The organism is Streptococcus sp. 2020WUSS084 (genome assembly GCF_044427445.1).
Classification (GTDB): domain Bacteria; phylum Bacillota; class Bacilli; order Lactobacillales; family Streptococcaceae; genus Streptococcus; species Streptococcus suis.
In genome coordinates, this window is sequence record NZ_JAOTGC010000006.1 from 57,672 (window position 1) to 115,342 (window position 57,671).

Annotated in this window: 52 protein-coding genes and 1 riboswitch (1 of these 53 only partly in view); of the genes, 38 read left to right on the plus strand and 14 right to left on the minus strand. The window is 41.1% G+C overall.

All coding sequences use genetic code 11. The features are described 5' to 3' along the window. The first annotated feature begins 12 nt into the window (after nucleotides 1–12). A complete protein-coding gene (locus tag ODU50_RS04950) occupies nucleotides 13–1,173 on the plus strand; it encodes a LysM domain-containing protein (protein ID WP_203181244.1) in 1,161 nt (386 codons plus the stop codon). A 403-nt stretch (nucleotides 1,174–1,576) separates the two neighbouring features. On the opposite strand, the gene treC is transcribed toward ODU50_RS04950, so the two are convergent. Continuing rightward, complete coding sequence (gene treC, locus ODU50_RS04955; RefSeq protein ID WP_172013438.1) at nucleotides 1,577–3,202, minus strand: alpha,alpha-phosphotrehalase; 1,626 nt, start codon at nucleotides 3,200–3,202, stop codon at nucleotides 1,577–1,579. A 225-nt stretch (nucleotides 3,203–3,427) separates the two neighbouring features. After that, nucleotides 3,428–5,416: a PTS system trehalose-specific EIIBC component gene (gene treP / locus ODU50_RS04960; RefSeq protein ID WP_398581342.1), complete on the minus strand. Its 1,989-nt coding sequence runs from the start codon at nucleotides 5,414–5,416 to the stop codon at nucleotides 3,428–3,430. 232 nt (nucleotides 5,417–5,648) lie between these two features. Here treP and treR point away from each other — a divergent pair, with 232 nt between their 5' ends. The 14 genes from treR to trxA all read left to right on the plus strand — a co-directional run bounded on the left by treR (nucleotide 5,649) and on the right by trxA (nucleotide 16,198). Continuing rightward, nucleotides 5,649–6,362: a trehalose operon repressor gene (treR, locus tag ODU50_RS04965; RefSeq protein ID WP_024402907.1), complete on the plus strand. Its 714-nt coding sequence runs from the start codon at nucleotides 5,649–5,651 to the stop codon at nucleotides 6,360–6,362. Between the two features lie 57 nt (nucleotides 6,363–6,419). After that, nucleotides 6,420–6,731, plus strand: a complete 312-nt coding sequence (locus tag ODU50_RS04970; protein ID WP_002935948.1) for a hypothetical protein — start codon at nucleotides 6,420–6,422, stop codon at nucleotides 6,729–6,731. Then, entirely contained in the window at nucleotides 6,728–7,276 is a 549-nt protein-coding gene (locus ODU50_RS04975; protein ID WP_002935945.1) for a CvpA family protein, read from the plus strand. The genes ODU50_RS04970 and ODU50_RS04975 overlap by 4 nt, the downstream gene beginning before the upstream one ends. Nucleotides 7,277–7,619: 343 nt before the next feature. After that, nucleotides 7,620–9,953, plus strand: a complete 2,334-nt coding sequence (locus tag ODU50_RS04980; protein WP_105153246.1) for an endonuclease MutS2 — start codon at nucleotides 7,620–7,622, stop codon at nucleotides 9,951–9,953. 169 nt (nucleotides 9,954–10,122) lie between these two features. Next, complete coding sequence (locus ODU50_RS04985) at nucleotides 10,123–10,500, plus strand: DUF1310 family protein (protein WP_105153245.1); 378 nt, start codon at nucleotides 10,123–10,125, stop codon at nucleotides 10,498–10,500. 3 nt (nucleotides 10,501–10,503) lie between these two features. Beyond that, on the plus strand, nucleotides 10,504–10,851 hold the full coding sequence (locus ODU50_RS04990) for a hypothetical protein (RefSeq protein WP_238145634.1): 348 nt from the start codon (nucleotides 10,504–10,506) through the stop codon (nucleotides 10,849–10,851). Nucleotides 10,852–10,898: 47 nt separating this feature from the next. Beyond that, nucleotides 10,899–11,288 (plus strand): DUF1310 family protein, encoded by a 390-nt coding sequence (locus ODU50_RS04995; RefSeq protein WP_105139374.1) that lies wholly within the window; start codon nucleotides 10,899–10,901, stop codon nucleotides 11,286–11,288. After that, entirely contained in the window at nucleotides 11,281–12,531 is a 1,251-nt protein-coding gene (locus ODU50_RS05000) for an Mbeg1-like protein (RefSeq protein ID WP_105153244.1), read from the plus strand. The genes ODU50_RS04995 and ODU50_RS05000 overlap by 8 nt, the downstream gene beginning before the upstream one ends. A gap of 101 nt (nucleotides 12,532–12,632) precedes the next feature. Continuing rightward, nucleotides 12,633–13,019, plus strand: a complete 387-nt coding sequence (locus ODU50_RS05005; protein WP_029172292.1) for a DUF1310 family protein — start codon at nucleotides 12,633–12,635, stop codon at nucleotides 13,017–13,019. Beyond that, the gene (locus ODU50_RS05010) at nucleotides 13,016–14,278 is read left to right on the plus strand and encodes an alpha/beta fold hydrolase (RefSeq protein ID WP_061756262.1); all 1,263 of its coding nucleotides are present in this window, start codon (nucleotides 13,016–13,018) and stop codon (nucleotides 14,276–14,278) included. Before ODU50_RS05005 ends, ODU50_RS05010 begins: the two co-directional genes overlap by 4 nt. Next, nucleotides 14,257–14,643 (plus strand): hypothetical protein, encoded by a 387-nt coding sequence (locus ODU50_RS05015; RefSeq protein ID WP_024413256.1) that lies wholly within the window; start codon nucleotides 14,257–14,259, stop codon nucleotides 14,641–14,643. Before ODU50_RS05010 ends, ODU50_RS05015 begins: the two co-directional genes overlap by 22 nt. Before the next feature lie 12 nt (nucleotides 14,644–14,655). After that, on the plus strand, nucleotides 14,656–14,976 hold the full coding sequence (locus ODU50_RS05020; protein ID WP_105153243.1) for a hypothetical protein: 321 nt from the start codon (nucleotides 14,656–14,658) through the stop codon (nucleotides 14,974–14,976). A 46-nt stretch (nucleotides 14,977–15,022) separates the two neighbouring features. Then, complete coding sequence (locus ODU50_RS05025) at nucleotides 15,023–15,676, plus strand: GNAT family N-acetyltransferase (protein WP_105153242.1); 654 nt, start codon at nucleotides 15,023–15,025, stop codon at nucleotides 15,674–15,676. Nucleotides 15,677–15,883: 207 nt separating this feature from the next. After that, nucleotides 15,884–16,198, plus strand: coding sequence for a thioredoxin (trxA, locus tag ODU50_RS05030; RefSeq protein WP_002935923.1), 315 nt, complete (start codon nucleotides 15,884–15,886; stop codon nucleotides 16,196–16,198). A gap of 92 nt (nucleotides 16,199–16,290) precedes the next feature. On the opposite strand, the gene ODU50_RS05035 is transcribed toward trxA, so the two are convergent. After that, the gene (locus tag ODU50_RS05035) at nucleotides 16,291–16,341 is read right to left on the minus strand and encodes a hypothetical protein (protein ID WP_353735889.1); all 51 of its coding nucleotides are present in this window, start codon (nucleotides 16,339–16,341) and stop codon (nucleotides 16,291–16,293) included. On the opposite strand from ODU50_RS05035, the gene ODU50_RS05040 reads away from it, so the two are divergent. The 9 genes from ODU50_RS05040 to ODU50_RS05080 all read left to right on the plus strand — a co-directional run bounded on the left by ODU50_RS05040 (nucleotide 16,331) and on the right by ODU50_RS05080 (nucleotide 27,908). Continuing rightward, nucleotides 16,331–17,860 carry an AMP-binding protein gene (locus tag ODU50_RS05040; RefSeq protein WP_029171673.1) on the plus strand — a complete coding sequence of 510 codons (1,530 nt, stop codon included), beginning with the start codon at nucleotides 16,331–16,333 and terminating at the stop codon, nucleotides 17,858–17,860. The two genes, ODU50_RS05035 and ODU50_RS05040, sit on opposite strands and share 11 nt — an antisense overlap. A gap of 39 nt (nucleotides 17,861–17,899) precedes the next feature. Beyond that, nucleotides 17,900–18,838 (plus strand): peptide-methionine (R)-S-oxide reductase MsrB, encoded by a 939-nt coding sequence (msrB, locus tag ODU50_RS05045; protein ID WP_029171674.1) that lies wholly within the window; start codon nucleotides 17,900–17,902, stop codon nucleotides 18,836–18,838. Between the two features lie 136 nt (nucleotides 18,839–18,974). Next, a complete protein-coding gene (locus ODU50_RS05050) occupies nucleotides 18,975–19,832 on the plus strand; it encodes a helix-turn-helix domain-containing protein (protein ID WP_032501579.1) in 858 nt (285 codons plus the stop codon). 182 nt (nucleotides 19,833–20,014) lie between these two features. After that, on the plus strand, nucleotides 20,015–22,000 hold the full coding sequence (locus ODU50_RS05055) for a DUF1430 domain-containing protein (RefSeq protein WP_203181245.1): 1,986 nt from the start codon (nucleotides 20,015–20,017) through the stop codon (nucleotides 21,998–22,000). Between the two features lie 19 nt (nucleotides 22,001–22,019). After that, nucleotides 22,020–24,005 carry a DUF1430 domain-containing protein gene (locus ODU50_RS05060; RefSeq protein ID WP_398581343.1) on the plus strand — a complete coding sequence of 662 codons (1,986 nt, stop codon included), beginning with the start codon at nucleotides 22,020–22,022 and terminating at the stop codon, nucleotides 24,003–24,005. 1 nt (nucleotide 24,006) lies between these two features. After that, nucleotides 24,007–24,639, plus strand: a complete 633-nt coding sequence (locus ODU50_RS05065) for an ABC transporter ATP-binding protein (RefSeq protein WP_024383124.1) — start codon at nucleotides 24,007–24,009, stop codon at nucleotides 24,637–24,639. 212 nt (nucleotides 24,640–24,851) lie between these two features. Next, nucleotides 24,852–24,956: riboswitch (glycine riboswitch) on the plus strand. 106 nt (nucleotides 24,957–25,062) lie between these two features. Continuing rightward, nucleotides 25,063–26,397, plus strand: a complete 1,335-nt coding sequence (locus tag ODU50_RS05070; RefSeq protein WP_044673722.1) for a sodium:alanine symporter family protein — start codon at nucleotides 25,063–25,065, stop codon at nucleotides 26,395–26,397. A gap of 64 nt (nucleotides 26,398–26,461) precedes the next feature. Then, nucleotides 26,462–27,310, plus strand: a complete 849-nt coding sequence (locus ODU50_RS05075; protein WP_002937530.1) for a mechanosensitive ion channel family protein — start codon at nucleotides 26,462–26,464, stop codon at nucleotides 27,308–27,310. 10 nt (nucleotides 27,311–27,320) lie between these two features. After that, the gene (locus ODU50_RS05080; RefSeq protein WP_172013556.1) at nucleotides 27,321–27,908 is read left to right on the plus strand and encodes a DUF4352 domain-containing protein; all 588 of its coding nucleotides are present in this window, start codon (nucleotides 27,321–27,323) and stop codon (nucleotides 27,906–27,908) included. A 224-nt stretch (nucleotides 27,909–28,132) separates the two neighbouring features. Here ODU50_RS05080 and gdhA read toward each other — a convergent pair whose 3' ends face one another. Further along, complete coding sequence (gdhA, locus tag ODU50_RS05085) at nucleotides 28,133–29,479, minus strand: NADP-specific glutamate dehydrogenase (protein WP_014636785.1); 1,347 nt, start codon at nucleotides 29,477–29,479, stop codon at nucleotides 28,133–28,135. A 222-nt stretch (nucleotides 29,480–29,701) separates the two neighbouring features. On the opposite strand from gdhA, the gene ODU50_RS05090 reads away from it, so the two are divergent. Both ODU50_RS05090 and ODU50_RS05095 read left to right on the plus strand, forming a co-directional pair. Beyond that, complete coding sequence (locus ODU50_RS05090; RefSeq protein WP_105153238.1) at nucleotides 29,702–30,640, plus strand: dihydroorotate oxidase; 939 nt, start codon at nucleotides 29,702–29,704, stop codon at nucleotides 30,638–30,640. A gap of 332 nt (nucleotides 30,641–30,972) precedes the next feature. Continuing rightward, nucleotides 30,973–32,205, plus strand: coding sequence for a CapA family protein (locus ODU50_RS05095; protein WP_105153237.1), 1,233 nt, complete (start codon nucleotides 30,973–30,975; stop codon nucleotides 32,203–32,205). A gap of 217 nt (nucleotides 32,206–32,422) precedes the next feature. Here ODU50_RS05095 and ODU50_RS05100 read toward each other — a convergent pair whose 3' ends face one another. After that, entirely contained in the window at nucleotides 32,423–33,271 is an 849-nt protein-coding gene (locus ODU50_RS05100) for a helix-turn-helix domain-containing protein (RefSeq protein WP_029943134.1), read from the minus strand. A gap of 122 nt (nucleotides 33,272–33,393) precedes the next feature. On the opposite strand from ODU50_RS05100, the gene ODU50_RS05105 reads away from it, so the two are divergent. The 4 genes from ODU50_RS05105 to ODU50_RS05120 all read left to right on the plus strand — a co-directional run bounded on the left by ODU50_RS05105 (nucleotide 33,394) and on the right by ODU50_RS05120 (nucleotide 37,348). After that, nucleotides 33,394–33,993, plus strand: a complete 600-nt coding sequence (locus ODU50_RS05105) for a PQQ-binding-like beta-propeller repeat protein (protein ID WP_105153236.1) — start codon at nucleotides 33,394–33,396, stop codon at nucleotides 33,991–33,993. After that, nucleotides 33,900–34,547, plus strand: a complete 648-nt coding sequence (locus tag ODU50_RS05110) for a hypothetical protein (RefSeq protein WP_161947060.1) — start codon at nucleotides 33,900–33,902, stop codon at nucleotides 34,545–34,547. Before ODU50_RS05105 ends, ODU50_RS05110 begins: the two co-directional genes overlap by 94 nt. Continuing rightward, complete coding sequence (locus ODU50_RS05115) at nucleotides 34,544–36,118, plus strand: ABC transporter ATP-binding protein (RefSeq protein WP_029943135.1); 1,575 nt, start codon at nucleotides 34,544–34,546, stop codon at nucleotides 36,116–36,118. Before ODU50_RS05110 ends, ODU50_RS05115 begins: the two co-directional genes overlap by 4 nt. 390 nt (nucleotides 36,119–36,508) lie before the next feature. Continuing rightward, a complete protein-coding gene (locus ODU50_RS05120; RefSeq protein WP_238394257.1) occupies nucleotides 36,509–37,348 on the plus strand; it encodes a Cof-type HAD-IIB family hydrolase in 840 nt (279 codons plus the stop codon). Nucleotides 37,349–37,425: 77 nt separating this feature from the next. Here the strand turns inward: ODU50_RS05120 and ODU50_RS05125 are convergent, their stop codons facing one another. The 4 genes from ODU50_RS05125 to ODU50_RS05140 form a co-directional block, all read right to left on the minus strand. Next, on the minus strand, nucleotides 37,426–38,208 hold the full coding sequence (locus ODU50_RS05125; protein WP_105153234.1) for an ABC transporter permease: 783 nt from the start codon (nucleotides 38,206–38,208) through the stop codon (nucleotides 37,426–37,428). Nucleotide 38,209: 1 nt separating this feature from the next. Continuing rightward, the gene (locus tag ODU50_RS05130) at nucleotides 38,210–38,989 is read right to left on the minus strand and encodes an ABC-2 family transporter protein (protein WP_203181246.1); all 780 of its coding nucleotides are present in this window, start codon (nucleotides 38,987–38,989) and stop codon (nucleotides 38,210–38,212) included. Continuing rightward, nucleotides 38,982–39,965 (minus strand): ATP-binding cassette domain-containing protein, encoded by a 984-nt coding sequence (locus ODU50_RS05135; protein WP_398581344.1) that lies wholly within the window; start codon nucleotides 39,963–39,965, stop codon nucleotides 38,982–38,984. Before ODU50_RS05135 ends, ODU50_RS05130 begins: the two co-directional genes overlap by 8 nt. Nucleotides 39,966–40,049: 84 nt before the next feature. Beyond that, complete coding sequence (locus ODU50_RS05140) at nucleotides 40,050–40,583, minus strand: TetR/AcrR family transcriptional regulator (RefSeq protein ID WP_024386039.1); 534 nt, start codon at nucleotides 40,581–40,583, stop codon at nucleotides 40,050–40,052. Nucleotides 40,584–40,708: 125 nt separating this feature from the next. On the opposite strand from ODU50_RS05140, the gene ODU50_RS05145 reads away from it, so the two are divergent. Next, nucleotides 40,709–43,168 carry a YhgE/Pip family protein gene (locus tag ODU50_RS05145; RefSeq protein ID WP_398581345.1) on the plus strand — a complete coding sequence of 820 codons (2,460 nt, stop codon included), beginning with the start codon at nucleotides 40,709–40,711 and terminating at the stop codon, nucleotides 43,166–43,168. Nucleotides 43,169–43,217: 49 nt separating this feature from the next. Here the strand turns inward: ODU50_RS05145 and ODU50_RS05150 are convergent, their stop codons facing one another. Genes ODU50_RS05150 through ODU50_RS05160 form a run of 3 tightly spaced genes read right to left on the minus strand, consistent with a single transcriptional unit; the run spans nucleotide 43,218 to nucleotide 45,341 of the window. Next, complete coding sequence (locus ODU50_RS05150) at nucleotides 43,218–44,276, minus strand: DUF4097 family beta strand repeat-containing protein (protein WP_009909226.1); 1,059 nt, start codon at nucleotides 44,274–44,276, stop codon at nucleotides 43,218–43,220. Continuing rightward, complete coding sequence (locus tag ODU50_RS05155; protein WP_023369232.1) at nucleotides 44,273–45,028, minus strand: DUF1700 domain-containing protein; 756 nt, start codon at nucleotides 45,026–45,028, stop codon at nucleotides 44,273–44,275. The genes ODU50_RS05150 and ODU50_RS05155 overlap by 4 nt, the downstream gene beginning before the upstream one ends. Beyond that, nucleotides 45,015–45,341: a PadR family transcriptional regulator gene (locus ODU50_RS05160; RefSeq protein ID WP_002937550.1), complete on the minus strand. Its 327-nt coding sequence runs from the start codon at nucleotides 45,339–45,341 to the stop codon at nucleotides 45,015–45,017. Before ODU50_RS05160 ends, ODU50_RS05155 begins: the two co-directional genes overlap by 14 nt. A 308-nt stretch (nucleotides 45,342–45,649) precedes the next feature. Between ODU50_RS05160 and ODU50_RS05165 the strand changes: the two genes are divergently transcribed. Both ODU50_RS05165 and ODU50_RS05170 read left to right on the plus strand, forming a co-directional pair. After that, nucleotides 45,650–46,030 carry a CidA/LrgA family protein gene (locus ODU50_RS05165; RefSeq protein ID WP_257077961.1) on the plus strand — a complete coding sequence of 127 codons (381 nt, stop codon included), beginning with the start codon at nucleotides 45,650–45,652 and terminating at the stop codon, nucleotides 46,028–46,030. Further along, nucleotides 46,023–46,718: an LrgB family protein gene (locus ODU50_RS05170; protein ID WP_023369236.1), complete on the plus strand. Its 696-nt coding sequence runs from the start codon at nucleotides 46,023–46,025 to the stop codon at nucleotides 46,716–46,718. Before ODU50_RS05165 ends, ODU50_RS05170 begins: the two co-directional genes overlap by 8 nt. Before the next feature lie 33 nt (nucleotides 46,719–46,751). On the opposite strand, the gene ODU50_RS05175 is transcribed toward ODU50_RS05170, so the two are convergent. Next, entirely contained in the window at nucleotides 46,752–47,552 is an 801-nt protein-coding gene (locus tag ODU50_RS05175) for a formate/nitrite transporter family protein (RefSeq protein WP_014636787.1), read from the minus strand. A gap of 140 nt (nucleotides 47,553–47,692) precedes the next feature. On the opposite strand from ODU50_RS05175, the gene gla reads away from it, so the two are divergent. From gla to ODU50_RS05200, 5 genes are all read left to right on the plus strand, one after another. Next, nucleotides 47,693–48,538: an aquaglyceroporin Gla gene (gla, locus tag ODU50_RS05180; protein WP_002937554.1), complete on the plus strand. Its 846-nt coding sequence runs from the start codon at nucleotides 47,693–47,695 to the stop codon at nucleotides 48,536–48,538. A 126-nt stretch (nucleotides 48,539–48,664) separates the two neighbouring features. Continuing rightward, nucleotides 48,665–50,197: a DUF853 domain-containing protein gene (locus tag ODU50_RS05185; RefSeq protein WP_257077962.1), complete on the plus strand. Its 1,533-nt coding sequence runs from the start codon at nucleotides 48,665–48,667 to the stop codon at nucleotides 50,195–50,197. 111 nt (nucleotides 50,198–50,308) lie between these two features. After that, nucleotides 50,309–50,917 carry a CoA pyrophosphatase gene (locus ODU50_RS05190; protein ID WP_172061810.1) on the plus strand — a complete coding sequence of 203 codons (609 nt, stop codon included), beginning with the start codon at nucleotides 50,309–50,311 and terminating at the stop codon, nucleotides 50,915–50,917. Between the two features lie 289 nt (nucleotides 50,918–51,206). Further along, the gene (locus tag ODU50_RS05195) at nucleotides 51,207–53,408 is read left to right on the plus strand and encodes an LPXTG cell wall anchor domain-containing protein (RefSeq protein WP_398581346.1); all 2,202 of its coding nucleotides are present in this window, start codon (nucleotides 51,207–51,209) and stop codon (nucleotides 53,406–53,408) included. A gap of 447 nt (nucleotides 53,409–53,855) precedes the next feature. Continuing rightward, the gene (locus ODU50_RS05200; protein ID WP_398581347.1) at nucleotides 53,856–55,952 is read left to right on the plus strand and encodes an LPXTG cell wall anchor domain-containing protein; all 2,097 of its coding nucleotides are present in this window, start codon (nucleotides 53,856–53,858) and stop codon (nucleotides 55,950–55,952) included. Between the two features lie 597 nt (nucleotides 55,953–56,549). Here the strand turns inward: ODU50_RS05200 and ODU50_RS05205 are convergent. Next, nucleotides 56,550–57,671 carry the 3' portion of a tyrosine-type recombinase/integrase gene (locus ODU50_RS05205; RefSeq protein WP_398581348.1) on the minus strand. 144 nt of this gene lie beyond the right edge of the window, so 1,122 of the gene's 1,266 nt are visible here — the last part of the coding sequence; its start codon lies beyond the right edge, outside the window; it ends in the stop codon at nucleotides 56,550–56,552.

Below are 57,671 nucleotides of genomic sequence, written 5' to 3' on the forward strand. Positions count from 1 at the left end.
AGGAATAAGATTATGAAACGTAAGAGAACAAATAAACCACAACATATGCGTCGCAAGAGAAAAACACCTATCATGAAAAACAATAAGAAGATGTTATACGCATCTTCATTGGCTCTTTCCCTCTTTAGTACAGGGATGATTTCGACAAATGTTTTAGCCATCGAATGGGCTCCACGTACTGTTTCTGAAATTAGCCCAGAAATTGTACAAGAAGAAGGAAAGATGACCTATACTGTTCAGTATGGAGATACCTTATCTGCCATCGCCTTAGCTATGAATATTGATATGGACTTGCTGGCGAAAATAAATCAAATTGCAGATGTCAACTTGATTTTCCCTGATACGGTACTGACGACGACTGTTGACCAAAACAATCAAGTGACTCAGGTTGAGATTGAAGCTCCTGTTCAGGGAAACACAAATGAGACCGTTCAGGCAACTGTTGACCTAACAACCAATCAAGTAACGGTTGAGGATACGGTTGTTCCCTTGGATCAAATTTCATCAGTTACCGACTCAGCGCCCGTAGAGGAAGTTGTAGAACAGCCTGTAGCAGAAGCACCTGTAGAGGAAGTTGTAGAGCAACCTGTAGTAGAAGCGCCTGTGGAGGAAGTTGTAGAGCAGCCTGTAGTAGAAGCACCCGTAGAGGAAGTTGTAGAACAGCCTGTAGCAGAAGCGCCTGTAGAGGAAGTTGTAGAGCAACCTGTGGTTGAGGCACCTGTAGAGGAAGTTGTAGAGCAGCCTGTAGCAGAAGCACCTGTAGAACAGCCTGTAGTTGAAACTCCACAAGTGACAGCCCTATCAACTACTACAACAAGTACAAGTGCTTATGATGTCGGTTTGCAACCTCAGGTAGCAGCTTTCCGCGCAGAAGTAGCTAATGCCTTCGGTATTACTTCTTTCTCAGGTTACCGTCCTGGTGATTCTGGCGACCATGGTAAGGGATTGGCAATTGACTTTATGGTGCCTGAGAGCTCAGCTCTAGGAGATCAAGTGGCGGCTTATGCAGTTGCAAACTTAGCTTCTAAAAATATCAACTACATCATTTGGAAACAGCGCTTCTATGCGCCGTATGACAGTATCTATGGTCCAGCCTATACATGGAATCTGATGCCAGACCGTGGTAGCATTACAGAAAACCACTACGATCATGTGCATGTATCTTTTAATTAGACTTACAAAAATAACCGTTTCAGCCTTATCTGAAACGGTTATTTCTTTATATGTAGTAATATAGTCGAATGAATTAATACTCTTCGAAAATTAAAATTATCCGTTGTCAAGAGCCTTGATGAGTGAAAAGCTCCAGTGGAGGTTTTCAGCCTGTTACCTTGAGTACGGCAAGCCGAAAGTGACGATGTATCAAAGTTAATTCAAATGACTACAAAAGAAGAAACAGCCATCTCCCCCCAGATAGCTGTTTCGTGCGCAAATCACAGTATAAAATATATTCCTAAAAGAAACCTTAAACCAAGAACTTGCCTTCACAAGTAACATACTGAGCTGTGAAGGCAGGTTCTAATTTTAGGAAAATTAAAATTGACATGTAGAGTGTTGTTTTCGGATGCTTTGTCGTTTATTTAACTTGAATCGCCAATGCTTGGTAAGGTTTGAGAATGATTTTTTTGCCTAGTTTGTTGTCAGGATAGTTGCTGATGAGGACTTGACCGTGGGCGTAGTCATCTGTCAGGTCTAGTTCAACCTCTTCTGCGAAGAAATTGTTGAGAACTAGTAGTTTTTCACCGTTCAGCAAGCGTTCAAAGGCGTAGACTTTCTGGCTATCCTTGTAGGCTGCCTTGTAATCCCCTTCTGAGATGAGGGGGAGTTCTTTTCGGAGTCGAATCAACTCTTGATAGAAGGTAAAGATTGGGCCTGTTTTTTCATTTTCAACGTTAATCGTTTGGTAGGATTTGCCAGCCTTTAGCCAAGGGGCGCCTGTTGAGAAGCCTGCATTGTCAGAAGCATCCCATTGCATCGGGGTGCGGGAATTGTCACGGGACTTGGCCTGGATAATCTTGAAGGCCTGCTCAGGTGTGTGACCTTGGTCCAAGAGCATCTGGTAGGCATTGATAGACTCCACATCGACATAGTCGTCCATGCTATCGTAGTCGGGGTCAATCATGCCGATTTCCTCGCCCATGTAAATGTAAGGCGTGCCGCGTGACAGGTGGATAGAAGCGGTCAGCATGGTTGCTCCTTCCTTGCGGAAATTCTCCACATCAACAAAGCGGTTGAGGGCACGAGGTTGGTCGTGGTTGTTGTAGAACAAGGCATTCCAGCCATTTCCAGCTGACATCTCCTCGCCCCAAGTGTGGAAGAGGCGTTTGAGTTCCTCAAAGTCAAAGTCCATAATGGTCCATTTTTGACCGTCCTTGTAGTCCACTTTCAAGTGATGGAAGTTGAAGGCCATGGACAATTCTTCCCGCTCAGGAGCTGTGTAGAGAATACAGTTTTCAATGGTGGTGGCAGACATTTCCCCAACGGTCATGAAGCCTTTTTCGCTACCAAAAGTAGCATTGTTCATCATCTTGAGGTAGTCGTGGGTAATCGGACGGTCGGTGTAGGCTGGCTTGCCATCGTTGATTGGGCAATCTTCTAGGACTTCATCCTTGCCGATAAGGTTGATAACGTCGAAGCGGAAGCCCTTGACACCCTTGTCTTTCCAGAAGTTGACCACCTTGAAGAGTTCGTCGCGAACATGCGGATTTCGCCAATTGAGGTCGGCTTGGGTCACATCAAAGAGGTGGAGGTAATATTTCCCGGTGTCGCCAAAGGGTGCCCAGGCATTGCCGCCGAACTTGGAAACCCAGTCAGTTGGCTGATCACGCAGGATAAAGAAATCCTGGTAGTATTTGTCGCCAGCTAGGGCCTTTTGGAACCATTCGTGGTCTGTCGAGCAGTGGTTGAGGACCATGTCCAACATGAATTCGATACCTAATTCTTTGCCGACAGCCACCATTTCTTCAAAGTCAGCCATGGTGCCAAAATCAGGATTGACAGCTGTATAGTCAGAAATGTCATAGCCGTTGTCCCGTTGAGGGCTTGGGTAGAAGGGATTGAGCCAAATCATATCAATGCCTAGCTCTTTTAGATATGGAAGTTTTTCAATAATCCCACGCAGGTCGCCGACACCATTTCCAGTTGTATCCTTGTAAGATTTTGGGTAGATTTGATAAACAACCTTTCGTTTGTCTATTGTCATTTTGCTCTCTCTTTCTTAATTTTTTCCTTCTTGCATAAGCAATGATAGGGAGTGGGAAAGAACTCGACTAAGTCAAAAAGAGTTCGTCTTCCCACCCCCGCACAGTTGATTAGGTCAGATTTGGAGTGTGAAACACGAACAAATCTGCCAATCAACCACTGCGCTGAGATGTTGACACGAACACTGAGAAGTGGGCCAGGGCTTTTTGCCCAGCCTCCTAGAACATTAATTCTTTGTAACTGTCAGAATAGCTTCGCCTTGCGAGATGGCACGAGGAAGATTTCCGATAACTTGAGTGTCAAAGTCAGTTTGGTTGGTCACGATAACTGGTGTTTCAGCAACAAGACCAGCAGCCTTGATGACATCGATGTCAAAGCTAATCAATTTATCACCAGCTTTTACCTTGTCACCTTGTTTGACGTGAGCTGTGAAGCCTTTGCCTTCCAATCCAACAGTATCCATACCAATGTGCATAAGGAGCTCAACTCCGTTTGCAGCAGTGATACCAACAGCATGGTTGGTTGGGAAGAGGACAGATACTTCACCATCGACTGGAGCAACCAAGACACCTTCGCTCGGGTCAATAAGGACACCTTGTCCCATGACACCTGATGCAAATACAGGGTCAGTAGCTTGTGACAATTCTTTGGCTTGACCAGTAAGTGGGCTGATCAATTCGATAGCAGCGCCAGTTTCAACAACTGCTTCAGTTGGGGCTACAACTTCTTCAACAGTTTCTTCTTTTTTTGAAAATGCACCTGTACGTTTGAAAACAGCTGTCAAAATCATTGGGACAACAATCGCAACAATCATTGTCATAAAGAATGCACCCCAGTATTCAGCCTTGATAGACAAGATACCTGGAAGACCGCCGATACCGATAGAAGCTGCTTGGATGTTGAAGGTTACAGAAAGTAAGCCAGCGATACTTGAACCAATCATAGCAGCTACGAATGGGTAAATGTATTTTACGTTGACACCAAAGAGGGCTGGCTCAGTAACACCTAAGTAGGCAGAAATAGTTGCAGGAAGTGAAACCTGAGCTTCTTTTTCATTGTGACGGTTCATGAGGAAGTAGGCAAATACTGCTGAACCTTGAGCAATGTTAGAAAGAGCAATCATTGGCCAGAGACCAGTTCCACCAGCATCCGCGATCAATTGCGTATCGATAGCGTTTGTCATGTGGTGAAGACCAGTGATAACGAACGGTGCATAGAGGGCACCGAATACCGCACCGAAGAGCCATTTCAATGGGCCAGTCAAACCTGCCAATACGATGGTTGACAACCATTGACCGATTGTCCAGCCGATAGGACCAAGGACAGTGTGAGCCAGGATAATAGCTGGAAGAAGTGATAGGAATGGTACGAAGATCATTGAGACCACTTCTGGAACAACCTTACGCCAGAAGATTTCTAGGTAAGACAGTGCCAAACCTGCAAGAAGGGCAGGGATAACTTGCGCTTGATAACCGATTGCGTTTAGCTGGAAGAAACCAAAGTTCCAGAATTTCAAAGTCCCTTCTGCTGATGAACTGGCATACTCATAAGCATTGGTCAACTGCGGAGATACCAAACAGATACCGAGGACGATACCAAGGATTTGTGAAGTTCCCATCTTACGAGATACAGACCAAGTGATACCTACTGGCAAGAAGTGGAAGATGGCTTCACCTGGCAACCAGAGGAAGTGATTGACACCATTCCAGAAAGGAGAAACCTGAACGATAGTGTTCCATACAGGGTTACCATCAGCATCGAAGACCAACTGCCCATCTTTCATAGCTTGTCCAAGCCATTCCATCTGAACACCTTCCAAGACGTTACGGAAACCGAGAATCAAACCGCCGACGATAAGGGCAGGAATGATCGGTGTGAAGATTTCCGCCAGCATGGTCATGACACGTTGGATGGCATTTTGGTTACTTTTAGCGGCTGACTTTGCAGCTTCTTTTGATACGCCTTCGATACCAGACACAGCTGTAAAGTCATTGTAGAAGATTGGTACATCGTTACCGATGATGACTTGGAATTGACCAGCGTTTGTAAAGGTTCCTTTTACTGCTGGAATATCTTCGATGACTTTTACGTTTGCTTTTTTCTCATCTGCAAGAACAAAGCGCATGCGCGTTGCACAGTGTGTTACTGCATTGACATTCTCTTTTCCGCCAATAGCTTCTAGGAGCTGTTTGGCTTCTTTTTCAAATTTTCCCATATATTTTTCCTTCTAGACGGCTTATGGAATCCGTCACCCTATATTTTTTAGACATCTCTCAAAAGTATGTCTTTTTTATAATTTGTACGGACAAATTCCTTTTGTGTTATCATTGTATCCGATTTCAAAAAATAATGCAAGCGTTTTTGCTTAGTTTTTTTAATTTTGAAATGAATTTTGTTATAATGTTGATAGTTGTATGTTATTTGACAGATGAATTTGCGAGGAAATGATGAAAAAATACCAAGAAATTTATAATGACTTAAAAGAAAAAATACGGACAAATGTTTATCCGGCAGAAAGCTCCCTACCGACAGAACAACAGCTTCAGGAACTCTATGGTGTTAGTCGTGATACGGTTCGTAAGGCGTTGGCGATTTTGACTGAGGGAGGTTTGATTCAAAAAGTGCAAGGGCGAGGTTCAATGGTCCTTAAGCAAGAAATTCTCAATTTCCCAGTTTCAGGTTTAACTTCCTATCAGGAATTGACAAATGTTCTCCAGCTTTCTACCAAGACAGATGTTGTCAGCTTAGATATGATTACCGTTAATAGTAGCCTTTCGCATTTGACAGGCTTTGAGCCGTATAGCAAGGTGTGGAAAGTTGTCCGTACACGTTCGATTGACGGCAAGGTCTCCGTTGTGGATACAGATTATCTTGCTGTCGATGTCGTGCCAGAGTTGACAACTGCTATTGCTGAAAAATCCATATACGAATACCTAGAAAATAAGTTAGGCCTTGATATTGCTTATGCACAAAAAGAGATTACGGTAGAGCCGACCAATCGAGAAGAGCGTGAGCTAATGCAATCGAAGGATGATTATTTGGTCTTGATTAAATCTCGTGTCTATCTCGGTGATACCCAGCAATTCCAATATACAGAAAGCAAGCATAAAATTGATAAATTCCGCTTTGTAGATTTTGCTCGTAGAAAGCATTCTTTATAGGAGAGATTAGCCAAATCAAGTTTTTTACGCTATAATAGATAGAAGAAGAGGTAAGATATGGCAAACTTAAATCGATATAAATTTACATTTGGCGAGAAGCAATTAACCTTGACAACTGAGCATGATAATTTATTCATGGAAGAGATTGAGCGTATTGCACAGGAAAAATACCAAGCCATCAAAGAAAAGATGCCGACGGCGGACCCTGAAACCCTCGCACTTTTGTTGGCAATCAATGCTCTATCCGTTCAACTAACGCGCGAGATGGCATTTGAACAAAAGGAACAAGAACTTGCAAGCGTCAAAGAAAAGGTCTTGAAAAAGAATGTGACCTTGATTGACTTAGATGAGCTTGAGGACAAGGTATGATTTCATTAGCAATTATTCTCATTTTGGCATGGAGTTTCTACATTGGCTACAGCCGTGGTCTAGTTCTACAGGCGTTTTATAGCATGGGAAGTATTATTGCTCTGGTGGTTGCGACGGCTACTTATAAAAAATTGGCATCCTTCCTTTATCTCTGGGTGCCATTTGCCAATGCTACTCAGGGGAGCTCCAACTATTATTTTGATGAGAAATATCTCTTTGACCTAGATATGGTATTTTATGCGGGATTGGCCTTTCTTTTGATATACGTCTTGGTTTATGCTATTGTGCGTTTCATAGGAATATTTGTCCATCTATTAGAGGCTTTTAATCCTGATACAAAAACGACCAATCTCATAAGCGGCGCCTTGGCTGTCTTGGTGACTTTTATTTCTCTTCAGATTGTCATGGTCTTGCTATCAACTATTCCGTTAGCGATGATTCAAGATAAATTGCACAGTAGTTTTCTTGCCAACATCATGATTCAGTACACACCATTCACTAGTAGCTTTTTAAAATCTCTCTGGTTGAGTAATATAGCAGGGTAAGGGAGACCTTATCCTTTTTATCGTCATTTATAATACTCTTCGAAAATCAAAATAGGACGTTGTTGATTTGATGAGTGAAAGGATCCAGTGGATCTTTTCAGCCTGTTCCCTTGAAATATAAAAGGAACAGAGTTCTATCTGCATCAGAGCGAAACGAACTACGTTCGCCTATTTCCAACCTCTAAAGGTTCCCCGAACCTTTGGAGCAAGTCTGATTTTGATTTTCATTAAGTATTAGTTGACTGTTATACTTTTAATATAAGAGACTGGGAAAGACTATATTTTTATCTTATTATTGTTTTGATAATGAGATAAAGCTAAGGAAAAAACTAAGTAGGAACATATGAATAATAAAATTATTGAAACCCTTGAATTTCACAAGGTAAGACAAAAAATTGAGCCCTATCTCTTGACGGAACAGGGCTTTGAAGAATTACGACAGTTGGAGCCCATGGTGGAAGTCCACCGTATCCAACAGGCCTTCGACGAGTTGACAGACATAGCGCAGATTTTTGTGGAAAATCCCTATTTCAGTCTGTCAGCTACTAGCGACATCGGTCCAGCCATGCGTCGTTTGGAATTGGATACAGACCTCAATATCGCTGAGCTATTAGCTGTTAAAAAGGTCTTGGAAGTTTCTAAATCTCTCTTGGATTTTTATGGAAATCTGGAAAATGTCAGCCTGAGCCAGCTGGATAAACTCTTTGAGAAGATTGAGCTTTTTCCACATTTACAAGGCTCCCTCCAGTCCATCAATGATGCTGGTTTTGTAGAGGACTTTGCTTCTGAAAAACTAGCCCGTATTCGAAGAAAAATCCGTGAAGCTGAAGAGCAAGTTCGTCAGGTCATGCAGGATATTTTGAAGACCAAGGGCGACATGCTGTCCGATAGCATTTTGGCAAGTCGTAATGGGCGAAATGTCCTTCCTGTCAAAAATACCTATCGCAATAAGATTGCAGGGGTTGTCCATGACATTTCTGCTTCTGGCTCGACTGTGTATATTGAACCGCGGGCAGTGGTGACCCTGAACGAGGAAATCAGTCACCTCCGTGCAGAAGAACGCCACGAGCTCAACCGTATCTTGCAGGAATTGTCGGATATGCTCCGTCCGCATAGTGGCGTGATTCGTAACAATGCCTGGCTTATCGGACATATTGATTTCGTCCGTGCTAAGCATCTCTTTGCGCGTGATCATCAAGCAGTTGTACCCAAACTATCTGAGAAGCAGGATATTGCCCTTCTCAACGTTCGCCATCCGCTCATTGCTGAGCCTGTACCAAATGACCTTTATTTCGGTAGTCAGTTGACGGCTATCGTGATAACAGGTCCCAACACAGGTGGTAAGACCATCATGCTTAAGACCTTGGGATTAACGCACCTTATGGCTCAGTCTGGTTTGCCTATTTTGGCTGATAAGGGCAGTCGGGTAGCTATCTTCAAAGAAATTTTTGCGGATATTGGTGATGAACAGTCGATTGAGCAGAGTTTATCAACCTTCTCCAGTCACATGACCCACACGGTGCAGATTTTAGCGGAGGCGGATCAAGATTCCCTCATTCTCTTTGACGAGTTGGGAGCTGGGACAGATCCGCAGGAGGGTGCGTCTTTGGCAATGGCTATTTTGGATGATCTTCGTCTGCGGGGGATCAAGACCATGGCAACCACCCACTATCCTGAGCTCAAGGCCTACGGGATAGAAACCTCTGGTATTGAAAATGCCAGCATGGAGTTTGATAGCAATAGCCTGCGTCCGACCTATAAGTTTATGCAGGGTGTTCCTGGTCGCTCCAATGCCTTTGAAATTGCCCGCCGTCTTGGTCTATCTGATATTATTATCCAGTCAGCCCAATCTTGGACGGATACAGATAGCGATGTGAACCGCATTATCGAGAAATTGGAAAGTCAGACGGTTGAAAGTCGTCAGCGTCTGGATAAGATTCGTGATGTGGAGCAAGAAAATTACAAGATGAACCGAGCCCTCCGCAAGCTCTATGACGAGCTCAATCGTGAGCGGGAAAATGAGCTCAACAAGGCACGTTTGGAGGCCAAGGAAATTGTAGATATGGCATTGGCAGAAAGCGAGGATATTCTCAAAAATCTCCATGCTGCAGCCAGTCTTAAGCCCCACCAGATCATCGAAGCCAAGGCAGAGCTGAAAAAGTTGGCACCTGAAGTGGTGGATTTGTCTAAGAACAAAGTCTTGAAAAAAGCCAAAATTCAGCGGGAAGCCAAGGTGGGCGATGACATTATCGTCACAGCTTATGGACAACGTGGGACCTTGACCAATCAGCTTAAAGATGGACGTTGGGAAGCTCAGGTTGGCTTGATTAAGATGACCTTGGCCAAAGATGAGTTTGAGTTAGTCAAGACGGAAAAGGCAGAGCAGCCTAAGAAACGCCAGGTTCACACAGTCAAACGTGCCAATGTACGAGGACCAAAAGCCCGCTTAGATCTCCGTGGCAAACGCTACGAAGAGGCAATGATGGAGTTGGATGAATTTATCGACCAAGCCCTTCTCAACAATCTGGCACAAGTCGACATTGTACACGGTATTGGTACAGGGGTTATCCGAGAAGGGGTGACAAAGTACCTTCGCCGAAACAAGCAAGTCAAGGAGTTCGGCTATGCCCCACAAAATGCAGGTGGCTCAGGCTGTACTATTGTGACGTTTAAATAAGGAATTAGCAAGCAAGGATAGAGTCAGTCTATTCTTGCTTTTATATTTATGCGATGTAGGGAATAGGATGGGTCAAAAGACAGTTCAAGTACTTACTAGGTTATGCTATACTATACTTATGAGGTAAGAAATACTCTTATTTGATAGGGGTTTATAAAGGAGGTCTAGAATGAAAAAAGTAATGAAGATTATTATCGGCATTTTGTTAGTAATCGGGATTGGAATAGGAGGAATTGGATATATGCAACATAAAGAACATGAAGAAATGGTCGCAATCGCTACTAGTGAAGAGGCTAGAGCTGTTTACGAAAAACACATGAAAGCGAATGACCCAAAAGCGTTAACGGCTGATGGAACTATAAAAACTTATGAAATTGACACTGAAACACTAGAGTATAATCCCATGGGAGGAATGATGGTAAGAGTTTATGTAAATGGAGATGAAGACTTTGGCTTTCATTTTAACCTTTTACAAAATGAAGATGGAAAGTTTAAGTCTGGAAGTTATGTTATCAAATCAAAATTGGCAGATTTATTAGGGAAGTAGTTCATGGTAAAAAAATATGTTAATGAAGATAATCTTCAGATTGCAATGACGGAATACAATAATTTAGGTAAGGGAGATGCTGTAATTACACAATATGATGATATAGTAGGTCGTGTCACCCTCGACTTCGACAATGAAAATGGCAATGGTGAACAGGTTTATGCTGTCGTGAAAGATCCGAATTTGCCCAAAGACCAAGTGTTGGAAGTTACGGTTCTCTTTCGAGGTTCGACTGGACCAAATGAAGTGTTGTCAAAACCTGCAGATGTGTGGAATGACTGGGTTGAAAACGATCTTTTTTTAGGTTTGCGCGTCTTTATATATAAGCATCGCATTTATGCTATACTATGAGGTAAGAAAGCGTCTTGCTTGATAGGATTTCATAAAGGAGGTCTAAGATGAAAACAGTTGTCAAAATACTAGTTGGCGTTATTGCCGCTATAGCACTTGGAATAGGAGGATTTAAGCTGATGCAAAAAATTGAGCACGACCAGATGGTAGAGATTGTGAAGAGTGAGGAAGTGAGGGAAATGGTTGAGGAGAGGTTAATTTCTTATGACGCTAAAGCGTTAACTGAAGAAGGAATAATAAGGTCCTACTCCATTGACAATGTCTCAATTCACCACAATCCAATGGGAGGGATAAATTTTTCCGTATATTTGAATAACGATGACAATCTCTATATAAATTATAGGATTGAAAAAAGAAAGGATGGCATTGTTAAGCTGGCTGGAGGCGGAAAGTCATCCGATTTAACTAAGTTATTAGGTGAAGAAGCAAATGAATAATTCAAAAATAAAAATAAATTTAACTGATTTTGATAGACAACAGGTAGCATATGAAGAATATACTCCATATTTAAAAGGTGATGAAGTTGTAATCACAAATTTTTTTGACGAGGAAGTTTCCATCGGCACAGTCCGTAAGGTACTCAAAGATGCAACAGGTTTGGATGGTTATGTGGTTGAAGAGCCTGACGGCAATGTGATAGTCTTGTTCCAAGGTTCTAAAGGTCCAGGGAAGGAAGGCTCTGCAGCAGATTGGCTGGATAATGATTTGCCTATGGCGCACAATATTATATCTAATAAGTCAGAAGTGACGCCCCAACTTCAGTCTGCATCCAGAACTCTGAACCAGGTCCTGAAGGACTACCCTAATGCTCAAATTACAGTCTACGGTCACTCGTTAGGCTCAATGAATGCTCAATATGCTCTGGCCACTGTTTCAGATATTGACCGCATTGCTGGGGCTTATATCTATAACGGACCAAATGTTTATCCTGCTTTGACGGAAGAAGAAAAAGCCAGAGTGAATGCTCTAAAATACCGTATTCATAATTACATTGATCAAAAGGATTTCGTTCCTATTGGCTATTCAGGGAAAGATGCTCCCGGCTATAAATCACCTGCAGGAACGAGTGAGGGGGCAATCGGCATAGTCTATCGTGTGGACAGCAAGACTAATCTCAATCCTATTGATCAACACGTGTGGGGTGGTTATCAATGGAACACCGATGGCAGCCTAAAAGTAAAGGAAGGTTCTTCAAAACTAGAACAACATTATTCCAATGCTCTCCACCACGTCTCGTCGGAAATGTACCACTATGCTACTTTAAAAGCAACCCTATCCCGTGGTGTCTTCAGTTCGCGTGAAACCATCTATCTGGACAGCGAACAAGCCTGCATCCTGGCTCAAGGACTGGTTAAGGTTGCGGAAACTACTCACCAAACACTCGAAAAAGAGACCACTTCCACCCTTACAGAAGTAAATGAAGTCTACAGTAGCTTAGGAAATGTCCCTTTTGGCTTCATTTTGAGTCCTGATGAAGTGAGACAGGCCTACAGCAGTGCAGGTGTTGACTATCATAGCCTGGTAGGAGATAGCACCAATCAAGTCGAGAAGTTTATCACTCGCTCCAATCAACTCAAGCAGGACTTAGTGGATTTAGAAAGTCAAATCCAAGCAGGGATCGAGCAGAAAGTAACGGAAGACCAGACGTTAGCACAGAGGATACAAGAATGGACCAATTGAAACTTGTAGCCTCTTCTTATGTATTTAAACCACTAAATTTATGCTATACTATGAGGTAAGAAAGCGTCTTACTTGATAGGATTTCATAAAGGAGGTCTAGGATGAAAAAAGTAATGAAGATCATTGTCGGCATTTTGTTAGTAATCGGGATTGGAATAGGAGGAATTGGATACATGCAACACAAGGAACATGAAAAGATGGTCGCTATTGCTACTAGTGAAGAGGCGAAAAAGGTTTATGAGGATTTCATGAAAAAGAGAGATCCTGATGCCTTTGAACAAGATGGAGTCATTCAATCTTATGAAATTGACACGAACAGTTTAAAATACAATCCTATGGGCGGGTTGATGGTAGACGTATATCTTAATGGTAAACAGAACATATACATCAGTTATAATTTAATTGATAATGGGGACGGAACATACCATTCTGCTTATTATATAGGCTCCCCAGATCTGCTAGAATTTTTAAATGAGGAATATCAATGACTAAAAAATACATAAACGAACCTCGACTTCAGATTGGCATGACTCAGTACAATCAGTATATGATTCAAGGAGCACCTGTTTGGACTCAAAACGGTTCCTTTGTCGGCACAGTCACCCTCGACTTCGACAATGAAAATGGCAATGGTGAACAGGTTTATGCTGTTGTAAAAGATCCAAATTTGCCCAAAGACCAAGTGTTGGAAGTTACGGTTCTCTTTCGAGGCTCGACTGGACCAAATGAAGTGTTGTCAAAACCTGCAGATGTGTGGAATGACTGGGTTGAAAACGATCTTTTTTTAGGTTTGCGCGTCTTTGCCCAAGATCATCCGAACTATACCCAGAACCATGACCATGCGAGTGGACAATTAAAAGCATCTTCGGAAGCTCTAAATACAATAATGGCTACCTACCCAAATGCAAAAGTCAATCTGTACGGCCACTCCCTAGGTTCGATGGATGTACAGTACGCCATTGCTAATTTATCTGACACCGACATTAACCGTTTAGAGAGCGCGTATATCTATAACGGGCCTAATATATACGGCATCCTAGACGACCAACAGAAAGCACGGGTCGACTCCGTCAAAGGGCTGATTCATAATTATGCAGATCCCAAAGACCCTGTCAGTATGGTTGGGCGTGACCTAGACAAAGGAAGTTTAGATTCCGTTGGGATGGTCCACTTCGTGGAAAGTAAGGATATCGATCTTGGCAATCAGCACATGACCTATGGCTATCAGTTAGACTCTTCTGACAATATTAAGGTCCTACAGACTTCTTCCACTGAGGGGGTAAATGCGATCATCATTGAAATAAGTCGTTTCCAACAAATGAAACAAACCCTATCCCGTGGTGGCTTCAGTTCGCGTGAAACCATCTATCTGGACAGCGAACAAGCCCGCATCCTGGCTCAAGGACTGGTTAAGATTGCGGAAACCACTCACCAAACACTCGAAAAAGAGACCACTTCCACCCTTACAGAAGTAAATGAAGTCTATAGTAGCTTAGGAAATGTCCCTTTTGGCTTCATTTTGAGTCCTGATGAAGTGAGACAGGCCTACAGCAGTGCAGGTGTTGACTATCATAGCCTGGTAGGAGATAGCACCAATCAAGTCGAGAAGTTTATCACTCGCTCCAATCAACTCAAGCAGGACTTAGTAGATTTAGAAAGTCAAATCCAAGCAGGGATCGAGCAGAAAGTAACGGAAGACCAGACATTAGCACAGAGGATACAAGAATGGACCAGTACGATAAATTAAAGACAGAGTTAATGAAGAAAGAGTGGGAATGGGAGGATATTGAGAACCAACAACGAAAAGCTCAAAAAGAACTACAAGAACACTATGAAAATGTTGAAGAAACCACTCGAATATTGACTCGAATGTTGGAAGAAAAGTATCAAGAAGTTCTGTTTGAATTGCGACAAGTCGGAGATGAGACAGGAGACTTGCACCAGTTACTCAACAATGGCATGTCCGAATGGCATACCGCAATCGATCAAGAGCGATACAGCTCCATTCACCGATTGGATCAGAAACAAGAGGACTTGGATACCTACTACAAAAACCAGTACCGAAAAATGCAAGATCAGATTGACGAAATTTATACAAAATATCGAGAATAGAAGGGAGAGCCAATGCATCAACTTTATCAAATGTTGCAAGATTTATATACCAAAGCTGACCAGATAGACTACGCGACGATTAATGCTATAGAGAAAGAAATTGAACGTTGGCTGATTTGCTCTATCTATGCTCCACTCAAACTGCGAGAAAAGAATGCAATTTTAAAACAACACAAGAAGAAAGTTCAAACAATTGGAAATGATGGAGAAAATTCCGTAAAATTGATTGCAAACAGTTTTGATACAAGTATAAAAGGCGAGTTTTCAAAAAAGGTACAACAAGTTGTGAAAGAAAAGGCAGAATCTTATCTAGAATTAGGGAATGCAGATTGATACTCAATATGCGGTCAATTTATATAGGATGAATAAAGAGATTTTTATGATTATCAGAAAATATCAAACCAGTGATGAAAAAGGCTGGGTTTACTGTAAGGCACTCAGCTACCTCTTCTCTCCATTCTTTGATGATAGAGAAACAGAGAAGCCCGAACTAATGACAGACGTTTATGATCATCGTGTGGAATGGGTGGCTGAAGTAGACGGACAAATTGTTGGTCTAATCGACATCGATATTTACACTGAGGAGTGCAGCCAGTCTTATATTTACGCACCAAGTAAGCGATCAGCTTATTTTACTAACCTAGCAGTCCACCCTGATTTTCAAGGGCAGGGCATTGCCCAGGCGCTTTTTGAAAAAGCAGAGCAGGAGTTGAGAGAGCAAGGTGTAGAGAAACTAGCCATCTTTACTCGTGAGGATGATGCAGCCAACCATTTATATCAGAAATGGGGTGGTGAGGTAGTCTGTTCGGATTATCTAGTGGTCGGAGCGCCACAAGATGTTCCAACCTTCCGCTTTGGAATTGATTTAGAGCGAGGCAGATTGTCCTTTTCAGATATGGAAGGTCAGCCAGTTCCCTACTATTTGAGAGAAGGTGTTTATGTAGTCAGCGAAGAAGCTGGCTTGGATCTCTTTGACATAGAAGATGTCTACCAAGAATTAACCTATGTGGTGGAATTGACGGAAAAAAGTTGAAGTTTTTCAACTTTTTTCTTTTTTTGTAAATGAATCTGGTACGTGATTCCCCCTCGTCCTCCTGCGGTCTAGTTTAGCTATACCCATTTTTTTACAACTGAAATTCTTATAGGTACGTTTATCTCATGCTTCATCCCGTAGCAAAAATTCGCTTTCTGTTTTTTTTTGGTGTAGAATGATAGTAGAAAAACAGAAACGGAGAAAATTATGGTTCAAGTTATTACAGATGCAAACTTTGAAGTTGAAACACAAGAAGGCGTAGTCCTTGTAGATTTTTGGGCACCATGGTGTGGTCCATGCCGTATGCAAGCACCGATCTTGGAACAATTAGCAGACGAAGTGGACGAAGATGAATTGCGTATTTACAAGATGGATGTTGATGAGAATCCAAACACAGCTCGTCAGTTTGGTATCATGTCTATCCCAACTCTTTTGTTCAAAAAAGATGGACAGGTTGTGAAACAAGTTGCTGGTGTCCACACGAAAAATCAAATCAAAGCTATCTTGGCAGAGATTGGTTAATTGAAAATGAAAGCAAGTGGTGATTGACTACTTGTTTTTTCACAACTGTGAGTCATAAAAAGATATCAGATTGTGAAGGTTGGCACAAGATGTTATAATAACCTTATCATTGTCATTTTAGAAAGGTTAGATATGTCAACTATTAGTTACAAACCATTGAATCTCTATCGTCAGTTTAAAACAGCAGCTCAAGAGTTTCCAAATGTTGCCATTTATTTTGACCAACCCTACGCATCCTTCCCTGAATTAGGATTGGAAAATACTTATCAAACAGTTTTTGAGGCTATTCAAAAAAGAGCTGCTCAATTTGCAGCAGCAGGTATTGGCTATGGGGACAAGGTGGTTCTGTATAAGAGCCCAGCTTTCGACACCTATTTGTTAGCAGTAGCGGTAACGGCATTGGGTGCTGTTCCTGTTATGATTTCCTACCATTTGCCATCTTCGAATTTAGATGTGTTTGCGGAGCGATTGGAAAAGTCTTTCATTGTCTACGACCAAGCAACGGAAGAACGTGTAGCAGGAATGACTCGAACTAATCTGGTCACAAAGGTATTTTTACCCCAAGTCCTAGTGCAAGAAACAGATACATTTGAAGAAAAGCTCCTGCCGGAAGATGTCATTCAATACATGACTCATACTTCAGGGACGACAGGTGTTCCAAAACTAATCTGTCATACAGCACAGACCATGGGCTGGCGAGTAGCTTGGCAACAAACTATTTTTGACAAGATGACGGAGAGAGGCTTGTTGGCCTTCCATATCTCTCCTGTTCATTCACGCTATAATATCGGCGTGTCGTCGGCGATTGGGCTAGGATTCCCCCTCTACCCGCTTTCTTCTGCAAGAAAAGATGATGTTGAACGGGCGCTTGCTCTTCACCGTCCAAGTGCTCTGGAAACCCATCCGAATAACTTTGTCCAATGGGCAAGATTGGCCAAGGAAAAACCAGAGGTCTTTAGTAGCATTCGTTATTACCATTCAACCTTTGATGCTATCAATATTGGTACGCTTCGCGCCTTCTTGGAGGCTTCTAAAGAGCAAAATCCAGTCTTTATGCAGGTTTATGGTCAAAGTGAATGTGGTCCAATGATTTTACGTTACCATCGCTTGGAAAATCTAGGAACAGTTAGCGGACGAGATATGGGGATTGGTCTGGAAGGTTACACAGAAGCACGCATCACAGATGCCCAAGGGAATCCTCTCCCAGCTGGAGAAAACGGACATATCCAGTTCCTGTCAAAAGGCCGTGCTGTGACTTACTACAAAGAAGATGCCCGCTTCCAAGATAATGTGTACGGTACTTGGTGGGATAGTGGTGACTACGGCTGCATGACTCCAGAGGGTACGCTTCTTCTAAAAGACCGTCAGGTTGACCTCATTGAGCACATCGACAGCAACCTTGCCTTGGAAGATTTATTGCTGGATAAATTGGACTTTTTATCAGAAGTCGTGATTATCCGCGATGTCAATGGAGCACCGCAGCCGATTATCGCTCTGGCAGAAGATGCTGAGATGAACTGGGAAGCTTGGTGGGCCATGGTTGCAGACCTACCACTATTGAAAGAGCCCATCTTGATGGCTTATGACGACATTCCACGTACTGCGACTATGAAGGTTCAACGCCTCAAAATGGAAGCAGAAATGAAAGAAAAAAATCTGTAAGAGTGACGAAACCACGCTTGCAGATAAGAAGGAGTTCACATGAAAGAAATTTATCTAGCAGGCGGTTGTTTCTGGGGAATGGAAGGCTACTTTTCCCAGATCGATGGTATTCTTGACACCAGCGTTGGCTATGCCAATGGACAGGTGGAGACGACCAATTATCAACTCCTCAAACAAACAGACCACGCAGAGACGCTCTATCTAGCCTATGATGAGACTCGTATCAATTTGCGGGAAATCCTCCTCTACTATTTCCGCGTCATTGACCCCTTCTCTGTCAATCAGCAGGGACCTGACAAAGGTCGCCAGTATCGGACTGGTATCTATTACACAGATGAGGCAGATTTGCCGACCATCGAGCAGGTCATGATGGAGCAGTCCCAGCTCTTTGGCGGACGCCCCCTAGCCGTTGAAGTGGAGCCACTCGCACATTACATCCCCGCTGAAGATTACCATCAGGATTATCTCAAGAAAAATCCCCAAGGGTACTGCCATATCGATCTTGGGCAGGCAAAGATCCCTCTGATTGATGTTGCAGACTACCAAAAGCCAGACCAGCAAGTCTTAAAAGACAGCTTGACCGACCTCCAGTATCAAGTCACTCAAGAAGCTGCGACGGAAAGACCCTTCGAAAATGAGTTTTGGAATAGTGACCAAGCTGGCATCTACGTCGATATTACGACTGGTGAGCCCCTCTTTCTCTCAACAGACAAATTCGACTCAGGCTGCGGCTGGCCCTCCTTTACCAAACCAATCAGCAAGGAAGTTGCGACTTATTTCCAAGATAAGTCCCACGGCATGAACCGTATTGAAGTCCGCAGTCGGGCTGGTCATGCTCATTTAGGTCATGTCTTTGATGACGGACCGCGTGACAAGGGTGGATTACGTTACTGTATCAACTCAGCAGCCCTTCGTTTCATACCGAGAGAGGAAATGGAAGAAGCAGGATATGGCCTGTTTTTGGAGTTGCTTAAATAAATTTATGAGCGCAGAAAGTCTATTCGCAAAGAATAGGCTTTTTGTGTATTAAAATTGTATGTTCAGAAAGATGATTTTGATATAATAATCTGTATAGAGATTTTTCTTAAGGGACATATATGGAAAGGCTATGAAAATGATTCTTAGTAAACGTTTTAAAAATAGAAGAAAGGAACTTGGCTTTACTCAAAAGGAACTTGCAGAGGGAATTTGTGAGCAGAGTTTGATTAGTCGAGTTGAAAAATTAGGAGTTGCTCCTACATCGGATATATTATTTGCCTTATCACAACGCTTACAGGTGTCTATGGACTATTTTTTTGATGAAAGTGTATCAGATAAAGCGCCTGATATTACGGTATTTAAACGATTGGTGGACAAAGCTTTGTTCACTCGTTCCTATGATCAACTGGCTTATCTTGTAGAGGCAGAGAAGCAGAAAGAAGCTGTTCATTCGCAGGAAAGCAGTGAATATTTAACTTATCTGGCTTGTATAGTGGACTTTCATCATTATCATAAGGAGGATATTGCAATTGGATGTATGGAAGAACTTAGTCGTCGAATCAGTAAGACATCTAGTTTTTATCTTGATGTATACAATAGCTTGGTTAATTTTTATGCCTTGACTTCTCGAGACGAGGCTTTAGATAGTTTGTATGAGGGGATTTCAGAAAAGCTTAGCCACTTGGATATATCAAACACAGAGAGTTTTCATAAGTATATCAAGATTCGCTACAATCAAGCTCACTATCTTTTTAAAAGGAAGAGGCAGTCACAGGCAATTGATGAATTGACAGATCTAATTGAAACATTGCGAGATAAGAAGAGTTGTTATCTTTTAGCAGATACGCTTTGTTTAATCGCAAATGTTGGAGAGGGATTTCTATCAAAAGATGAAATTCTCTCCTACTATCGAGAAGCAGAACACCTTTTCAAATTTTTTGGTCCGCAAAATAGTTACCTCAGCTTGAAAGAATATCTATCGAAAGATATTTAATAACCAAGTATAGATTTTTTATAAAAATAATTAAAATTGGTTGAAAATCAACTGTTAATATGTTAAGATAAAATAAAAAAGCTATATCAACGAATGTTTGAAAACATGTTGATTTTGGTTACGGGTTCTAATGATAGGGAGGTGGTGGAGTCCACCTCCTTTCTGTACAAATGGGGTTCGTTATGAAAAAAGTATTTACTTATTTATCTACTTTTAGCGTCTGTCTCTTCTGTATATGGTTAGTGAGTCTGCAACTTGATTCTTTAGTTTATCATTACTATCCATCGGTTTCCATATTAAGTCGAGGGGAAGAAGTGACCTATGAAGAAGTGTCGGATGCCCTGACAAATTTAGCAGAAAAGGAAAATAGTCTAATTGCTAAGACAATAACAGAAACAGATGATAGTGGGCGAACTACTACCAGTTATGATGTTTTTGGGAAGGGGGAGCTTCCACAGGGCTTGGTCAAAGCGGATAGGTTAGTAGCTAGTCAGGCCAACTTAGCTGAAAATTACTATGTTGTAAAAGGGAATCTGGACATCAAAGTGGTAGAAAACGTCTTACAGTCACTGGGATTGGTGGATAGCTATATTTATAGACCGACCCTATTAAACAGTTTAAGTCTATTTCTTGGTAGGGGAGCTCCGAGCTTAGGCCTTATTATCTTTATACTCACCAATCTTGCATTGACAGTAGTTGGGCAGATTGTCTACTTGCGGTCGGCAGGTATAGAGATGCTTTCAGGGGTGAGGAGTTGGCAGATTGCTAGTCGTTTTTTAAGAGTGGATGGAAGAGATATAGCATTGGCTACAGGAGGAGCGCTTGTTTTTGGATTAATTGCTATTTTAATTTTGGGTTGGGCAATGGTATATTATCGTTTTGTAGCAATCGGTATCGCCTTTTATGCTTGTTTGCTTTTTTTCCTATCTTTATCGACAAGTATTGGATTCATGATTGCATTAAACATTTCTCAGTTACAAAAGCTAATTAAGGGAGCTTTGCCTCTCAAGGCGATTTTTGCTATTTTACTAGTAGGTCAGTGTTTAGCGGTTTGCATCATCTCTATTGGTGCTAGTCGAACGTTGACATATGTTGGAGTTCTCCATACACTAACGATAGGAGAAAAGGCTTGGCAAGAAAGACAAGATGTTTTTAGTCTGTCTTTGAATCGTGAAGCATTCATAGCTGATGAAGCGATGGCCCAGCAACAAAGAATGGCTTGGTCTCGTGTAATTTTGGAATCATATGCGAAAAATAATGTAATGTTAGTCCAGCACCATTTACGGCATAACACAATAAAAGAACATACCATCATTGAATCCAGCAAGGAAATTCCTCTAGAAAGGGTGTTGTATGTGACGCCGAATTATATACAATCAGAAGGTGGCCTGTACGATTTCAATCAGCTGGAAGAGATAAAGCAATTAGGTAAAGGAGAAATTGCATTATTATTACCAAAGAGTTTGCAAAATGATGCGAGTGTTTACCAAGCGTATTTTGAGGACATGGTAGGAAAATTGCTTGCGGATGGAGAAAGATCTATAAGTTTGCATTCAAACGTTTATTACATTTCAGACGAGAAGCGATGGTTCATTTACAATCATACTCCGATAAATTATGAGCAATTTTTACAGGCTCCGTTGATTGTTGTTCTATCACCTGAAAGTTTTGAAGAAACGTCCTATTTTTGGGAAAATGCGTTACCAGATTTTGTATTTTTCAAAGATAAAGAGATGCTGGAACAACTGTTGGACAAATACAATTTACAAAACACAATAGGTAGCTTGTTATCTAGCAAGCAACATTACAACACCCTGAGAAAAAATGTTCAACTTGAAATTCTTATGACCCTATCTCCGACAATCCTTGGAATATTCACTTCCATACTATTGTTCAATACGATGAATCTTCTATACTTTGAGACCTTCAAAAGAGAAATAGCTATCAAGCGGATAGCAGGGATGCGTTTTATCGAATTGCATGGTTCTTATCTAGGAGAACAAGTCGGCTCCGCTCTTATTGGGATGGGTTTGGCAATGTTTATGACAAAGTCAGTTATTGTTAGCCTAGGAGTAGTTGTGGCTTTGTTGATAAATAGTTGGATGTTACTGAACAATCAAGCGAAGAGGGAAGAAAAAATCCAGTTGAGTGTATTAAATGGCAGATAGTTAATGAGGTGAAGTTAGAATGAAAGGAAAATTTGTACTTGTATCGACTATCATTCTAGCCGTCTTTATGATTTGGTTGGGGGTCAGCCAAAAGGAGACTATGCTAGTTCATTATTATCCTTCTGTGACTACCTTGTCGGTATCTGAGGACGTGACTTACTCAGATGTACGACAGCGATTAGAAGACTATTCTCAACAGACGGATAGTGTCATTGCCAGACGAGTGATTGAGCCAAGTAAATCAGGTGGACGTACCTTTTCTTATGATAATTTTAGTCAATCTCCCCTACCAAGAGGACTAGAGGAATTTCAGGAATCAGAAAAGGTGGAGTCTGCACTTTTAACCAAGTATTTTATTTTCCAAGGGAAAGCGACGGTAGAGGAGCTTCGGTCTCTTCTTGTTTCGCTTGGATTTGATGAAGTTCAGATTCGGAAGCCTTCGACTATTGCTACTTTACTAGCATTTCTGACACAAGGTGGTCAATTCTTAGCCGTACTAGTCTTTCTTATTACCTATATGGCTTTGGTCGTGATTGCTAATGTAAGGCAGTTGCGTACAGCAGGTATCCGTTTGATTGCAGGAGATTCACGTTGGCATTTATTTCTACTATCTCTACAGGAAAATGCGAAAGAGATAGCTCTAACTATCCCATTTGCGGTTCTTCCAGCAGTTGGACTGGCCTACCTCATTGGATTAGATGGCTATGCTGTCTACTATCTGGTCGCAGCCTTGGTGGGCTATCATTTCTTGCTTGGTTTGATTGTCCTTTTTTTCGCAGCTACATTTACCTTGGCCATTCGAACCTATCACTTTTTACCCTTGTTAAAAGGGAAGATGCCCCTGCAAGGGATCCTGACCATTATGGTTATGGTACAAATGCTGGCTCTACTGGTGGTGTCATTTGGGGTGGCTCAAACCGTCTATTATTCAGGGATTTGGCAGGAATATCAAGCAGGTGCCCAGCAGTGGGAGAATGAAGGGGATTACTATAGTTTAGCTTGGAATATTTCTGCGGATGGTCGCTCAGGACTAAATTCGCCTGAAAATTGGTATCCTTTACTAAGGCAAGCTTTGGAGGAAGACGGCGCACTCTTTGTCAAAAGTAATTTGAATGCCTATTTAATGGGCTCCCAACTGGAAGATGGGACACGCCTTGACAGCTACCATCCAGCTGGAAACACCCTCTACGTTAGTCCAAATTATTTGCAGATACAGGATGTAAACTTAGCAGAAGGAGAAGTAGCGCTCCCTTTACAAGAAGGAGAATTTCAACTTCTGTTGCCTGAAAAATTGCGCCCTGAAAGCGATACTTATCTCCATCTTTACCAAGATTATATCAATCGTATGGTTAGACCTGCTAATCAAGCACGCTCAGCTACCATTAAGGGAAAAGTTGCCTATTTAAAAGATGGGCAGAAGCAGTTTATCTACAATCATCGTTCTGGTCAACATGTACAATACCTGACAGACCCTATTTTAGTTGTGCTGGCACCGTCAAGTCTGGGAAAAGAATCTGCCGACTTTTGGTTGAATGAAGTAGATAGCAGTATTTTATTTAAAAACAGAGATAAACTTTTGCGCGAATTGAAGGCAAGAAATCTGTTTCAGTTTGTCAATGAAGTTAAAAGTAGTTCCTCCCTCTTTACGGAACTTTTAGATCGTATTCGGATAGAGACCATTTCAACATCTATGGGTGCCATTTTAGGGATTGTGACATCAATTGTCCTGTTTAATACCATGAATCTTCTATACTTTGAAGAATTTAAACGTGAGATTTTCATCAAGGAAATTGCAGGGATGGATTTTTGGGGCATTCATCAGAAATACCTAACGGTTCAGCTACTGACCCTTTTATTAGCTTTGGGAGCGAGCATAGTAGTAACAGGTCACATTTTTATAAGTAGCATCAGTTTTGCCTTGTTCATGGTCAATGCCCTCTACTTATTGAGGTGGCAGGCGAGGAAAAAAGGAGTTTGGAATATCCGTATTTTGAAAGGAGCCTAGTATGTTTTCTATCCAATCAATTCAAAAGAAATTTGGGAAGCGCAGCTTGTTTTCTGATGTAACGCTAGACTTACAGGCTGGAAAGGTCTATGCCTTGATAGGTGCCAGTGGTAGCGGAAAAACGACCTTTCTGAATATTTTAGCCAAGTTGGAGTCCTATGATGCAGGTGACATTCTCTACAAGGGAAAGGATTTGAAAAAGTTGAAGCCCCATCTCTTTTTTAGGGAGGAATTAGGCTATCTCTTTCAGAATTTTGGTCTTTTAGAAAGTCAGACAATCAGAGAAAATCTGGATTTGGGACTGATTGGTCAGAAATTGTCCAAAGACGAAAGGAAATCGAGGCAGGAAGCGGCACTTGATGCAGTGGGGCTGTCTTATCTGAACCTGTCCCAGCCTATCTATGAACTCTCAGGAGGGGAAGCCCAGCGAGTAGCTCTTGCTAAAGTCATCCTGAAAAATCCTCCATTGATTTTAGCAGATGAGCCGACGGCTGCCTTGGATCCTAAGAGCTCCCAAGAAATTATGGATATTTTGTTATCCTTGAAGAGCCCAGATCGGTTAATTGTGATTGCGACCCATAATCCTTTGATTTGGGAGCGAGCAGACCTTATCATAAAAATGGAAGATTTGTAAAAATTCATACTCTTCGAAAATCAAAATTATCCGTTGTCAACTTACCTTGATGAACTCCAGTTCTATCTTCGGCTTCGTTTCCTAGGCTACTTTTGATTTTCATTGAGTATCAGAAAATATTCTTGATTTTTTCGTGAAATTAGATTAAAATAAAACTAGATAAAACTGAATAACCGGTTGATATTGGGTAGAAGGGAAACTAACTGTTCAATGGACGGAACTCTGGAGAGACCATTTTGGCACCGAAGGGGCAAGGTAGTACTGCTTGGAAAAGTAGAGCTACTGAAACTCTCAGGTAAAAGGACAGAGCGTTGAAAAATAGGCTTTTTCTGTATTTTTCACGTTGATTCTAGAGGTTGAAGTGTTCAGCCTCTTTTTGTTTTTCCGGCAGCTTTATCGGATTAGAAACGCTTAGGAGGAACTATGTTAGAACTATTTAAGGCTATCAACAATCTTGTTTGGGGACCGCCCCTCTTGTTACTATTGGTCGGAACGGGTGTTTATTTCACCCTTCGTTTGGGAGTATTTCAGATTGGCAAATTGCCGACGGCTTTTCGTCTGATTTTCTCCAGCGACCAGTCTGGTCAGGGAGATGTGTCCAGCTTTGCGGCCCTTTGTACAGCTTTGGCAGCGACAGTTGGTACAGGAAATATTGTCGGAGTTGCGACAGCTATTACTACAGGTGGTCCTGGGGCTCTTTTTTGGATGTGGGTTGCGGCCTTTTTCGGGATGGCAACCAAGTATGCGGAAGGATTTTTAGCGATTAAATACCGAACCAAGGATGCCAATGGGCAAGCAGCTGGTGGACCTATGCATTATATCACCTTGGGGATGGGGCAAAAGTGGAAGCCTTTGGCAATTTTCTTTGCTATTTCAGGTGTTTTAGTGGCTCTCTTGGGAATGGGGACATTTTCACAGGTTAATTCGATTGCCTCTTCTATGTCTGCTAGCTTTGGACTAGCTCCCCAGTTGGTCAGCATTGTGACAGCTATTTCAATTGCTTTCTTTATCTTTGGGGGAATTGAAAAAATCTCGGATGTTTCAACCAAAATCGTTCCTTTCATGGCGATTTTATACATTTTGGCAAGTTTGATAGTCTTGGTAGTACACTGGAATGAACTGCTGCCGACACTTGGTTTGGTTCTGAAATCTGCCTTCTCACCTGCAGCAGCAGTAGGTGGCTTTGTAGGGGCAACTGTAAAAGAAGCAATCCAACGTGGTATTGCGCGTGGAGTGTTTTCAAATGAATCTGGTCTAGGTTCGGCGCCTATTGCTGCTGCGGCAGCCAAGTCTGATAATCCAGTTGAGCAGGGCTTGATTTCTATGACGGGTACCTTTATCGATACGATTATTATCTGTACCTTAACAGGTTTGACAATCTTGGTGACAGGTCAGTGGTCTGTCGAAGGATTGGAAGGAGCTCCTCTGACACAGGCAGCTTTTGCAACAGTTTTTGGCAATACAGGATCTATTGCCTTGACGATTAGTTTGGTACTTTTTGCTTTTACAACTATTCTTGGATGGTCTTACTATGGTGAACGCTGTATTGAGTTTCTATTTGGGACCAAGTCTATCTTGCCTTACCGTCTGGTCTTTGTAACCATGGTTGCTCTTGGTGGCTTCCTCAAGCTGGACTTGATTTGGACCATCGCAGATATTGTGAACGGGCTCATGGCACTACCAAACTTGATCGCCTTACTAGCTCTCTCTCCTGTTATCATCAAGGAGACACGCCAGTATTTTGCAAAGAAGAAATAAGATAAAAGTCAGCCACTTGGCTGTCTTTTTGTTCTTTTAAGATGTTTTCTGCTATAATTATCTCATGAATGATTTTATTACCAAGTATTTGTCTCAATTTAATATTGAGGCCATTGTGACAGCAGGTCTAAATAAGGTTTTATCGCTTGTTTTACTCTTTGTTGCATTTTACATTATCAAGAAGATAGCCAAAGCTTCTGTGAAAAAGGTTTTGGTTCCCTCTCTAAAGGTATCTACCCAAGACATTGGTCGTCAGAAGACCATCAGTCGTCTGGTGGAAAGCATCCTAAATTACCTACTCTACTTTATCCTTATCTACTGTATTTTGAGTATCCTCGGTTTACCGGTATCCAGTCTTCTTGCAGGAGCCGGGATTGCTGGGGTAGCTGTTGGGCTGGGCGCACAAGGTTTTCTCTCAGACTTGGTCAATGGATTCTTTATCTTAATTGAACGACAGTTTGACGTCGGAGATGTGGTTAAGTTAACCAACGGGCCCATTACCATTTCAGGAACCATCGTTAGCATGGGAATCCGAACAACACAAGTACGTGATGCAGATGGGACATTGCATTTTATTCCCAATCGCAACATTCTAGTGGTGTCCAATCAGTCAAGAGGGGACATGCGTGCTCAAATCGATATTCCGCTCAAATTTAATACCGATTTGGAACAAGTCTATCGCGTAATAGAAGAGGTCAATTTGAGAGAAATCAGTAATTTTGACCAGATTACAGGTGTGACTGTATTAGGTCCCCAAAACGCTATTTCGGGACAGTTTGTATTTCGTGTTAATCTTTTCGTAGCCAACGGTCAACAGAACAAGATCTATCATCAATTCTTTGGTTTTTATCAAGATGCTCTGCGTCAAGCAGGAATAGATTTACCTTCAAGTGGGCCAACTGTTTTAAAATAAGGAGTTTATTATGCAAACAAAAGATTTTGTCGTTGAAAATGGGCAGATGTATTATAAGAAGAAACCCTTGCACAAACAGCCTCTCTTTTGGACAACCATTGCTGGTGCCATTCTCTCCTTCATCCTAGGAGTAACCTGTTTTATTTTTATGATCGGTCTAAGCGCAGCAAATTTTGATAATTGGGATACAGGTAGTGACGGATACATTGATGAGACTGTGGAATACACGGAGTATCAAGTTGGTGACTCAGTTGATTTTTCTGATGGTCTTCATGTGACAGTAACGTCTATGGGCAAAGACGATAGCGTAGAACTAGTAGATAGCTACTATAGCACAGCTTATGTTGTTGAAATGGAAGTTGAAAATTCGACCGCAAAAGAGCTCTATTTTGATGAATACTATTTCAGTCTCATGGACCCCGTTAGTCAGATTCCCTTTTCCCTGGATTTACGGACCTACGATGTGAATCTAGTCGAAAAGTTGAAGCCAGGAGAGAAAGTACAAGTAAAACTTATCTACGGTATAGATAATGAAACAAACTTTGGTTTTACCTACGAAGATGCCATGTGGACGGAATTAGTCGCAGAAGGTATCTAATCGCTGTAGAAAAAGTTTTAAATACTGCACAATTTTGCGGGTTTATAACGCCCCTTGATTCAGATTGTTCGACTTGATAATCGGCCTATCTGTTATTTTTACATTTTAAAAAGGAGAACATGTTTATCCACTGGTCTCCTCTTTTTTTAACGAAAAACACCCCCAAAATTAGCACGTCAATTTTGGGGGCGTTTTTATTATAGTTTAGTAAACTAAAAGTAAGCTTATACCAAACCTTGGGCAATCATGCTATCCGCAATTTGTTCAAAGGCTGCGATGTTAGCACCTGCAAGGTAGTCTGTACCAAGGTCGTATTTTTCAGCAGTTTCTTTGGCTGTGTTGAAGATGTTGGCCATGATGTCTTTGAGACGTCCATCCACTTCTTCACGAGTCCATGACAAGCGAAGGCTGTTTTGGCTCATTTCAAGGGCAGATACGGCTACACCACCAGCATTGGCTGCTTTTGCAAGGCCGTAAAGAACGCCATTTTCTTTGTAAACTTTGATAGCATCAAGGTCAGATGGCATGTTGGCACCTTCAGCCACACAGTAAACGCCATTTTTCACAAGGGCAGCAGCTTGCTCGCCGTTGATTTCGTTTTGAGTCGCACATGGAAGGGCAATGTCAGCCTTGCCATCGTAGTTCCATACAGAACCTTCGAAGTACTTAGCAGTTGCTTTTTCTGCAGCGTATTCTGTCAAACGAGCGCGGCGTTTTTCTTTGATGTCCACCAAGAGGTCAAAGTCGATACCAGTTTCGTCAATGATGTAACCATTTGAGTCTGACACAGAGATGACTTTTGCACCGAGTTCAGTCGCTTTTTGAACGGCATACTGGGCAACGTTACCAGAACCAGAGATAAGGACAGTTTGGTCTTTGAAGGATTTACCGTTTGCTGCCAACATGTTGTCAGTGAAGTAAACCAAACCGTAACCAGTTGCTTCTGGGCGGATCAATGAACCACCGAAGCCAAGAGGTTTACCAGTTAAGACACCTGCATCAAACTGGCGGAGGCGTTTGTATTGACCGTACATGTAACCAATCTCACGACCACCGACACCGATGTCACCAGCAGGGACGTCAAGTGAAGGTCCGATGTGTTTTTGCAATTCAGTCATGAAGCTTTGGCAGAAGCGCATGATTTCAGCATCAGTTTTTCCTTTAGGATCAAAGTCTGAACCACCTTTACCACCGCCGATTGGAAGACCAGTCAAGACGTTTTTGAAGATTTGTTCAAAACCGAGGAACTTCAAGATGGATTGGTTTACAGTTGGGTGGAAGCGAAGACCGCCTTTGTAAGGACCTACAGCTGAGTTGAACTGAACACGGTAGCCACGGTTGACTTGGACATTTCCATCTTTATCTGTCCATGGAACACGGAAGCTGATGATACGCTCAGGCTCAACGATACGGGCCAAGATGTTTTCTTCGATGTATTCTGGGTGTGCTTCAAAAACAGGCTCAAGTGTAGAGAAGAGCTCTTCTACAGCTTGGAGGAATTCTGTTTCATGTGGGTTGCGGGCTTTGACTGCTTCAAAAGAAGCTTGGATGTAAGCTTTGGCATTTGACATGGGATCACCTGATTTCTTTTTTATTTATTAAATTATCTGACAATTTAATTTATCTGATAATTATTATAGCACCATGATTTTTAAATGTAAAGAAGAAAATGTAAGAATTTTAAAAAAATTAATAAATTTTTATTGCAAAATCCGAACGTTAGTAGTAAATGGAGGAAATCCGTTTGTTTCTTATGATATAATCGAGAAAGAACAACCAATATGGAGGATAATATGGTTTCAACAGCAACGACACTCGGTGGATTTACCTTTGATAATTGTTTGATGAATGCGGCAGGGGTTTGGTGCATGACCAAGGGAGAATTGGATGCGGTTAAGAACTCGAAAGCAGGTACTTTTGTGACAAAAACAGCAACCTTGGACTACCGCGCGGGTAATCCAGAACCACGTTATCAGAATGTTCCGCTTGGTTCTATCAATTCGATGGGCTTGCCAAATCAGGGCTTGGCTTACTATTTGGATTATCTACTAGAATTGCAGGAAACGGAGCCAGAACGCACATTTGTTTTATCTTTAGTTGGAATGTCGCCTAATGAGACTCACGAGATTTTGAGAACTGTAGAAGCCAGTGATTTTAAGGGGGTGACAGAGTTAAATCTTTCTTGTCCCAATATCCCTGGAAAACCGCAGATTGCCTATGATTTTGAAACGACAGAAACCATCTTGCAGGAGGTCTTCACTTACTTTACCAAACCACTCGGTATTAAGTTGCCACCTTATTTCGATATCGTGCATTTTGACCAAGCAGCAACGATTTTCAACCAGTTTCCTTTGAAGTTTGTCAACTGTGTCAATTCGATTGGAAATGGTCTCTATATCAAGGATGAGTCAGTTGTCATCAAGCCTAAAAATGGTTTTGGTGGTATCGGTGGAGAGTATATCAAGCCGACTGCTCTTGCCAATGTCCACGCTTTTTACCAGCGCTTGAAACCGGAGATTCAGATTGTTGGGACTGGTGGCGTCTTGACAGGTCGGGATGCCTTCGAACACATTCTCTGTGGTGCCAGCATGGTTCAAGTTGGAACAACCCTGCAAAAGGAAGGTGTGGCAGCCTTTGAACGCATTACGGCTGAATTGCAGGCCATCATGGCTGAAAAAGGCTACGAGACCATTGAGGATTTTCGTGGCAAGCTACAGCACTTAGATGATTAAAATCATCTGTTGAAGACATAAAAAGAAGCTAACATTGTACCGTTCTCCCAGATAGTCTTTTAGGGAGTTAGGAAGGGATAATGTTAGCTCTTTTTAAATGGTCTGTGAAAATCGACCTGATAATCGTTTGAGGAATGGAATACATAGTCGGAAACATATATTTGTGAGACGGAATTCTGATTTTATTTAGATTTTTTAGCAAAAATGTCGTATACTAATATTAGAACCTCTATTTATAAGTGATGTACTTTTATGGCAGAAATAGTTTTTTGAGGGACTACTGACTGTATTTTGAACAAAGGTTCTTAAGTAGGGAGTATGAGGGTAAATGTATGGAGAAAAGGGCGAACTCTATTCGCAGAAAACGATATGCGTCCTATCGGACAAAGATGCATTTGTTTTTTATTTGTGGCTTAGCGACTATTATATTGGCGATTATTATTGTAAGCGAGCACCTAGTTCCTAGGCTGAATCAGGCATCAGAATCAATGCGCTCAGATAATTCTGTTCGCATCATGGCCCACGGAGATTTACTCTATCACTTGCCTATTCTTCGAGGAGCAGAACAGCCAGATGGAAGTTACGATTTTTCTGAGAATTTTACCTACGTAAAGCCCTGGATAGAACAGGCTGATTTCGCTATCGCAGACTTTGAAGGGACCATTTCCCCAGATGTCGAATTAGCAGGTTACCCACTTTTTAATGCGCCTGCCATTGTCGCCAACAATATCCATGATGCAGGCTACGATTTGGTGGACTTAGCCCACAATCATATTTTGGACTCACATCTTTCTGGATTGGTTTCCACTGTCAATACATTTAGAGATGCAGGTGTGGATACAGTCGGTGTCTACGCTGAAGGCAATCGGGCAACTGCACCACTCTACATTCGGGAAGTCAATGGTATCCGTATAGCGGTTTTAGCCTATGCTTACGGTTTCAATGGGATGGAGGCTTTGCTGAGTCAGGAGGAATATGATGCCTATTTATCGGATTTTGATAAAGAAAAGATGCAGGCAGAGATTGAGCGAGCTGAGAAAGAGGCAGATATTACCATCGTCATGCCTCAGACGGGTGTGGAATATCAGTTGGAGCCTACGGAGGAACAGACCAGTTTGTACCATCAAATGATTGATTGGGGAGCAGACATCGTTCTTGGTGGGCATCCGCATGTAGTCGAGCCCGCAGAGATTATTGAAAAAGATGGTCAGAGAAAATTGATTATCTATTCGATGGGGAATTTCCTGTCCAATCAGCGTATTGAAAGCATGGATGATACACCAAATTCCCAATGGACCGAGCGGGGTGTCTTGATGGATATAAGGATTCAGAAAGAGAATGGGCAGACAAGTATTCGGACAGCCCAAGCGCATCCAACCTGGGTGAATCGTATCTCTCAGGGAACGTATTCACTGGATGGTTATGAGCGTTTTAGCTATCAGACCTATGTATTGGAAGACTGGGTCGCTGGTGGTCGATACTATGGACAATTGGATCTAGATACGCAGGCGCGTGTGGATACAGCCTATCAAGAAATGAAAGACTTTGTCAATTTGGTATGGTGAGGAGAGAGAAGATGACAGTTCGATTAATTGCAATAGAAGTAAGAGTTCGGTAATTGATACAACAGAATATAGAGAAAGCCTTGGAAGTAGTTGTTTCCAAGGCTTTTTATCTATCCTCAGCAGTAGATGGGTCAAAGGGAGAGGTTGAAGGGAAGGATGACTTCTCATTGAGACACCCTTGATTTGTAAATCGTTAAATTTTAGAGAAATATTCCCCTTATTTTTTATTTACCAGTTTATCAAAATGGCTAGTATAGTGTAATTTTAACTTGTCTTCTCCTAAAAGATCGAGCACTTGTATGGCTTGTTTCATTTTTTCAATTCCTTTACCTGATCGCTTAAATTCAAAGTAGCCAGTAGCATAAAGAAAAACAGTTTGTTCATAAAAGTTTAGTTCATTGTCTAATAATTTTTTTATCTCACTAATCAAATAGGAACAATTTGAAAATTTTTCCATATCTATGCTAAGAATGAAACAATTTATAGCTAGCTGAGTAACGATTCGCTTATTGGTTTTATTTAATGAAGAATAGATGTAATTATGTAGCATTTCTTTTGTTAATAGGAAGTAGGAGTCGTAATTAATTGTTCGCACACAGTTACCTAATAAAATGATTTCATAGTAACCCCAGTTTTCAATTTTAAAGAGATAGTCTGTTAGTTGAAGCAACTCTTCATCTGATGGAACAATGTTACTGTCTAGTGTATGTAGAATGGACTTTACCATAGTTCTCACATACGGATTTAAATTATATTTTGAAGAGTTTGAAAGTAATGAGGCTATATTATCTATATTTTGCGATGAATATTGTTTACGAATATACTGCATTAATTTAGCAAATGATTCTGTGTTGGTATAATCACTATCATGAAGAATAAGAAATTCATCTAGAGAAATGTTTAATTTGTCTAAAATATTGATAAGTCGAACACAAGATATTTCTGACTCTCCACGTTCAAAACGAGATATTTGTGATTTAGAAAGATGCTCATCTGCTAGAGAACATAGACTGATTTGTTTTCCTTGTCTTACTTTTCTCAAAGTTTTTCCAAGATGTAATTTCATCTGATTTCCCACTTTCCCAACAAAAAATTGAACTAGTTTTATTTATTGTACAATAAATAAAAACGGAAAGGAAGTCCAAGTATGAAGAAAATATAGCTTTATTTAATGGATATTTATTGACAATGTACACTAAGAATGACGCATTAACGCAAACATCTCATATTGTCATAGGTGGTCTCAATCTTGATGGAGGAGCTCTTTTTGAAGTTGATTTGGGCGAGAGCTATATTATTAGTGCAGACACATCTGGTTTTTTCTTATCGGATGATAGTATATTTGTTTCCTGTGGAGAAATCGTATTCAATATCAATGCTAATTCAGGAAGTATACTTTGGGAACAACGAATATCAGGTATAGCAGGGAGACATTTACCCGTAGTAGATAGTAACAACGTTTATACTACAACTCTGTCAGGGAATATATATTGTATAAATAAAAAATCTGGGGAAATAGATTGGATAATAGAAACAAAAGAAGGTTCAATTGTGGCTCCTCCTAGTATTTTTAGAAAAACTCTTTTGGTTTTAGCTGATTGTTCAATGTACTTTATTGATAAGGTAACAGGTAGAATATATGATCGAAAGGTGATAGGACACTCTCCTTATAGTGCGATTACAATACAAAGTAATTGCATAATTGTGGGCGGTGGCGCGAACCACCAGCACATGGTTTATTACAAGGATATCAAGTATCTGCAGATTACCCTGATGAATTGCTCATAAATCATTTTGAAATAGGAGATATTGTAGAAAATAATGAGTTACAGGTACTGATAAAGGTAGATAGTGATGATATAGAGAATATCAAGATGTTTCCAGCAGTAATATCTCAGAAAGAAATTCTTATAGGTGATAGGATAGGAGAAAGTAAAATATTTTCATTTTTAGTCCCTCTCAAAAATAATAATGTAAAGGGAATGTATTGTGTACCACTTAAGGTTACTTTTAAATCAGGACTAGAGAAAATAGAGCCTATAATTATTGGGTTAAGTTCTAATAATTTATTACCAAGTTCTTTTAAGTTAAATCATTTATATCGGAATATACAGCAATCGGATTATTATAATAGTGGAGCGGCAATTGCTGAATTTTTATTTAGTATTTATGGAAAAGATATGAAACAAGATGAGTTTAGGAAAATCATTGATTATATAAAAGAAAGAAGTAAGTGGAAAGATGCAGATTTTCAAACTTGGAGATTAGTTTTAAAAAGAGCATTGAGTTCGCCAGCAACAACTTTAGAAGAATTTATTATAAATGAAGAGGGGATAGAATGAATAAAAAGCGAACAATAAGTTTTTTTAGACAATTAATTAAAAGTATAGGAATTACTCAAGTTTGTATCTATGTAGGCATCATAGTCATTTTATTCTTATTGATAGGAATCCAGCCTTTTTTAATATCTGAACTTTTTTCATTTACTAAATCAACTATAGATTATACTTATCTATTCTTACTTTTATTATCATTTTTATCTGTATCATTTGTAGCGTTTCCGAAAAATTATATGTTGCAAAAAGTCAGAAAAGTTTCGAAATCTATTGTTTTTAAGGACATATCAGATAAAAGTTATTCTAAGTTCGTTGATATGAATTTAGGAGAAGTTCAAAATTTAGCATCTGAAATTTCATACTCAGCTAGATCGCTACAGTATGAAAGTATTAGTTTTATTTTAAATGTTATATTGATTATCTCTTTGTACGCATTTTCGCTTATAACCTATGATATTTTTATTGGTGGCGTTTATATATTATTTTGTAGTCTTTATCTATGGCTATCTATTGTATTTTCAAAAGATAATGTTCGCCTGATTCAAGATGCGTTGGATTCAACTAGTGAGACCAATTCCTTTTTTGTTGATTATTTTCAAAATGTAGAGGTAATTATTTCTACATTTAGACAATTTTTTGAAACTAAGAAATACGATACAATTTTAAGCAAAGAGCAAAAAACATATTTTAATCTACAAAAAAGGATAGATAGTCATCAGTTATTGTTACAGTTAATTCTATCAGTTATGACTGTTGTCATGATTGTATTAGTATTAAATAAAAGTAGTGATGGTAGTATGGCTTATATCCTAGTCTTAGTTTACTCATCTATTCATATGAACGGATTTGGCAAACAATTTTTATCTGTTTTAGAATCCCTAGATCGATTAGATTTAGCTTTAGATAAAATTGATTTTGGTAGATTAAATAAGGTATCTATATCACATGAGAATACAGATACAGATAGTTTGATTTCTTTAAAAAATGTTCAATTTTCCCATGGTGATAAGAAAATTTTTGATAATTTAACATTCAGCATTCGAAGAGGAAAATTTATTTTAATTAGAGGAAAAAATGGAACGGGAAAGTCAACTTTATTAAAGTTAGTAAAAGGGATGATTACTCCTGATTCTGGAAGCGTTACGCATTATTTATCTTCAGAACAAATAGGGTATTTATCACAAAAGATGACTTTATTTGATCGTACTTTGAAAGAGAACATGATATACCCTTTGGATAAGGTTGATGATGCCTTGTTAATGAACCTAATCGCAGAATTAAAAATGACAACTCTTATTCAAGATGTACATGGATGGTCTGAAAGAAAACCAGGTGATTTTGGGGATAAGTTGTCAGGTGGGGAAAAGCAAAAGATATTGATTGCCAGAGGTATAATCAATCAATATGAAGTTTTATTATTGGATGAAATAGATTCTGCTTTAGATTTAGAAATGCAGACTCAATTAATGACTATTTTAAAAAAATATTACCAAAATAAAACCGTCGTTATGGTAAGTCATAGGAAAATAGAAGAGTCGTTCTTTGATGATATAATTGATATTGAAACGATTAATTGAAATTAGAATAAACATTAGTTGTTCGAGTCAATTTTTTAGTGACTATAAGATTATTCATAGTGGTAATAAAATTATTCGATTGCATTGGTGAAGTTAATTCTCAATACTCACAGGTATGTCCCAAAAGAATAGTTAGATTTTATTGGGGTAGTGATATAGACCACGGAGTAACTTTGGATGAACTAAAAAATTTATTGATAACTAAAGATATTAAGAAATGTCGAAAAAATACACTTTACATTCTTCGGTAGCATTAAAAAGCCTCTCTTAATTTTTGGGGATTATGTTTCATGCTAACTGTGTGGTATAATAAAAGAAATTATACTAGGATTTAAGATGCACACCCTACATGGTTTTTGCACCCCCTTGAAAGGGAAAAGGTTAGATTGTATGATAAAGTTGATTGCAACAGACATGGATGGGACGTTTTTGGACGGAGAAGGGAGCTTTGATCGGCAGCGGTTTGCGGCTATTTTGGCCCAGCTGGCTGAGCGGAAGATTCCCTTTGTCATCGCGAGTGGCAATGGGATTGAGCGGTTGAGGCAACTCTGTGAGGGCTTTGAGGAAGACCTGATATTTGTCGCGGATAATGGTGCCTATATCTATCAAGGGGGAGAGACACGTTTGAGGCGGGGCCTGACCCAGCAGGAGTTGGGCATGGTATTATCCTATTTCAAGGGACAGTGGGCGACCATCTGCCTCATGCTGGCCAATGACCATCATATCTATATGCAGGAGGGGGCGGGTGTTCTCTTTGAAGGGACGGGCCTTCCTATTAAGCCCGAGCAGATGAAGGCCTTCCAGGATAGGGTGGTCCAGCTGGAAGACTTGGCGGCCTATCCGACAGACCAGCCTATCTTTAAGGCGGGCTTCTGGGTGCCAGAAGAGCAGGTGGACGAGCTGGTTGGGGGCTTTAACCGCCAGTACGCAGGTCAGCTGATGGCAGTGACCAGTGGCTATGGCTCGGTGGACATTTTGCCGGCGGGGATCCACAAGGCCTGGGGCCTGGAGCAGGTCTTACAGGACTTGGGAATACAGGCAGAGCAGGTCATGGCTTTTGGAGATTCGGACAATGATTTGGAACTCTTAGCCTATGCTGGGCATTCCTATGCCATGGAAAATGCGACAGACAAGGTCAAGGCAGTAGCCAAGTACCGAGCTCCCAGCCATCTGGAGGCAGGGGTCATGCAGGTCTTGGAAAATTGGTTGTCGGAAACCAAGGGAGAGTAAAAAATCCTTGAGTATTTTTATATATCCTCATGCTCTAGTATAAAAAACAAGGTCTCTCAAGCACTGAGAGCCTTGTTTTAATTTCCCACACTGGTGAATTTTGTCATGCCGTAGCGGAAGAGGCGGTAGTTGATAGCACAGACGATGGTGACAATGAGCGGTAGGGCCAGCCCCCACAGGGAGAGATCCAGAAAGTAGAGGGCTGGGAAATAGGCTGTAAAAGCATAAGGGAAGACAAAAATCAGCAGGATTTGAATGATTTTTGGATAGATATTGAGTGGGTATTGAGCCATCTGATTGAGGGCGAAAATTCCCATAGTCAAAGGAAATGATTCTACAATCCAAAATGCTAGAGCAGTTGGACCGAGCTGAATAGCTGCATAGAGTAGGCCGATACAAATGGCAATAAAGATTAGTAGGGCTAGTTTTCCAAGACTCCATTCCATACCCAGTTCCTTGGAAGCTTGGGCTAGTGCAAGGGAACCGATGAGGGTTGTTCCGATTCCTTGTGGCTGGATTCGTTCACAGATAAGCTGAAAAAGAGGATTGACAGGCATGAGGAGGAGGCGTTCAAATTCGCCTTGTCGGATGTAGCGACTGCCAAACATCCAGAGATTGTCAAAGAATATCAAGTGAATGGAGCGTCCGACGGTGGCTATTCCATAGATAAAGAGCATTTGACCGTAGTTGAAACCAGCGATTTCCTTGATATTTCCAAATAGGATGTTGAGGAAAATCAGGTAGACAATTTGTTCAATCAAAGAGGAGAAAAGCCCGATGAAGAAGTCCACTCGAAAGGACATCTGGGCCATCATGTAGACCTTGATGTTATATAGATAGAGGCTGATATATTTCTTCATGTTAACCTCCAAAAATGACAATACGACGCTTGGCTTGGGACCAAAGAGCGGCGATGAAGCAGGCTAGAATGGGTATCCATATAACTTGCAATCCCAAAGCTCTTAGATCGCTTTCCTGTCCCAATAAAATGGAAACTGGAACGTTAACCGCATAATTATAGGGAAGGAGTTTCAAAAAGTTTTCCACAGCCTGTGGATAGAAGCTGAGTGGCAAAAGCGCCCCAGAGGCTAGATTGAAAAGCCCCATTCGCAGGAGCATAACTCCCCAGGCATTGACCGTAAAAAATGCTAAGAAGCCAAAAGCCATATCCAGTAATTGAACGATAAACATACCGAGGATGGAGCTGACTAGAAAGAGTAAAATAGTTTTTCCGTCAGGTAGATAAAAATCCTGATGAACAAGTATGATACCGATAAATACGATGGCAAACTTTATCAGTTCCAAGAGCTTATTTCCAAGGTCTTTGAAAAAGAGAGCTAGGATAAAGGAATAGGGTCTGAGAAATTCTCCAGCAATGCTTCCTTTTATAATGCTGTAGGATAAATCTTCTCCAAGTGAGAAAGAATTTAAACTGGCTAGTAGATTCGCAAAGATGATATATGTAGTAAAGGTTTGCAGGGTAAAGCCATTGACTTCTGATTGAGTGAAGAAAATGGTTTTCCAGACATAGAGAGCTACCAAAATCTTCACTGCCAGTGAAACGAAGGTCGCTAGAAAGAAAGCCTTATACTGCATAGCATTCATCATGGTCAGGCGGGTCATGTAGAGATATTTACGCATGGATACCCTCCTCATAAATCTGACGGACCATGGTTTCAATTTCCAATTCCTTCATGGTGACATCTTCAATAGCATAATGATTGAAAACTTGCTCAATCACCTGGGCGCTGGTCCAGACCTTGCTTTGGTAGTGGATTTCAAAGTGAAAACCATCTTTACGAATAAATTCCCAGCCTTCTAGTTGCAAGTCTTTTTCAATCGGCTTTTCTGTGGAGAAGAGAATGGTTTTGACTGTGGAAAAGCGTTCTTTGAGGACGGTCAGTGAACCATCGTAGACCTTCTTGCCCTTATCAATGATAAAAATCCGCTCACAGAGGCTTTCGATGTCCTTCATATCATGGGAAGTAATTAAAAAGGTGGTCTGGTATTCTTGATTCATATAGCGGATGAAGGAGCGAATGGTCTCCTTGACGCTGGCATCCAAGCCGATGGTCGGCTCGTCCAAAAAGACAACAGCAGGCTGGTGGATAAAGATAGCCGCAAATTCACAGCGAACCCGTTGGCCGAGTGACAGATTACGGATTGGTTGCTTCATGATGTCTGCCAAGTCCAATAGCTCAATCAAGACAGCCAATCGCTCTTTGAATACCTTGTTTGGAACATCATAAATTTTTGCGTGAAGGATAAAAGATTCTTGGACAGGTAAGTTCCAATCCAAGTGAGATTTTTGTCCAAAGAGAACGCCGATTTGCTTATTGACTTCTTTACGGTGTTCTTGTGGATTGAGTCCATTGATGCGGACGGAACCCTGGTCTGGATAGAGAACACCTGTTAGCATTTTGATGGTGGTGGATTTACCAGAACCGTTGGAGCCGATATAGCCGATGATTTCTCCTTTTCCTACCTGTAAGGAAATGTCTTGAACAGCAGGGATTGACTTTTTCTTTGGCTTGAAAAAGGCCTTGATAGAGCCTTTTAGACCGACTTCCTTATCAATGATTGAATAGGTTTTTGAAAGATGTTCTGCCTGAATCATATCATAATCTCCTGTTTGAAAACGTTTGCGTAAGATAAGGCTATTATAACATATTCCCCAGAAAGTGGCGGGAAAAAGTCACCTTTAAGGTAACATTTTTATTAGAAAATCGGTCATATATTGAGGAGATTCTTGCTTACCATTTTTAATCCATACCTGCATGATACCGAAGAAGGCATGTGAAAAATAGATGCTGCTGTATTCTTTTTCCAGTTGTGATAAATTCTCTTTTCCTAAGCGCTCCGCTAAATCATTGGCAACAAGAAGTCGGACTTTATTGATGAGGAAGTTTTGGATTTCTTGAGTTCCGTTATGGGTCAGTAGGGCAGAAAGCAATTTTTCACGATAGAGCAACTCGAAAATTTCTAAAAATGATGATTGGCGATTGCCATCATAACGGTCAAATATAGCCTCTAATTTGTGAAAAAGTCCCTGTTGATAGGAGTCGATTAATTCATATTTATCCTTATAGTGGGTATAAAAACTGGAACGACTGATACCAGCAGTCTGGGCTAGGTGTGTTGTTGTAATGTCATTAAATCCTTGTGATTCCAGGCAGGTTACCATAGCTTCTAAAATTGCCTGTCGAGTTCGTTCTTTCCGACTATCTGTTCCCATAATTTCTCCTTTTGAACATTTTTAGACACAGTGTCTAAAAACAGTTCTTATGACTTGATTTTGAAATTGATACTTGTATAATGTATTTTATCAGTTTTTGGACAGTATGTCTAAAGGAGTTGCTTATGTTACAAAAAGTAAAGAGTATTTTCAAAAAACCAATGACTTTGGTTACCATTATTGGTGTTGCCTGTGTCCCAGCCTTATATAACATTAGTTTCCTAACCTCAATGTGGGACCCTTACGGTCGACTAGACCAGCTGCCTGTAGCAGTTGTCAATCAAGACCAATCGGCGAGCTTTCAAGATAAAACCCTCACCATTGGTGATGATATGGTGGATAATATGAAAGAGAGCAAGAGTCTGGATTTCCACTTTGTATCAGAAAAGGATGCGGAAAAAGGCTTGGAAGAAGGGGACTTTTATATGGTCATCACTCTACCAGAAGATTTATCAGAAAAAGCATCTAGTCTCTTGACGAATCAGCCTGAACCACTAACGATTTCTTATCAAACCTCCAAAGGTCATAGCTTTGTTGCTTCTAAGATGGGCGAATCAGCTATGGAGAAATTAAAGACATCTGTTTCAGAGACGATTACCGAAACATATACAACTGCTGTATTTGACAGTATGAGAGAAATTCAAAACGGCATGGTCGAGGCGGCAGATGGTAGCCAACAATTGACAGATGGAGCTAGTCAATTGGAGTCAGGCAGTCAAACACTTTCAAATGGACTGACTACTTTAACAAATTCGGGTCAAGCACTTGTGACAGGAGCAAACCAATTGGCCACCGGTCTTGTGTCTTATACAGATGGAGTTAATCAGGCTGCTTCAGGAAGTCAAACACTGTCCAGTGGCTTAACCACCTACACAAATGGGGTAGCTAGTCTTGCTTCAGGTGCGGAGCAATTAAATGCCAATTCCTCTCAGCTCATCGCTGGAGTGGGACAATTGCAATCAGGAGCAATTCAGGTTGAACAACTTGTAACGGGAGCCAATCAATTGCAGGCAGGCTTGGAACAACTCGCTAGTTCAACTAGTTTGTCTGTTGAACAGTCTAGTCAGATACAAGCACTCTTGACAAGGCTTCCTCAGTTGCAAGCGGCCATCAACCAATTAAATGACAGCCTATCAAGTATCGGAGGACTTACAGTAGATACAAGCAGTTTATCCAATCTCTTGACAGAGATGGGGAGCCAAACTCAAGGATTGTTGACAGCAGCGCAAGCTGATAAAATAGCCAGCATTGAAGCATTGCAAGCAACAGCTACCTATCAAAACTTGACAGCTAATCAGCAAGCTGAATTGGTTGGTGCTCTCCAAAATTCACCTTCGACAACAGCGACAGTAGCCCAAACGATTTTGGATCAATTGTCTCAGCTCAGTCAACCCCTTTCTAGCCTACAAAGTCTTTCTGGCATGGCAACACAAATGAGCCAGCTGCAATCAGCTGTCGGTCAGATTAACACGGCTGCCAATCAAGCATTGCCAGGAGCTACAACAGCCATTGAAAGCCTATCAAGTGGCTTGAGTCAGGTCAACACAGCTTTGAACCAGCAAGTTCTACCAGGAACTCAAACCTTGACGAGTGGTGTGAGTCAACTTCAAAGGCAACTGTCAAGCGGAGCGAGTCAACTCATGTCAGGGGTGACAGCATATACAGCAGGTGTTGCCCAACTAGCAGAGGGTGGAGCCCAGTTGGTAGCTAACAACAATAGTATCCAATCTGGAGGTAGCCAATTAACATCAGGATTGGCAATTTTAGCTGCTAACTCTAGTCAACTTGTCAGCGGTTCAGGACAACTGGCTTCTGGTAGTCAGCAATTAATTGCTGGTGCGGATCAATTAGCTAGTGGCGGACAAACCTTGACAAGTGGTATTTCGACCCTACTTGTCGGAAGTGAAACCTTAACAAATTCACTCAGTTCAGCCAGTCAACAACTATCAGTCATCTCTGTAGAAGACAAAAATGCACAAGCAGTGTCTCAACCAGTCACCTTGGAACACAGTGATCAAGATGATGTGAAGACCAACGGTGTCGGAATGGCTCCTTACATGGTGTCTGTTGCCCTAATGGTTGCAGCCTTATCAGCGAATGTTATTTTTGTCAAACACATTGATAATCGCTCCTACAAGAATCGTTGGGACTGGGCCAAAGGAAAACTCTTGCTCAATGGTATTATTGCCAGTCTAACAGCAGTGATTCTGTACGGTGTTCTTCGCTTGATTGGAATCGAACCGGCTCATCCAATGGCAACCTTGGGATTAATCCTCTTAGCCTCTTGGACCTTTATGGCACTCGTTACAGCCTTGGTGGGCTGGAACAATCGTTTCGGATCCTTCGCAAGTTTAATTCTCTTGTTACTACAGCTTGGATCAAGTGCAGGTACCTATCCAATTGAACTCAGCCCACGCTTCTTCCGAGTCATTCAGCCCTATCTTCCAATGACCTATTCTGTTTCAGGCCTTCGTCAAACCATTTCTATGGTTGGAAATAGTAGTCATCAAGTTTGGCTACTGAGCCTCTTCTTAGTAGGCTTTATGGGACTAGGTCTCTTGATTTATAATCAAAAAGATGAATAATTAGAAAACCAACTGCTCCATGTGAACAGTTGGTTTTTGGTTGATGTGGTTATTTGGGGGTCCCTAAATTGATTGTCGCATTGGTGGCTTCAATGGTCAGTTTGTTCTTGCTACCTTTGTTTTCTAGGGTTAGGGTCTGTAGATCGTTTTCTGTCTTGACAGGGAATTTGGTGTACTTATCGCTAGTGAAAATACCGACTTCCCCTAGTCGCTCTTTTAAGTAAGGGTCTTGGTTAACCATCTCTCCCAAATCATTCCCATCTTCATAGTAGTAACCTTGGGCTTCTACTAATTTTTTCTTGTCGATCTGGTTGGTGATGAGCAAGTTGCTATCTGCCAGACTCTTGTCCGTCACATCCAAAAATGTCGTAGAGGAGTAGGTGTCGGATGGAGTGAAACGATTATCGCCAAGAAGAGTCGTTTGTCTGCTATCCAGCTGGCTATAGCCCTCGATGGTCACATTTTCCAAACTGGTTTCATACAGGCGGACGCTGCTTCCCTGTAGGTTGATGTGCATATCTTTTAGAGTGGATTGTGTCGCTTGGAAGTAGCCTGCTTCAATCTGACCGCTGTCAATAGTCACTTTGTCAAGAGTGACACCACCAGACAGATTTGCCTCTTTGATATGGATATTCTCAATCGTGAAACCGCCAAAATCATAGAAGTGGAGATTGTGTCCCTCTAATTTATCCAGTGTCTTCCCTTTAGGCACTTCAATGGTGACGGAGAAGACATTGATACGACGCTGGGCCAAGCTTTCTCCCAAATACTGCATGATTCCCTCAATGGCAAATTCTAGTTCTTGTGCAGAGAGAGTTAAGACGCCGTCTTTCTCACTGAGTTTTAGAGGTTTTTGGATATTGTTGTCGGAGTTGGCATAGGTCACATGATAGTTGTTATCACTAGACTCTTTGATGTAGACGCTGTGGGGGATAAAATCAATTTTAATGGTATTCAAATCTGTGAAGGTCTTATGGACTTCCGTCGGAGCAGCAACCTCTTCTAAGCGGGTTATACCTCCGGTGAAAAATCCAATGCCAGCTAGAATTAAGCCTGCAATCAGGCTGACAAAGCCGATAATAATGGCGATGGTAAGTTTCTTTTTCATGCTCGTTTACCTCGTTTCAAGATCCATTTGAAGCAAGCCTTGACCAGTCGCCAAGACCAGTAGGCAAAAAATCCAGTCAAGATGTAGATGAGAATAGCTCCGCCAATCAAAGACAAACCTGACCCAAACCCCATGAGGAAGATATTGAAACCTTCTGACATAAGGCTAAAGGCTTCCCAAATTAGATAGCCACCGCTGGTGAGAAGTCCGACACCCAAAACAAAGGCACCGACAATGAGGGCCAAGATGAGCGCCACCAATCCCAATAGACTAGCTAGGAGAATGAGCAAAAGTGGAATGGCGATAGGCAGGGAAATGACAGCTAGGATAGCCAACCAAAGCGTTCGTTTTGTTTGGCTAAAATTACGGAAGTAGCGACCGAGGAAAAAGGCGCCGAGGATAAGAGTCGCAAACAGAGGAATGACTCCGATAAACTCTCCCATGATAAAGAGTAGGAAGAAAGAGAAGAGACCTGTCATACTTAAGGCTCCCAGACCAACCCAGAGTTTCCAGTTGAGTTGAATAGGTTCTTGTTGATTCTTCTCCTCCTGGATTTGCTTGTTGAGCATGTTGTTAATGAGTTCGCTAGCAGCTTCTTTTGGTGAACCAAGTTCTTCTATAATTTCTGTTTCACGCTCTGGTCCAGCCTCGTCAAAATACTCATTAAAGAAGCTGATGGCTTCAAAGTATTCTTTGTGGGGCAGTTTTTTGAGATATTTTTCTAACTGCTCCATGTATTCAGTTCTTGTCATGGCGGACGCTCCCTTCTATGATGCCGTTTATCGTGTTTGTATAGGTATCCCAGTCATCTTTGAGTCGGACCAATTCTTCGTGACCTAACTGAGTTAGGCTATAATACTTTCGCATACGACCCTGATATTCTTGGGAATAAGTAGTCAAAAAGTCATTTTGCTCCAATCGTTTTAGGATGGGATAGAGGGCGGACTCCTTGATGTTGGCAATTAATTTAATGGTCTGACAGATTTCATAGCCATAAGAATCATCGGATTCCAAAATAGCCATGATGAGAAATTCTGTCAGCACTGCGGGGACTGGAAAATGCATAGGACGCTCCTTTCCTTTGTTGTTAGTTAGGTTCGGTTTTGATATATAGTGTTCTGTTGCATATATCAAATTTTGTTATATATTAAATATACACCTACAGAAATAAATTGTCAAGTGATTATGTGCAAAATAAATAAAATAGCTTAAGACCAAATAGCTTAGGACAAATTTTTAAGGTGTAAACGTTTTATAGCCTTGAAAAATATTTTCAGAGTAGTAAACTTAATAACAGTACTAACATTAAGGGATTTTCTGGACTAAAAGAGAATGACCTCAGATGGATTAGTAGTATTTAAGGTGGTGTAAAGATGAAACTATATGTTCAGTTTATGATTATTCTGGTATTTTCATTTTTAGGGGAAGCTATTTCGACTATTTTTTATCTTCCTATTCCGGGAAGTATTATTGGCTTAATCCTCCTATTTTTAGCCCTAGAGTTCAAATTGATTCGTCTTCGCCATATTCATACGGTTGGGAATTTTTTGCTGGCTAACATGACCATTCTTTTTTTGCCTGCAGCAGTGGGCATTATGGAGAGATTTGATGCAATTAAAGATTATTTACTTCCTATTATCGTCGTCATTTTAGGCGCCATTTTTTTAAATATCTTAGTAATTGGTTTTGTTGTTCAATTTGTGAAGCAAAAGTTTGAAGGCGACTACATTGATACGGAGGGAAATCATGACTGAACTTTTTTCCAATCCTATTTTTGGTATTATGTTATCAATTGCAGCATATTTAATTGGAATGCTGATTTATCGGAGATTTCCTCATCCAATCACAACCCCACTGTTGGTAGCTACAGGATTGATTATTGTCTTTTTAAAAATGACAGGTATTTCCTATAAGGAATATTATGCAGGAGGGTCCTATCTAAATATGCTTATTGTGCCTTCAACAGTAGCTCTGGGTATTCCTTTGTATCGTTCTTTCCATCTAATGAAACATCACATTCGAAGTATTTTTTTGGGAATTTTTGTTGCCTGTATTGTCAATACTGTCTTTACTGCCCTAATTGCAAAATGGTTTGGGATGGATTTTTTTCTAGCAATCTCTCTTTTTCCAAAATCAGTCACCACTGCTATGGCTGTTGGTATTACTGATAAAATGCAAGGAATAGCAACTGTTACTCTTGTAGTCGTTGTTGCAACAGGGATTCTGACAAGTGTTCTTGGTCCAGTCTTTTTAAAGCTACTAAAAATTGAAGACCCGGTAGCTGTTGGTCTTGCTTTGGGAGGAACAGGACATGCCATTGGAACGGGTACAGCGATAAAATATGGACATACGCAAGGAGCGATGGCTGGCTTGGCTATTGGGATTACAGGCATCATGTATGTGGTGATTAGTCCAATAGTTGCGCAGATTATCTTACAATAAAAAACTACGATTGGAATTCCAACCGTAGTTTTTTTAGTCTACATAAAGTTTGGATTGATTATTCAACCAACTATAAAGAAGTCCGATAAAGAGACCGCCACCCACGTAGTTTCCTAATCCAGAAAAGAGGAAATTGCTTAGTACACTTAATAGAGTCATTCCCTCAACTGGTCCACCATTTGAGAAGAAGGCTAATGAGAAAAGAGAGAAGTTTGCGATGACGTGCTCATATCCCAAGAAAGCAAAGATAAAGATGATGAAAATAACGGAAATGAGACGCCCAGCGTCATCTTTGATGCGTAAGAAGGTAAATACGCCGATATTCACGACAATATTAGCAAAAATTCCTTCAATAAATTGAGTCAAAGGTGTCTTTGAAAGCTTGGCCACCGTTGCTTCAAATAGGTAGCTGTGAGCATCAACGTGCTGATAAGGCAGAGTCAGTGAGACCAAGTAACAAACAAGGACAGCACCGACAAAGTTGAAAAGGATACAGGTTGCCAACATCTTGAGGGCTGTTTTAGTAGGAATCGTTTTTCGATGGCTGGCTACTGTCATATACATCATGTTGGATGTTCCAAGTTCGGCATTCATATATAAAATCATGAGTAGCCCCCAACCAAACATCAACCCATAGCTAAATTTCCCGAGTCCTTCTGCGACATGGTTGAGTTTGTCTGCTGTATAAAGAGAAATGACAATCCCCAATCCTAAATAAAGACTGGCTAGTATTGATCGTACAGCGTAGGCAGAAAAACTATGTTCAAACAAATCTGCTTTTTTCTTGATACTTTTTTCAAGTGTATACATTAATGTCTCTTGGTTAGCTCCCATCCTAATCTCCTTACTGAATCTACTACTTTTTCGAGTAAACGTTTTCTTTTTATCGAATGGCTTTACTTTGTTTATTATACTTGATAAAATGGTTGTTGTCCAAAAAAAATTCAACTTTTGAAAGGAAATATAAGAAAAATATGGATGTTACATGGACAGTGAAATATATCACTGAATTTTTAGCGACTGCACTCCTTATTATCATTGGTAATGGTACAGTTGCAAACGTTGATTTAAAAGGCACAAAAGGAAACAACTCTGGTTGGATTCTCATTGCGATTGGCTATGGTTTGGCAGTTATGATGCCAGCATTGATGTTTGGTAACGTTTCTGGTAACCATATCAACCCAGCCTTCACACTTGGTTTGGCTGTTTCAGGTCTCTTCCCTTGGGCTCACGTTGCTCAATACATTGTTGCCCAATTGTTAGGTGCAATGTTTGGTCAGTTAGTGGTTGTAGCAGTTTATAAACCTTACTTCTTGAAAACTGAAAATTCTAACCATATTCTCGGTTCATTCTCAACTATCAGTGCGCTTGATAACGGAACGAAAGAAAGCCGTAAAGCTGCGACAACTAATGGTTTCTTGAATGAGTTCGTTGGTTCATTTGTATTGTTCTTCGGTGCCCTTGCTTTGACCAAACATTTCTTTGGTTCAGAGTTGGTTGGTAAATTGATTGAACAGGGCTATGATAAAACAGTCGCTGAGACAATGACTGCTCCATATACTTCAGGTTCAATTGCAGTTGCTCACTTAGGCATTGGTTTCCTAGTTATGGCACTTGTTGCGGCTCTAGGTGGTCCAACAGGTCCTGGTCTGAACCCAGCGCGTGACCTTGGTCCACGTATCGTCCATGCCCTTCTTCCAAAATCTGTTCTTGGTGAAAACAAGGCTGATTCAAAATGGTGGTATGCTTGGGTTGGTGTATGTGCTCCAATTATCGCATCAATTGCCGCTGTTGCACTTTTCAAATTCTTGTATCTATAATATAGAGAACCCGATTCGTCGGGTTTTTCTTTTTCTCTTGGTATATTATATAAAGTTGTCTGCTCTGCTATTTTCCTAAAAGTTATGCTACAATAAGGATAGAAAAATCGGAAAAGAGGCTAGAATATGTCAGATGTTATTGCTTTTGGCTATGGAAGCAGTCGAGCGGAGATGCAGCTCAAGCGGCTCAATCGTCATGGAATCATCGCAGGTGCGACAGGTACAGGGAAGACCGTGACCTTAAAGGTCTTGGCAGAGCAGTTGAGTGATGCGGGAATTCCCGTCTTTCTATCGGACATCAAGGGTGATTTGAATAGTTTGGTTGCGGCCAATACCAAGGAGATTGATCCTAGTCGTCTAGAGAAGACTCATTATCTTGACTATAGCCCAGTCGGTTATCCAGTTGAGTTGTGGGATGTCTTGGGGGAAAATGGGACTCCTATCCGCATGACTATTTCAGAGCTGGGACCTGTCCTACTGACACGTTTGTTGGGCTTGAATGATACTCAGGAGTCCATCCTGAATATTGTTTTCAGCGTGGCAGACGAGCGTGGGCTTCTCTTGATTGATTTGATGGACCTGCGGGCTATGCTCAATTTTGTGGCTGAAAATGCGGTAGAGCTGAGCCAGTATTATGGAAATATTCCAGCTCGTTCGGTTGGTGCCATCTTGCGTAGTCTGGTTGTTTTGGAGCAACAAGGTGGTAAGATTTTCTTCGGTGAGCCAAGCCTTGATATTGCTGATTTGATGCGTACGGCAGAAGATGGCCGTGGGGTTATCAACGTTCTCCAAGCTACTCAGCTATTTAATCAGCCAACATTGTATTCAACGGTTCTTCTCAGTCTCTTATCAGAACTCTATGAAGTCTTGCCTGAGGTGGGCGATTTGGACAAGCCTAAGATGGTCTTCTTCTTTGACGAGGCTCATGTTCTCTTCAAAGATGCTCCAAAAGTTCTTCTTGAAAAGATTGAATTGATTGTCCGTTTGATTCGTTCAAAAGGTGTAGGTGTCTTCTTTGTAACGCAGAATCCGACGGATATTCCTGATAGCGTGGCAGCCCAGTTGGGCAACCGCATCCAACATGGTCTTCGCGCCTTTACACCAAAAGAGCTCAAAACTGTCGCGACTGTTGCCGAAACTTTCCGTCAAGAAGGTGATAAGGATTTGGCTAAGGTCATTCAGGAATTGCAAGTGGGGGAAGCTGTTGTGTCTACCCTTCAAGCAGACGGCACACCAAGCTTTGCGGATCGGGTTTTGATTTACCCACCGAAGAGTATGCTTGGAACGGTCGAGCCGAGCGCCCTCTTGTCTGTCATCAACAACTCTCCTTTGATGGAAAAATATGCTGACGCGGTCAACCGTGAATCTGCCCACGAGCAGATTTTAGCCATGACAGAGGCCAAAGAAGCCGAACTCATCAAAAAAGCAGAGCAGGCCGAGGCGGAAAAACAGGTAGAAAAAGAAGCTAAGGCAGCCGCAAAAATGGAAGAGAAAGCCCAGAAAGAAGCGGCAAAAGCAGCTCAAAGAGCCAGTCAGCCAGCCAGTCGCAAAACAGATTCTATGATGGATCGCTTTACCAAGAACCTGATGAGTCAGGTCGGACGGGAAGTTGGGCGCGTGGTGACTCGTGGTATTATGGGCATGTTAAAAGGAAAATAACCACTAAACTGGGAGGGCAACTTCTCGGTTTTTTTATATAGACAAAGTTCTTGCCAGATGCCACAAAATTGGTTAAAATAAACACAAATCACTAGTTAGTAAGGAGTTGCCATGACTGATCAATTGCAGGCATTATTGAAAGACTATCAGCCCCAGCCATTGGGTGAAAAACGTTCTTATGCAGTCTTCCTGCCCTTGGTCTGGTCAGACAATCAGTGGCAGGTCTTGTATGAGATTCGGAGCGAGTCCATTTCTCAACCAGGAGAAGTCTCCTTCCCAGGTGGCGGAATTGATGAAGGCGAGACAGCAGAAGAAGCAGCCATTCGTGAGGTTATCGAAGAACTTGACATTCAACAGGAACAAATTGAGTTGCTGGGGGAAATCGATTATCTAGTTTTTGGCCGCTCGACGATTCGCTGTTTTGTCGGTCGACTTCACTTGGACTGGCAGACTCTTCAACCCAATGATGAAGTGGCTCGATTCTTTACAGTTCCACTGAAAACCTTGCTGAAAACGGCCCCTGTCTATTATCAACTGGATTCACAGATTGTCCCAGATTGTGACTTTCCCTTTGAACGCTTGAGAGGTGGGGTTGACTATCCCTTCAGTCATCACAAACGCTCCGTTCCCTTTTATGAAAATCTACCAGAAAATATTTGGGGAATGACCGCCCAATTTACCCATCGGTTTGTGGAAATAGTGAAAAGTAATCTATCGTGAAATGATAGGTTATTTTTTGGAGGCAAAACCAGCCTTTGCGATATGTATCAGCGAAAAAAATGGAGACAAAGCTCAATGTGAGCAATATATAGAAAAACACAAAAAAAACAGATGCGTGGCAGATAAAAGATAGCTACGGCTGATATACTTGGTACGGTCCATATTTTGAAGTACCATCATCTATCCAGAAATGCAACAATATTCATGTAAATGTATTCAGTGAGTTGTTATCATTTCCAGTAGATGAGTGGGAAAATGTATAAATCTATATTTTAAGAAGGAGCCAATTATGAGCAAGCAGAAAGTTGTGTCCAGTTTATTATTAAGCACAGTCGTATTAGGGGGATTAGCCTTTTATTCAACGACAACGGTTAAGGCAGATACAACACAAATTACAGATTCAGATATGGTTGAGAAAGTTGCATCATATTCTTCCGATGAAGAATATACAGAGGATACTTTGTCAGAGGATGTTGAACCTGAGAAAGATAGTTCAATGAGGAATATTAAATTTCAAAACAGCAATATAAAAGGGGACCATGCAGAGCAATTTGTTAATATTACTCGGGTAGAACCAACTCCAAACACAGTAGAATGGGTAACAACATTTGATGCAACAGAATGGGATTATAAGAATAGAACAGGGGTATACTATTTCTTTGTTCCTAAAAATGTTGAGGTGACCAGCATTAAAGATGCCCAGAATAAAGAATTGCTCACACAGTTTAAACCTAACGACGGTTATTATAAAACTTACAGTGCAGAGCAAATGGAGACTGGTATTAACAATGAATGGGAATGGTCAGTAAATAGAATCCCTAGTGATAAAAGAAATAAAGAGTTGGATGAATGGAAAAGTAAAGCGCTCTTTTCAAAGGTTTATGTTCTGGATAATAGAACGGACGACAGTTCTACCACATTTACTGTAACTGCTAAATTTAATGAGGACGCTGAGCAGAGTCCATTTCCGTTTGTAGCAGTTATGAAACGGTATAAAAGTTGGTATAGCACTACCGACCCAGCTTCTCTCGCCGCAGATTATTTTGAAAAGACAAAAGTTCAAAAACCAAAAGAGGAATCACCAAAACCAGATCCAGAGGTAGAAGTTCCACAAGAGCAACCAAAAGAAACTCCGCAGGAATCACCAAAACCAGAATCACCACAAGAGCCATCGACTCCTGACAAGCAACCAGAAGAAACACCTAAAATTCCTGAAGCACCTAAGGAAGACTCTCCAGCGCCAGAGGTTCCATCAGTACCAGAAGAAAAACCAATGGAAGAACCTAAGGAATCTCCAAAACAAGAGATGCCAGAAGCACCACAAGTACCGGAAGCACCAAAACAAGACGACGTCCAACCAGAAGCGCCACAGGTACCGGAAGCACCGAAACAAGACGATGTCCAACCAGAAGCACCACAAGTACCGGAAGCACCAAAACAAGACGACGTCCAACCAGAAGCGCCACAGGTACCGGAAGCACCGAAACAAGACGACGTCCAACCAGAAGCGCCACAAGTACCGGAAGCACCGAAACAAGACGACGTCCAACCAGAAGCGCCACAAGTTCCATTGACTCCTGAAGAAAAACCACAAGTACCGGAAGAGCCAAAACAAGACGCTCCACAAACTCCACAAGCGCCATCAACTCCTAAAGAGGAAGCACCGAAGGAAGAAGTTCCAGCGCCAGAGGTTCCATCAGTACCAGAAGAAAAACCAATGGAAGATCCGAAACCAGAGGCGCCGAAGGAAGACACCCCAGCGTCACCGGCTCCATCAGTACCAGAAGAGCAACCAAAAGAAACTCCAAAACCAGAAGTTCCAAAACAAGAAGATGTCCAACCGGAAGCACCAAAATCTGATAAAGTAGAATCTGATAAACAAATGCCAGAAACTAAGAAACCAGATATGAAGCAACCGAAGACAGACGACATGCCTAAGGAACAAAAACCGAAAGCCGAAGAGCCAAAGGCAGAGCAGCCACAAATGGACAAACCACAAATGGAAGCTCCTAAGAAAGATTCGGAAGCACCAAAAACTGGTAAAGCAGAATCTGACAAACCAATGCCAGAACCTAAACAACCAGATATGAAGCAACCGAAGACAGACGACATGCCTAAGGAACAAAAACCGAAAGCTGACGAGCCAAAGGCAGAGCAACCACAAATGGACAAACCACAAATGGAAGCTCCTAAGAAAGATTCGGAAGCACCAAAATCTGATAAAGTAGAAACTGACAAACCAATGCCAGAAACTAAGAAACCAGATATGAAGCAACCGAAGGCAGATAAACCAGAAGCAGAGAAAGCTCAAATGCCACGGACAGAGGGTATGAAGCCTGAATCTAAGGCTTCAATGATGCCAAAAACAGAGGCGCCAAAAGCAGCTTTGCCAAATACAGGTGAAGCAAGTAGCGCAATAGGCTGGCTAGGTGGTGCTTTAGCTACTCTTGCCACAGGCTTGTATCTATTCAAAAACAAAAAAGAAGAATAGTCATTATTGAATAAGATATGAGAACTTCCCTCTTCTAAGTTCATAAAAGACTCCAGATCATCGCTGTAGAAGCCTTGGTTTGGAGTCTTTTTGCTAAATATTCTTAGAAAATAACAAAATAGATAAATATTAGATACCCTCTAGGAAAAATTTAGTTTAGGATGTTATACTAACGCTAAAACAATAATATCAATTTTTGAAAATACTAGATTGGAAGAAAAATCTAATCGCCATATTTTAGAACCTGTACTCACAAGTAAAGAGCTTTTATGTAAGAGATAGTTTTTCGCTAGTCAAGTTAATTTTTTGAGGGAATACTGGCTGTATTTTGAAAAAACGAACGATGAGTAGCTTAAAAAACGGCCTTAGATGGGAGTGCTAAACTGTAAATGCATGTTCTTAGTCTATTGGTGAAAAATTGAAGTAAATAGAGTAAAGGAGCACATTATGAGCAAACAAAAAGTTGTGACAAATCTATTACTTAGCACAGCTGTACTAGGTGGTTTTCTAATATGTCACGTACCATCTGTAAGCGCAGAAACAGGCAATCTTCAAGAAATACCTACTGAATCTGCTGCGGTTAGCTCAGAAAATCAAACTGCGACCGCAGTCGATGGAATTTCACCTACGGATAACCAGTTACCTATGTCAGAAGAGGGTGATGAACAAGCTCCAGAAGAAAAACTAGTTTCTAGCGATTCTACGAGAGAAGAAAGTGCTGCGCAGGTAGCGACGGATCCGGATACACCATCTCAATCATTGAATGTGTCAGAGGCGGAAGTTTCAACGGCAGATTCAAATATTCAACAAGCCGAAGAGAAACTAATTCAAGAATCGAATTATTATAGATTTGACACTCATCAAGGTGAACAGATTAGGAATGCAGTATCTATAGAAAAAATATCGGCAGATAATAACGAAATTAAGTGGAAAGTAACTTTTGATAGAAAAAATTGGGTTTTTAAAGGCGAGGGGAGCGGCTATTACTTTATTCTTTCAAAAGGCTTACAATTAACCAAAATTATTGATAAACAGTCTGAAGAGGATATTTTCGATAAGTTCCCTACGGATGTCGATGGTGATGCAAATTCTGGTGGCCAGCCGTATCGCTTTTTCAGTAAAGAAAAAAATGCTAATAATGATGAGCGTAGTTTTGAAAGTCAGTGGGGTTGGTCTGTTGGACGTGTAGGAGGAGAGTTAGAAAAATGGAAGGAAGAAAGTTCCAGCATCTATTTTCTACAAGTACAGCGAGATTCCGTTGTTAAAGAAAAAGCGACATATGAACTGACGGCACAGGTGACAAACCGAGAAATGCAGACTTTCCCGGTTTTAGCTGTGGTGAAGAATTTTAAAGAGCGAATATTTTTCTCCAGAGATGAGATTACTTCTGCTGCTGGTTTGAGATTAAAGGTATCGGAAAGTGCCAAGCCGAATAATGAAGGGATTGCTATTCTCGGATCTGTCCCAAGACCTGATTCATCTCCAGAAAGCGACAGGATTCCTGAACCGCGGGGAGATAGGACTCCGGATATAGATGTACCAAAGGCAGATGTTCCAAAAGTTGAGCAACCAAAACCAAAGGACCCTGAGGTTCACCTTCCTGCTCCTAAGGCTCCGGAAACTGTGCCACCAAAAGTAATGCCTCCAGCACCCAAAGTTCCAGAAGTTAAGACGCCCAAAGAGGCGCCTCTGTCACCAAAAACTCCGGAGGTTGAGGTTCCGAAAGTCATGCTTCCGACACCGAAGGTTCCAGAGGTTGCGCCACCGAAAGTCATGCTTCCGACACCGAAGGTTCCAGAGGTTGAGGTTCCGAAAGTAATTCCACCGACCTCAAAAGTTCCAGAAGCTGAGACACCGAAAGTTGAGCAGCCAAAACCGAAGGTTCCAGAAGTTCACCATCCTGCTCCTAAGTCTCCAGAAACTATGCCACCAAAAGTAATGCCACCGACACCGAAGGTTCCAGACGTTAAGACGCCAAAAGAGGCGCCTCTGCCACCAAAAACTCCAGGAGTTGAGGTTCCGAAAGCAATCCTTCCGACGCCAAAATCCCCAGAAGTTGAGGTTCCGAAAGTTGAGCAGCCAAAACCGAAGGTTCCAGAAGTTCACCATCCTGCTCCTAAGTCTCCAGAAACTATGCCACCAAAAGTAACGCCCCCAGCCCCCAAAGTTCCAGAAGTTAAGACGCCAAAAGAGGCGCCCCTGCTACCAAAAACTCCGGGGGTTGAGCCACCGAAAGTCATGCTTCCGACACCGAAATCTCCGGAAGTTGCGCACCCAGATGTTGAGAAATCCACCGAAATCCAACCAGAAAAGGGTCAACCTGAGGTTAATAAACCCAATATTATCCATCCGGAGGTGTTTCAATCCGAAGTTAAGAAAACGGAATCTGGATTTTCACCGACTCCAAAGGTAGGAATACAAAAAGAGACTTTACCAAATACGGGTGAAACGAGTAACACCCTAGTATGGCTAGGTGGTGCTCTAGCTACCCTTGCATCAAGTTTGTATCTTTTCAAACAACATAGGCAAAGAGAAGAGGAATGATTTTACGCTAATACTAAAGTTTCTGGAACGTCAATAAGGCTTATCTACCATGGACTAAGAAAATTTAGAACAGTTGTAAATAGAAAACGTTCCAAAATCTGAACTGCACCCCAAAAGTTAGAGGTTAACTCTAATTTTTGAGGTGCTTTTCTTGTAAGGTCAAGACACAAAGACAAGATTGAAATTTATCTTTTGCAATGATATGAAGGAGTTGGTTCTATATTTTGTTTTATCAATACTAGTTTGAATGTTATTCGAGAATTTGTAGGACATTTTGAGGATGGTAAGGAGATAGTGAAAATCTATCTTCATGTAATACAAAAAGGAAAACGTAAGATTGAACAGGCTATGCTAGATTTAGCAGAAATTATCATTTGATTTATTTTAATCAGTTAAAATTCAGTTATTTTGTCAAAAACAAAAGAAAAAAGCCTTTGAAACGTTGATTTCATAGGCTTTCTGTATATTGTCTTATTTAACTTCAGTAAGTAATACTCAAAATCTATTTTAGTTGCTATAAACCTCATCAAATCAACGTTTTTTAGGTGTTGAATTTAACAAGAAGGTCAATGGTTGCCAAAAAGGTTGCCATGCGCGTTAAGTAGTCAATTCTGCTATCTTACTTAGATAGATATCTACCGCCTGAGTTTGACTTTTTGGAGAAAGTTCAGCATATATGTCCATGGTAGTCTTGATAGACTTATGTCCCATACGAACCTGTAGTTCTTTCCAATTCATACCAGCATTTAGCATCATTGAAGCGTGTGTATGACGGAATAAATGGAAACCATAATCTGGTAGGCTGGCTTCTTTTAATCGCTTTTTGAGAGTCGTACGTTCGTTTCTATCGCACATGTAATTGCCATAAATGGTGGGAAAAATTAACTTACTTTTTGAAAGACCGTTTTTCTTGAAATAGAGGTTCATTTCGTCATGAAAATTCTGAAGTTGTTCAATAATCTGATATGGGACAGCTATTCGTCTGTTGCCAGAATCAGATTTTGGTGTATTTTTACAAACGACCTCCCCCTTCAAACCTAACTTGGGTTTTGCATTTTTCCAGACCAGAGTTTTGTTAACTATTATTTCGGAAGTCTCAAAATCAAGGTCAAAGATGGTTAGAGCTAGTAATTCATTGATTCGCATACCTGAAGCAAGTAGGCTATCACAGATTACCTTGAATCGTCGATTAGCTCTAGTATTAGGGAGGTTATTAACGGTACTTAACCAGGTACTTAAATCATCATCATGGAGAACCATGATGCGTTTTTGATTGCTTTTAGGTTTTGGAGGTATCTTGATAGATTGAGCAGGATTATATTTGAGGTCAAAATGTGTTATTCCAAAATCAAAAATTTCACTCAATTTATGGGCGATTGCTCCGAAATCTTTCGCATTTCCTTTTTTAGCTCGTTTGAAACCAGCCTCAACAGACTTTTTAGATTTTTTGGCAAGCTCGTTAATCCAGTTTTGTATATAGGATGAAGTGATTTTCTCAGGCTGATATTGTCCGAATTTGGGTAGAATATAGGTATCAAGATAATTTCTTACACGGTTTAGGGTATTATCTGAACTAACCCAAGTTTCGTAGTTCGAAAACCATAACTCGGATAAATCTGCCAAGGTAGTGATAGTCACAACCACTTTTCTTGTTGACCCACCTTCTTCAAAATCAATTTTAGCTTGAATAATTTTACGGTCTAAAGAACGTAGAGTTTT

Excerpts from the sequence above, each read along its gene's own strand:
- ODU50_RS04950 (WP_203181244.1), top strand. The coding sequence starts at position 13 with ATGAAACGTAAGAGAACAAATAAACCACAACATATGCGTCGCAAGAGA.
- treC (WP_172013438.1), bottom strand. The coding sequence starts at position 3,202 with ATGACAATAGACAAACGAAAGGTTGTTTATCAAATCTACCCAAAATCT.
- treP (WP_398581342.1), bottom strand. The coding sequence starts at position 5,416 with ATGGGAAAATTTGAAAAAGAAGCCAAACAGCTCCTAGAAGCTATTGGC.
- treR (WP_024402907.1), top strand. The coding sequence starts at position 5,649 with ATGAAAAAATACCAAGAAATTTATAATGACTTAAAAGAAAAAATACGG.
- ODU50_RS04970 (WP_002935948.1), top strand. The coding sequence starts at position 6,420 with ATGGCAAACTTAAATCGATATAAATTTACATTTGGCGAGAAGCAATTA.
- ODU50_RS04975 (WP_002935945.1), top strand. The coding sequence starts at position 6,728 with ATGATTTCATTAGCAATTATTCTCATTTTGGCATGGAGTTTCTACATT.
- ODU50_RS04980 (WP_105153246.1), top strand. The coding sequence starts at position 7,620 with ATGAATAATAAAATTATTGAAACCCTTGAATTTCACAAGGTAAGACAA.
- ODU50_RS04985 (WP_105153245.1), top strand. The coding sequence starts at position 10,123 with ATGAAAAAAGTAATGAAGATTATTATCGGCATTTTGTTAGTAATCGGG.
- ODU50_RS04990 (WP_238145634.1), top strand. The coding sequence starts at position 10,504 with ATGGTAAAAAAATATGTTAATGAAGATAATCTTCAGATTGCAATGACG.
- ODU50_RS04995 (WP_105139374.1), top strand. The coding sequence starts at position 10,899 with ATGAAAACAGTTGTCAAAATACTAGTTGGCGTTATTGCCGCTATAGCA.
- ODU50_RS05000 (WP_105153244.1), top strand. The coding sequence starts at position 11,281 with ATGAATAATTCAAAAATAAAAATAAATTTAACTGATTTTGATAGACAA.
- ODU50_RS05005 (WP_029172292.1), top strand. The coding sequence starts at position 12,633 with ATGAAAAAAGTAATGAAGATCATTGTCGGCATTTTGTTAGTAATCGGG.
- ODU50_RS05010 (WP_061756262.1), top strand. The coding sequence starts at position 13,016 with ATGACTAAAAAATACATAAACGAACCTCGACTTCAGATTGGCATGACT.
- ODU50_RS05015 (WP_024413256.1), top strand. The coding sequence starts at position 14,257 with ATGGACCAGTACGATAAATTAAAGACAGAGTTAATGAAGAAAGAGTGG.
- ODU50_RS05020 (WP_105153243.1), top strand. The coding sequence starts at position 14,656 with ATGCATCAACTTTATCAAATGTTGCAAGATTTATATACCAAAGCTGAC.
- ODU50_RS05025 (WP_105153242.1), top strand. The coding sequence starts at position 15,023 with ATGATTATCAGAAAATATCAAACCAGTGATGAAAAAGGCTGGGTTTAC.
- trxA (WP_002935923.1), top strand. The coding sequence starts at position 15,884 with ATGGTTCAAGTTATTACAGATGCAAACTTTGAAGTTGAAACACAAGAA.
- ODU50_RS05040 (WP_029171673.1), top strand. The coding sequence starts at position 16,331 with ATGTCAACTATTAGTTACAAACCATTGAATCTCTATCGTCAGTTTAAA.
- msrB (WP_029171674.1), top strand. The coding sequence starts at position 17,900 with ATGAAAGAAATTTATCTAGCAGGCGGTTGTTTCTGGGGAATGGAAGGC.
- ODU50_RS05050 (WP_032501579.1), top strand. The coding sequence starts at position 18,975 with ATGATTCTTAGTAAACGTTTTAAAAATAGAAGAAAGGAACTTGGCTTT.
- ODU50_RS05055 (WP_203181245.1), top strand. The coding sequence starts at position 20,015 with ATGAAAAAAGTATTTACTTATTTATCTACTTTTAGCGTCTGTCTCTTC.
- ODU50_RS05060 (WP_398581343.1), top strand. The coding sequence starts at position 22,020 with ATGAAAGGAAAATTTGTACTTGTATCGACTATCATTCTAGCCGTCTTT.
- ODU50_RS05065 (WP_024383124.1), top strand. The coding sequence starts at position 24,007 with ATGTTTTCTATCCAATCAATTCAAAAGAAATTTGGGAAGCGCAGCTTG.
- ODU50_RS05070 (WP_044673722.1), top strand. The coding sequence starts at position 25,063 with ATGTTAGAACTATTTAAGGCTATCAACAATCTTGTTTGGGGACCGCCC.
- ODU50_RS05075 (WP_002937530.1), top strand. The coding sequence starts at position 26,462 with ATGAATGATTTTATTACCAAGTATTTGTCTCAATTTAATATTGAGGCC.
- ODU50_RS05080 (WP_172013556.1), top strand. The coding sequence starts at position 27,321 with ATGCAAACAAAAGATTTTGTCGTTGAAAATGGGCAGATGTATTATAAG.
- gdhA (WP_014636785.1), bottom strand. The coding sequence starts at position 29,479 with ATGTCAAATGCCAAAGCTTACATCCAAGCTTCTTTTGAAGCAGTCAAA.
- ODU50_RS05090 (WP_105153238.1), top strand. The coding sequence starts at position 29,702 with ATGGTTTCAACAGCAACGACACTCGGTGGATTTACCTTTGATAATTGT.
- ODU50_RS05095 (WP_105153237.1), top strand. The coding sequence starts at position 30,973 with ATGGAGAAAAGGGCGAACTCTATTCGCAGAAAACGATATGCGTCCTAT.
- ODU50_RS05100 (WP_029943134.1), bottom strand. The coding sequence starts at position 33,271 with ATGAAATTACATCTTGGAAAAACTTTGAGAAAAGTAAGACAAGGAAAA.
- ODU50_RS05105 (WP_105153236.1), top strand. The coding sequence starts at position 33,394 with ATGTACACTAAGAATGACGCATTAACGCAAACATCTCATATTGTCATA.
- ODU50_RS05115 (WP_029943135.1), top strand. The coding sequence starts at position 34,544 with ATGAATAAAAAGCGAACAATAAGTTTTTTTAGACAATTAATTAAAAGT.
- ODU50_RS05120 (WP_238394257.1), top strand. The coding sequence starts at position 36,509 with ATGATAAAGTTGATTGCAACAGACATGGATGGGACGTTTTTGGACGGA.
- ODU50_RS05125 (WP_105153234.1), bottom strand. The coding sequence starts at position 38,208 with ATGAAGAAATATATCAGCCTCTATCTATATAACATCAAGGTCTACATG.
- ODU50_RS05130 (WP_203181246.1), bottom strand. The coding sequence starts at position 38,989 with ATGCGTAAATATCTCTACATGACCCGCCTGACCATGATGAATGCTATG.
- ODU50_RS05135 (WP_398581344.1), bottom strand. The coding sequence starts at position 39,965 with ATGATTCAGGCAGAACATCTTTCAAAAACCTATTCAATCATTGATAAG.
- ODU50_RS05140 (WP_024386039.1), bottom strand. The coding sequence starts at position 40,583 with ATGGGAACAGATAGTCGGAAAGAACGAACTCGACAGGCAATTTTAGAA.
- ODU50_RS05145 (WP_398581345.1), top strand. The coding sequence starts at position 40,709 with ATGTTACAAAAAGTAAAGAGTATTTTCAAAAAACCAATGACTTTGGTT.
- ODU50_RS05150 (WP_009909226.1), bottom strand. The coding sequence starts at position 44,276 with ATGAAAAAGAAACTTACCATCGCCATTATTATCGGCTTTGTCAGCCTG.
- ODU50_RS05155 (WP_023369232.1), bottom strand. The coding sequence starts at position 45,028 with ATGACAAGAACTGAATACATGGAGCAGTTAGAAAAATATCTCAAAAAA.
- ODU50_RS05160 (WP_002937550.1), bottom strand. The coding sequence starts at position 45,341 with ATGCATTTTCCAGTCCCCGCAGTGCTGACAGAATTTCTCATCATGGCT.
- ODU50_RS05165 (WP_257077961.1), top strand. The coding sequence starts at position 45,650 with ATGAAACTATATGTTCAGTTTATGATTATTCTGGTATTTTCATTTTTA.
- ODU50_RS05170 (WP_023369236.1), top strand. The coding sequence starts at position 46,023 with ATGACTGAACTTTTTTCCAATCCTATTTTTGGTATTATGTTATCAATT.
- ODU50_RS05175 (WP_014636787.1), bottom strand. The coding sequence starts at position 47,552 with ATGGGAGCTAACCAAGAGACATTAATGTATACACTTGAAAAAAGTATC.
- gla (WP_002937554.1), top strand. The coding sequence starts at position 47,693 with ATGGATGTTACATGGACAGTGAAATATATCACTGAATTTTTAGCGACT.
- ODU50_RS05185 (WP_257077962.1), top strand. The coding sequence starts at position 48,665 with ATGTCAGATGTTATTGCTTTTGGCTATGGAAGCAGTCGAGCGGAGATG.
- ODU50_RS05190 (WP_172061810.1), top strand. The coding sequence starts at position 50,309 with ATGACTGATCAATTGCAGGCATTATTGAAAGACTATCAGCCCCAGCCA.
- ODU50_RS05195 (WP_398581346.1), top strand. The coding sequence starts at position 51,207 with ATGAGCAAGCAGAAAGTTGTGTCCAGTTTATTATTAAGCACAGTCGTA.
- ODU50_RS05200 (WP_398581347.1), top strand. The coding sequence starts at position 53,856 with ATGAGCAAACAAAAAGTTGTGACAAATCTATTACTTAGCACAGCTGTA.